This window comes from Bradyrhizobium sp. WSM4873 (genome assembly GCF_055811355.1).
In genome coordinates this window covers 1-43,047 of record NZ_JBVVPS010000047.1, presented here as the reverse complement: position 1 = coordinate 43,047, position 43,047 = coordinate 1, and the positions used below count along the sequence as shown (strand labels likewise).

Below are 43,047 nucleotides of genomic sequence, written 5' to 3'. Positions count from 1 at the left end.
ACCCGGTCCATCCGGGCAACCCTCGTCGCAACATCGAGGGTGAGTCGCCTCATTTTGTGGGGGGACATACAGTCTAGTGGTGACGCCCGCTGGGAAGCGGAAGGCTGTCGCTCATCTGGTGGATGCCCATAGGATGAGCGAACGGCGCGCGTGTAAAGCCATCGGCTGCTGCCGTATGACCATGAGATATCGGACGCCCCAGGCTGTCGATGCTAACCTTCGCCAGCGCATGAGGGCGATCGCCCAGGAGCGCCGCCGCTTCGGCTATCGGCGGCTGCATGTTCTGCTCAGGCGGGAGGGGTATCTGATCAGCCACAAGAAGCTCTTCCGGGGAATGCCCCACAGAAGGCAATCCAGCACACCACCGCCGCGCATTGCAGCACAACGAACTGCGGAGTGCCGCGAATGATCCGATTGCATGAAAAACACGATGATGAAGATCGATCTTTTCCTCATCCTGCTTTTCAAGCCGCAGGATGGCGTCGATATTTTCTAACGGTCTTTTCGGTGATTCCTGCGCTGACATCGTCAGCTCGCGATCTGCTCGGCGGCTCGCCGCGCTGACTGTCGGGTCCGATCGAGTGTCTCATCTCCGGCTTTCTCGGCTCGGGCACGCGCTTCACATTTCGAGCGAAGCTCCTCAATCTCATCATCTGTGAGGTGCTCGATTCCCACCAGACTATTGCGCGCCGCGCTCACGCGAATGAGTTCGTCCAGCTTCACCTGAATGGCCGCGCTGTCACGGTTTTGCGAGTTCTGAATCAGAAATACCATAAGGAAAGTTACGATTGTGGTCCCAGTATTAATGACCAACTGCCACGTGTCCGAGAACTGGTAGAGTGGGCCGCTGATGCCCCATACGACCACCACACCCGCGGCTAACAGGAAGGTCGAGGCGCGGCCAGCCGCAAGCGAAGTCTTGTTAGCCAAATCACCGAAGAATTTTGAGATCCGGGATGGTTCGTGTCTCATGATTTTAGCCTCTACCACCGACCGTAGTGTTGTGTTGGGGCAAAAGTTCCGCGTTAGAAACTATGCTCTGCGCCATACTCTGTGAAATGCTTTTCGCGGGCGCTCCCGAGAGCAGGTATTGAAAGCGATCGCGGAGTACGTCCTAATCCGCGCCCGCTTGAGCCGACCTCAACCCTGGAATTTCACTTGCTCCGGACTCCAGACGGATCGCCAAGACTTCGAGTCATGCCGGTCCACAAGCCAGCTGCGGAAAAATCTCTCACCCGAAGCGTTTTCCACGAGCGACCAGGTCGCAATATCGGGTCTCGTACTCTTTCGCCATCCGGCTTGCGGCGAAGCGCTCCTCGAACCGGGCGCGGACCATGCGTCGGTCCAGCTGGGATAGTTCTTTCACTGCCCTGATCGCCTGCTCCTCACCATCGACGATGAAGCCGGTGACGCCGTCCTCCACGACTTCCGGCACTGAGCCTGATCGATAGGCGATCACGGGCGTCCCGCACGCCATAGCCTCGATCATGACCAGACCGAACGGCTCGGGCCAATCGATCGGAAACAGCAGGCCTGCTGCATTCGCGAGAAAAGGCTGTTTCTTCGCGTCGTCGACCTCGCCGACGAGCTGAACCGTCTGGCCAGCGATGTTCGGCTCGAGCTTGTTCTTGAAGTAGGCCGTCTCCGCCCGAGGAATCTTCGCAGCGATCCGCAGGGGCATCCGCGCCGCCCGCGCGATGCGGATGGCATCTTCCGGCCCCTTGTCCGCCGTCAGCAGCCCCAGAAAGGCCAGGTACCAACCTGGCTCGTAGGATGGCCGAAACATATCCTTGGGCAGTCCGTGCTGGATCGTCGCAATCCAGTTCGCCTCCGGATGCGGACGACGCTGGTCGGCGGAAATCGAGACGAACGGAGCGTCCGCAAAGGCACCGATTACCTGGGGCAGACCGGGAAGGTCTAGCCGGCCGTGCATCGTCGTGAGGAAAGGCACGCCGGCTCGGCTGAGCACCGGAAGGGGCAACCAGTCGACGTGCGAGTGGATCACGTCGAAGTCGCGCGCTCGCTCGGCGACGGCTTCGATCAGAAGCGCGCAGGCTGCGCTCGGATCCGCCCCTTTCCGCCCCAGGCGCAGCGCGCGCGGCCACACGGCGTGAAGCTTTCCCTTTGTCTTGGAGTCCCCGCTTGCAAACAGGGTGACGTCGTGTCCGAGTTCGACCAGTTCGTCCACGAGCCAGGCGATCACTCGCTCAGTGCCGCCGTAGAGCTTGGGAGGTACGCTCTCGGCCAACGGAGCAAGCTGGGCAATCCGCATCGGCTAGACCCCGAACACGAATCGCAGGACTGTCACGATCCTCGCGGAAATGAGGGACGAAATCGCGAGCAACGTCCAATAAGGCCTCGTGCTTCCGCAGACCACGTGCGCTGCGAGCGTCTTCACGGCCGTCAACGTCCGTCTCGAGGAAGCCGCTGCAGGTAGGCTATCCCGAAGCCAGCGAGCTCTTCGGTATCGCTCTCGCGCGGCTTCGACCGCCCGTGGAGGTGGCGCTCCAGCAGGCAGCGCCGGCTGTCGTGCGCATCGACCTCGGGGTGGCGCGCCCGGTACACCATCCAGGCGGTCTCCGTGGCGTTCTTCAAAACAACTTTGTCGACCATGCTCACTCTCCGGAGACGAACCCAGTCGCTGCCAACTCAAGGCATTTCGGAAAGTTTCCGGATTTTCCCGACAGTAGACGAAGGGAGGAGGCTCAAGATGCTCTGCGCCCGCGTACTTGCCGCACGCCGGCGCTGCAGTCGTTGGATTCGGCCAATCCATGTGGAGGCGACAGTGGGGCGCGGGCTTCGCACGACAGCTGCTCGACCGGACCATCCCGTCCGGTTTGCGGCCCGGAAAACTTGGCTTGAAATCGAGTACCGTCCTGCCCTTCTCCGCAAACGGCCATCCGAGGTTTAGGCGTTCGACTAGGCTTGCGAGAAGATGTCGAGATCCGGAAGGCGCGCGGCCACTGGCCCGAATTTCCGCCCAGACGGGCCCCGCGCGCGGCACTCGGTCCCACCCCGGCCTAGACCACCACATTGGAGGAGAGCTTGCCGACGTGCCGCAGGCATCGCGGCTCGCCTTGGTGTCTTCAGCTGAGTTTGGGCGGCTCAATGTGTGTATCTTTTGATACTTTGCGCATCGTTATGCTTTGCTACTGTTTCCCGGAACGGAGGGGGCGTGGCATGGACCAGCTAAAGAAAGCACTGGGGCAACTCACCCCCCACACTGTCCGAATTGCCGCATCACTATGAGATGGTTCCGCTCGGAGCTGGTGCGCGACAACACGGAAGAGACAATCGCTCACCTTTTCGTCTGCCCCAACTGCAAACGCGCAGAGCGGAGCGATACAAAGTTCACTCCGATGCGCGGGTCGCCCGACAAACTGGCATCCCAGGTTTCGCGCCTTGACTGGTGGAAGGTAAGCCGCCAGGGGCGGCCCTAACTGAAACGCGCCGGAAGAGCGGCGGGCGCCAGCGAATGTCTCCTTTTCAATCAGGAAGCAGGAGGAGCGTCGCAGCTTAGAAGATCGCCGGGTGTCACAACACCTGACGACCAGAGCACTCACGGGCCAGCTACGGTACCGGGTGAAAAACCGTTCTGCGGTTGCCTGTTTCTCAGAGCGCAAGCGACTTTCCGCTCGTGGCCGACGCCGAACCGAGGCGTGCCGATTACGGCTGATTACGGCACATGGAATGGGAATGCACGGCCCCGGCTGTTTCTCCCAACCTGCGGCTGGGGCCGTTTAGACGTGCGTTGCATCGCTCAACCCGGTCCGCCACCATTTTAGAGGTATTGCCATCGCGCTATTTGGGCTGACCATTCTTTTCGCAACTCGATCAGCGCTCTTCTATGGTCGAAATACTGACGCGGCGCGCACGGTTGTGCGGGAGATTAGTCGCGGTTTGGGGTTGTAGGTGCGTCGTGCTGCGCTCATTCGGGCGGGGATGCGAGCTTCCTCAACGGCTATTTCTTCAACAGTATCCCTATCCTTCGCGCCATTCGCCTCACAGATCCTGCGTGACGGCCCAGCTCGGCTGCGACTCTTCGATACGCCAGCGCCTGCCCGGGCCAGCTTGGATAATTGCTGGACCTCACGGTCGGCCCATTGCTTTGGCTTTTGTGTTTTCATGATGCTGCGGTCAAACCTGCCGCAATTTAACCATTGCGCCTGGTTACCGGCACTTGGGAAATTTACGGGTGGTGCCGGCCACCACGAGCCTAAGCGGTGCGGCGGCTTTCCAAAACGACAAGTCAACGATATCATTGCGAGCACATCATCGTTTGACAGCGCATCTATAAGCTTGTCGACCGCTGAAGCTGGGTTGTGTAGCCGCACGGATATCGTGCAGCACGCGCGAGCGTCATGTCGCTCACATGGCCCTTTTCCATCTATGGAAAGAAGACCGGGGGATGGTGGTTTTCCCTGACGATCCGACATCGGGTCGCACGCTCCGGGATGCCTGCTGTGACTACATCGAAGCTATGGCCATCGATTCGGACGAAGACGATCAGGACGACGTTGGCGACGATGATGAAACCTGACTCGCAGCTCCATTGAGGGACTCAAAGGTCCCATAATGATCTTTAAGGCAACTGAGAATTGCGATGGCGGGCGCTCTGCGGGGCGTTTCCTCTGGAGGCGACCACGGATGCTGGAGTAAGCGCGCGTTCCAAGGCGTAATTGCGTGATCAGGTCAGGGCTGAAGAGGTCCTTCTCTCCGCGCCGAAATTCCTTCCCTGTATCGTTCGCGAGCACCGCATGTACAGCAAAAGCCGTGGCGGAGCCGTGTGGTCCGTCAGAGCACAAAGGTTTCAACCAGGACGAATGTCCAGTCGGAACATTGCATCAAATGAAGAGCGTTGGCGCTCGAGACGAAAGCCAACCGCAGCAAGCATATCGAGTGGCGGTCGGGGCCAGGAAAAACAAAAAATTAGTTCTCGCGCATAATCATAATGACTCCAACGCAAAAACAAAAAATAAGGTGGGAAAAACATGGGAGGCTGGAATGGAAACCGCACAGCGCTTGCGCGCGATGGCGCGCTCTGTCGGCAGAGTGCCGCGCTTCATCCTGACAGAAGCTGGAAACTGCTCGCCGAGGCAGAATACTGGGAGCATTTGGCGGCGACTCCTCTCCCAACAGACATTGAACGCTGCTTCATCCCTGGTCAGCATGACTTAGCTGCTGCCTAGCGCTCACCTTTTGTCGTTTTGAAAATCGGATTGGGGTAAATGAGTATTCTTTGGGGCCAGTGGATGACTTCGTGTACCAACGAACGGCCGATGTGTCCCGTATGCAAACACCGGATGGCATTGGCGCGCATCTCTCCCGGCAAGTCCGGATTCGAGACGCGCACGTTCGAATGCTCGACCTGCGAACGTACCGAGACGGCGTCGTTCGCTGTGGATCCAATGAAGACAGATGCGGTCGGTTGGCTTGCAGGCGAATTGAACCCGCCTCGGTGAGCTTGGTGCTGTTGGTGATGCAGCCGGATGAATGTCCAATCGGCAGCACGAACGTTGTGCTATCGTGAGTACAATCGTGTGCCGGGACCTGGGTGGCGTTTCCGGATTGCAAGAGCATCGAGCGCAGTGCGATAGATTTCAGCGTTGCTGTGATCTCGAACCCGAATTGCGGAATTGTGGGACATCAGTTCTGGTCGCACCAGCGTGAGCTCCGCTGCGAGACGTTCTGCTTGGTCCGCCGCTCCTTGTCGATCTTCTAAGATCATTCCGCCCTGATGCTGGCATGTTGCATCGGTGACAAGCTCGAATTCATAGTACGGCATGAAAGCCTCTCTACAAGGCCCCGCTCAGAGCGTACCTGCGCTCCCCATCAGATGAATTATCGTATGTGAATGCGAAAGCTGGTTTGTGGAAGGATGCGGACCGACTTTCGACCAATGGCCATATCCGGTGACGCTGTGGCGGGCTGATGCTGTTCGCCGAAGTCCACAAAATCTGCGCCCTGGCTTGCGGGCCATCTGCGTACCACCATACCGAAGCCTTGGTTGCGAGACGCGAAAGGCAGTAGCTTTGGTGCGATCGAGGAACTTCGGAGCTTCAACAATATTCTGTCATGATCAACAAGGAGGGATCCGCATGCCGATGCAGACCGTGATGGACAGTACCGGCGACAGCCGTCACTTCTTCGATGCGGACGATGCAGGGGAAGTAGCCAAGGCGGAGCAGCGATTCCGCGAGCTGACGAACGTCGGCTTCACCGCCGCGGTCCGGACCGGTTCAGGTCAGGTGTCGCGGATCCGATCGTTCGACCCCACTGCGGAAGAAACTCTCTTCTTCCCCAGGCTGGTCGGCGGCTGAATCGCGAAGCCGTGCGGCTGTTCAGACGCTCGCGGCCGGGTGAACGCTCACGGATGAGAGCTGCAAAGGCGCTGTTCATTCGACACGGCGCCGAGAGCACTCCGGAAGGACGCGCGCTGCTGCTGCTGCTGCATTACCTCTCGCCTGTCCAACGGCGGCAATTCGCGGAAAAGGGTTATTTCGAGGTAATCGGCGGCGACACGGGCAACCACTATAGGATCTATGCGGGAGCGGCTGCGAATGTCTGCGAGATCGGCGAAAACGGCGGTCCAAGGATCGGCTTGTGTTTCCTGCCCGTTGGCGATCTTCCGATTGGAGACGTCATGCTGGCCCAGAAGATCGCGCTCGAAACGTGCGAGGGCAGCGCGCTCGCGGTAGCCCGAAAGTTCACTCCCAGCCGTTTCTTGTTCAGCCGGTCCCGCCCGCTTCGCTAGCCGCGCGGCGTCGTGTCAGTCAAGTTTGGGCGTGACGTCGCCTATTGGGCCTTCGCTTCCATGACGGGCTGCCGCTACATGCCCGTTCACCGGGGTAGACCGGAAGTCATCACATCGGGAGCAGGCCGACGCGATTGACCCATTCCGGACGTCTATGCTGGCTGAAATAGAGCCGCCATGGTTAGATTAGGGGTCGAACAGAAGCTTACTCTTCTCACTGCATTACTGTTTTCTTTGGCTGACCCTGAACTCATTGTCCAAGATAGCCAGGACGACGCGATGAAATTTCATCAAGCTAAGTTTGGAATGAGCCAATTGCCTGCAGACGAAGTGGGTCAAGATTTTCCATTGATAATCGCAACGATGCCGGCAAGCTCGCGGCAACGTGCCGTAGCAGTCGGTGTCATCGTCCTTTTGATGGTGGCGGCGGCAGTTATGGCACCATACGCGAACATACAGGTCCGCCGAATTGACTCATTCATCCCGGTTTTGCAAACCGTCTTAGCCGTTGCCGATCTCCTCACGGCAATTTTTCTGTTCGCTCAATTTTCTATCCAACCGCAACGCGCGTTGCTTGCGCTCGCGAGCGCTTACATATTCAGCGGCTCATTTGCATTCCTGCAGACGCTCGCTTTTCCGGGCGGGTACGCGCCCGACGGTCTGATTGGTGACGGACCTAACACTCCAGCTTGGATTTACGTGCTTTGGCACAGCACGTTTACGGCGGCTGTCCTTGTCTATGCAATCTCCAAAGACACCATCGGAAACAGCAAGTTTCCGGCCGGATCCAAAATGGCACCGATCATAGTTACTGTTGGTGGTGTCCTTGCGACGATTGCTGTACTCACTTGGATCGTATGCACAAAGACGGAATACCTGCCAAGCTTCTTCACTAATGACATCAGATTGCAGACGAAATTTGGGAATCAGGTCAACCTCGCGCTGTGGCTCTGGGGTGCTACCGCGACAGCGGTATTGCTGTTACGTAGACGTACGATCCTAGATTTGTGGTTGATCGTGACGTTGCTTGCCTACATGCCTAGCTTCTTGGTGGCAATCATCGGCAGCTCGATACGATTTACGATTGGTTGGTACGCAGCTAGATGCTTTGTTCTCGTTGCCAGTTGCATGTTGCTGAGCGTGCTGATCGTCGAAACAATCTTTCTCTATTCACGTCTCGCCAGTGCGATCATTTTACAAGGCCGCGAACGCGCCAACCGACTTTTGAGCATAGATGCTGTCACGGCGGCCATTGCCCACGAACTAAGGACGCCGTTGGCAGCGATATCGCTTAATGCCAACACCGCGCGGAGCCAACTTCGTTCGAAGCCTCCAGAGCTTGATCAAATGGACGATATACTCAGTGATATAGAAGGCGACAGCTTTCGCGCGAACGAAATCATTACGAGCATTCGCGAACTGTCAAAGAAAACGACTGATCGAAGCGCATCTACACGTATTGAGGATGCGGTTCGCTTAATACTTAGACTGTTGCATCATGAGCTTACAGTCCATGAAGTAGCTGTCACCACAGAATTTGAGAGTAGTCTCCCAGAGGTGCATCTAGATAGCACGCAATTGCAGCAAGTGCTCTTGAACCTCGTCAAGAACGCTGTAGACGCAATGCACTCCGTGCCTCCAGAAGCCCGACATCTGCGGCTCACAGCGAGTTTAAACGGCCAGTCGAGGATACTATTGTCGGTTGAGGACTCCGGGCCTGGAATTCCGGTTGAGGATCGCGAGCGCATATTCGATCCATTCTTTACGAAGAAGTCCGCTGGTATCGGCTTGGGCCTCGCCATCGCTTCTAGCTTGGTAGCGGGCTTCGGAGGCACATTGCGGCTCGCCAAGTCAGACTGCGCTGGTTCCGTTTTTCAGATCGAGATACCGGCCAGCGGGCAACACTCGGCCAAGTAGGTGCGATCTTTGGACTATCTGCGAAGTAGCGGCGGCATTCAACAGGTCCGCTCACCGGCGCATGGCGGACTGGATTTTCTCTCGTTGAGTTCTTCGTATTTTGACCCGAAGCTGGCGTTACGAATTGGCTTGCTGTCCTGCGGGTCACCGACATGGATGAAGTGCACCAGTTCCGGAGTGCTTACCGCTTGAATGCCGTTACCTGCCTCTGTCATCGCCGTGACGTGCCTCGAGGTGTCCGCGTCCCATGTCTTCCCCGGTGTGCGAAAACAGACGCCGATCTGAAACTCCGGCATGCTCTGTTTTCCTTCACATTCACGTACTGGGGCGGGTGGCGCGAATGATACAACACCAACGGGTTACACGTCAGCCTCCCAATTCGCGGGCGTTGGCGCGCATCTGGCCCTTAACTGAACATCCTCGAGCCCATTTCGCTGTCGGGTACTGGCGGTAAACCGGACCCAGGGCGGCGCTTGCCTAGACTGCCGCTTGTGACCCGGAACTGACTCCGGCTCCGTGGAGTTGCCATAATACCACTCCGCTGAGCTTTTCCGTGATTGACCATACCGGGATTGGGGTCGCAGACGTCGCGCGCTCCGCTGCGTTTTATGACGGCGCGCTCGGAGCTCTCGGTCTGGAAAGAGTGATGCAAATGCCAGAAGGTGCAGGGACAGACGGTATCGGATACGGCGAAGATTATCCAGTGTTTTGGATCGACCGTTTTCATCCGCATTCGGTCAAGCAACACACCGCCTTCGCTGCGAGAACAAGAGCCGAGGTAGATGCATTCCACAGCGCTGCGCTTAGAGCGGGCGGAACTGACAACGGCGCGCCGGGGCTGCGTCGCCCTGGCTATTACGCCGCCTTCGCTCTTGATCCCGACGGAAATAACATTGAAGCTGTCTATCGCGGCGAGTGATCCATAACGATCCCGCACGTCCGCTCCCGGCCCATCGCTTCCCTTGGCGTGGTGCAGCTTTATATCAGATCACAGGGGTAGACCGGAAGTTCGCACCGGAGCGCCAAACGGACGCCAATGACCCGAATGTTTGGTCCGGCCGCGCGTTGCAAGAGGTTCGGCAACCTGGCAGATGCGGTCTTGCATCAATGTATCCGGCCTCTGATTGGAGCGTGTTGTGCTCCGGGCCATCATGGATATCAGCGCGCAGTCGAGCTAATTAGCGGACAGGCCTCGAACGGGCCATTCGGGTCACCAGTGTTCGCATGCGCCGGGAAGACCGATCCTCCATCGTTGTCTCATTCCTCTCGCAGACCTCGGCGGGTAAGGGATGTTGGTTTCGTCATCGATCGCACCTCACCTCGTGTGCTGTTCCCTAGTTCGTGCCTGGCGGTCGTTCCTTTGTCCCTGCCTGCGCGCGCAGACGCGCCGCGCGCAAGGGCCGTCAAGGCCGGCCGTCGTGCTGTCCTGACGTCTTGCTCTACCGCGGTCAGGCCGCGCCTTGACGGCCCCGAGCACGGTGCGAGGATCAGGCAGCTCGGGACGCCGTCTCCTCCGTGTTGACGCACTCGAAGGCGCGTCCCTTGTTGAGAACCGCCCAGGCGATCCGGGCGAGCTTGTTGGCGAGCGCAATCGCCAGCACGTTGTGGTGCAATCGTTTCTTCGCGGCTTCGATCCAAGATTTGAGGCCATAGCGCTCCCAACCCTTGACCTTGACCAGCACAACCCACGCGGCCTGCACAAACAGTGCGCGCAGGTAGCGATTGCTGCGCCTTGATATCTTGCCGAGGATCGTGCGGTCGCCGGTCGATATCTGCTTCGGCACCAGTCCAAGCCAGGCGCCGAAGTCGCGGCCTTTCGAGAACACGTCTCCAGTGCCGATCGCAGCCACCATCGCGCTCGAGATGATCGGGCCAATGCCAGGCACCGTCATCAGTCGCTCGCAGCCTTTGTCTTGACGGGCCAATGCTTCGATCTCGCTGGAGAGGTCCTCGATACGCTCATCCAGCCGGCGCCAGTCGCCCGCCAGATCTTCGATGATGCGCAACATGCGAGGCGAGAGCCCATCGGTGCGCGTCGCGAGGATACCCGGCAACTCGGACCGCAGGGAGCGCAGGCCTTGCCGCACGGCGATGCCCCGCTCCAGCAGGAACGCACGGATCTGATTGATGACGCCGGTGCGCTGACCGACTAATCGCTCGCGCACGCGGTGCAGCGCCTGCAGGTCGAGCTGGTCGGCGGTCTTGGTTGCGACGAACTTCATGGTCGGGCGTTGGACCGCCTCGGCGATGGCTTCCGCATCTCGGAAGTCATTCTTCTGTCCCTTCGAATATCCGACGTCTCCCGGCACGCTGGTGTATCGGTTTCAACGATCCGGGTATGGGAATCCCGGGGACTTCTGTCTCCGGCCTACACGGCTTCGGGCAGACGAGCCTATCGGCAGTCGGACGTCGTGACCGCGATCGCCATCAAGCGCATGCGAATGGTGGAGGGAATGAAGATCCCCGAGATCAAGACCACGCTTGCGTCCATGCCGTGCGAAGACGGCGAAGAAACGTCCGTGGAGGAAAACGAAACGCAGTTCGAATTTGGCGCCGAGCTGCGGCTGACCTTGCCCCGCGGGTTTAATCCGGTTTGAAGTTCGTTCTGGCCCACGACAAGGACCAGAGCATGAAGCGCAGCCGCTTTTCGGAAGAGCAGATCATCGGGATCTTGAAGGAGCATGAGGCCGGCGTGTCGGTCGCCGATCTGTGCCTCAAGCATGGCCTCAGCGACGCCAGCGTCTACAAATGGAAGGCCAAGTTCGGCCATGAACGTTGTCGAGGGAAAGATTGCCCTGCTGACGCGAGACGGCTTTGCAGCCGAACTCTCTCGTCTAGGCTGTAACTTCAAACGGACTTGGCTTGGAGGACTGCTTCATGGGCATTGTCTTGTGTCGTATTGCCCGCTTCTGCTTCGGCGGTCTTGCTGCGACACATGCAGTTCCCGGACGCTCTTCTTCACCGCGTGCCCCTGTGTGGAAGGCTCGTCAAACACCCGCAATCCGACTCACTCCCCTTCAAATCCTTCTCTATCCGCCGACAAAGCAGGAAGAACAAATGAGGTCTGAGAGACGCGTCTGAAAATGGACGAGGTGCCGAACGATCTGAGCACGTTCCTGCGTTAGCTCTCGCCAATTAGCGTTGCCTCGCCTCGACGTGCTGAGAGCTATCGGATCATCATCAAGCGGAGCGATACCTCCAATTCCCGACCGCTGCCTTAGGTCCCAACGCATCGCAATCTTGGAACGAAGTCAGCCGACGATTCGCATCTGAACCGGCACCAGATCGGCGTTCCTTTACCTTCTCGAATTTAAGGTCAACGCGGCAGAGGAATTGAACTGGTCGGCGACATTAGGTCGAGAGACGTACAAACTCACTCAGAAGAAGGTCGGGTGCTCGGCGGCAAACTCGAATAGGTGATCTGGGTAAGCCCCATAGAGATCCCGCGCGACGAGCCGATTTTCCGGTTACAAACCCTTGTCCCCCCGGAAATCAGTCCTATTTCAGCTGCGCCCGCGTTGGCACTCGCGGGCAATGATTGCTAGCAACGTCAAATCATCAGCCAGTGTAAACGCTTAGGAGATCTCATGGAATTTCGTCCGCTTCACGACCGCGTCGTGGTCAGGCGCATCGACGCAGAGGAAAAGACCGCTGGCGGCATTATCATTCCGGACACTGCGAAGGAAAAGCCTTCCCAAGGTGAAGTCATCGCAGTCGGCCCCGGTGGCCGCGACGAGAGCGGCAAGCTGATCCCGATCGACGTCCTGGTCGGCGACCGCATCCTGTTCGGCAAGTGGTCAGGCACCGAGGTCAAGATCGACGGCCAGGAGCTGTTGATCATGAAGGAGAGCGACATCATGGGCGTTCTCACTGACGCGTCCGCCAAGAAGAAGGCCGCTTAAACCATCGCTCGCACCGCTCATCCTGAGGGGCGCCTGCTGGGCGTCGCCAAGGGTGAGACCAAGTAAAATTTTCAGGAAACCCACATGTCAGCCAAAGAAGTCAAGTTCGGCGTTGACGCGCGCGACAGGATGCTGCGCGGCGTCGAAATTCTCAACAACGCGGTGAAGGTGACGCTGGGCCCCAAGGGCCGCAACGTCGTGCTCGACAAGTCGTTCGGCGCTCCCCGCATCACCAAGGACGGCGTCACCGTCGCCAAGGAGATCGAGCTCGAGGACAAGTTCGAGAACATGGGCGCGCAGATGGTGCGCGAAGTCGCCTCCAAGTCCGCTAACGCGGCCGGCGACGGCACCACCACCGCCACCGTTCTGGCGGCTGCGATCGTTCGTGAAGGCGCCAAGTCGGTTGCCGCCGGCATGAACCCGATGGACCTCAAGCGCGGCATCGACCTGGCGGTGGAAGCCGTGGTCGCCGACCTCGTCAAGAACTCCAAGAAGGTCACCTCGAACGAGGAAATCGCCCAGGTCGGCACCATCTCCGCCAACGGCGACGCGGAGATCGGCAAGTTCCTCTCCGACGCCATGAAGAAGGTCGGCAACGAGGGCGTCATCACCGTCGAGGAAGCCAAGTCGCTCGAGACCGAACTCGAGGTCGTCGAAGGCATGCAGTTCGACCGTGGCTACATCTCGCCCTACTTCGTCACCAACGCGGACAAGATGCGCGTTGAAATGGAAGATGCCTATGTCCTCATCAACGAAAAGAAGCTCTCTCAATTGAATGAACTGCTTCCGCTGCTGGAAGCCGTAGTGCAGAGCGGCAAGCCGCTCGTGATTATCGCGGAAGACGTCGAAGGCGAAGCCCTCGCCACCCTCGTCGTGAACCGTCTGCGTGGCGGCCTGAAGGTCGCTGCCGTCAAGGCTCCGGGCTTCGGCGATCGCCGCAAGGCCATGCTGCAGGACATCGCGATCCTGACCGGTGGCCAGGCGATCTCGGAAGATCTCGGCATCAAGCTCGAGAACGTCACGCTCAACATGCTCGGTCGCGCCAAGAAGGTGATGATCGACAAGGAGAACACCACGATCGTCAACGGCGCCGGCAAGAAGGCCGACATCGAAGCGCGCGTGGCGCAGATCAAGGCGCAGATCGAGGAGACCACCTCGGACTACGACCGTGAGAAGCTCCAGGAGCGTCTTGCCAAGCTCGCTGGCGGCGTCGCGGTGATCCGCGTCGGCGGCGCGACCGAGGTCGAGGTGAAGGAGCGCAAGGATCGCGTTGATGACGCGATGCATGCGACCCGCGCGGCTGTGGAAGAGGGTATCGTCCCGGGCGGCGGCGTCGCCCTGCTCCGTGCTTCCGAGCAGCTCAGGGGGCTGCGCACCAAGAACGACGATCAAAAGACCGGCGTCGAGATCGTGCGCAAGGCACTGTCGGCTCCCGCCCGCCAGATCGCGATCAACGCCGGTGAAGACGGTTCCGTCATCGTTGGCAAGATCCTGGAGAAGGAGCAGTACGCCTATGGCTTCGACTCGCAGACGGGCGAGTATGGCAACCTGGTCACCAAGGGCATTATCGACCCGACCAAGGTCGTGCGCACCGCGATCCAGAACGCTGCCTCCGTGGCGGCGCTGCTGATCACTACCGAGGCCATGGTCGCCGAGCTGCCGAAGAAGAACACCGGCGCGCCCCCAATGCCTCCGGGCGGCGGCATGGGCGGCATGGACTTCTGATCCAACTTTCTCTGAAGTGAAATCCCCGGCAGAAAAATGCCGGGGTCTTTTTTTGCTTGCGCTTTTTCAAGTTCGTTACTCTGCCAGTATGAACAGACCATACCGAACGACGTTGCGTGCCCCGATGACAAGCAAGTGCCGGAGATAGGAATCGCCTTGCTTCGTTATGCGGCCGAGCCGGTCTTTCCCGCCGGTGGAGGTCAAGTTAGGCGCCAGGCCCAGCCAAGCCGCGAACTCTCGCCCGGAGCGGAACATGGTCGGGTCCGGCACGGTCGCGGCGAGGGCCGTGGCCGTTATGGGACCGATGCCGGGAATCGAGGACAGCAACTTCGCCATCGGATTTACTCTCTGAATGTCAGCCAGCTCACGCTCGATGGCCTCGGCCTGCCGGTCCAATTCCTTCAGTTGGTTCACAAGAACAGTCACTGCGATGCGGGCATGGGTCGGTAGCGTCAGCTCCTCATCGTTCAGCAAGTCCACCAGACCATCCACTCTTTGCCGGCCTTGCCCGATACCGAATTCAGCAAAATGAGCTCGGCTCCGGTCTCAGCCAAGGCTTGATCTTGGGGGGCCTGAGGTCGTCAGAGATGTAGTCGGTCGAAGGAGGGTATGGCGCAACAGTCGGCGAGACGGGGCCGGAAGAACCAGGTGTACTCATCGTGCCCAGAGCACGCGTTTATGATTTGGTTTCGGTCCGCGAACTCCCATACGGGCCCGCAGCTTCATCGCTGCACCATCAGAGGCCGGACAGATGGCAGCATCCGACTACGCGCCGATCTTCTTCAAAAATCGCTTGCATCTCGCGGGGCGTCCACAGATGAGTACGTGGCCTAATTTTCAAGCCAATTGACTTCATCTTGTCCCTCTCACGGCCTACGAGCCGCCTAATTTTTGCTCGTTTCAGGCTTGCACAAATTTATCAAACATTCGCGAGGAGAAGGGCGGATGAGCGGTAACACCGATCTCGAAAGCAAAGTCGTCGCTGCGATGCGACAATATCGCGAGGCCCTCACACGGGTGGAACATCTGGAACGAGAGGATTCCGACGCGCATCGAGCACTGACGCGCACGCTCGTCGATTTGCGTCATGCCATGCGAGGCGAAGCGGCGCCGAATCTCAAGGACAGCCTATTCGAGACCGGCGCGACAGTCGTTGCGCGGTCTGACGAAGCGCGAAACGCCCTGGTGGAGGCGACTGCGAAATTAGAGTTCGCCCGCCTAGCTTTGGCCGCCCTAGAACGGCAATTAGGATACATCCGTTTCGATGGGACGAATCACAAATAGACACCGGCGGCTTGTCTGAACGGACGACCTGTTTCAGAGAGTTGGATCGGGTGGCAAACAACTGATGCGCTCCAGCGTGAGAGTGTCTCACACTATCAAAACCCTTTCCGATCAATTCGGAGCGCCGGCATTCGCATCGACGGGCTCGCGTTCCAGCCAAAATCCGGCTCCTTGAAACCAGACCTTTTCTGCATCGTCGGAGCCGGGATCACCGACGTGCAGCGCGCGAATCGGAACCTTGCCAGGCGGCAGGCCTTCGAGCGCGGCATGCAGACGTTTTCCAGCATCCTCGTCGCGTCCACCCATGCAAGGATAAACAGACACGGCACCAATCGAAGAGGCCTCGAACTGGTTTCGACGCCGGACCACATGGAGAAGAAAGCCCCTCCAGGATTCATCGGTCAGCGGCATCATAAGCCGGCCGCCTTCGGCAAGGCGATCGAGCCAGCGCCGGGATGGGTGGGTGGATCCGGCGAATGCGATGACCACATCGAGTTCGCCGACGTCCACCGTCCGGCCATCGCCCGAGATGACATCGACGTGCGGCCAGGTCGCGAGGTTCGCCCGGGCCTGCGAGGGCAGCATTGGGTCGGTTTCAACCGCCGTCACGCGACCAGTGGAGCCGACAATCTCGGCCAGTACCGCGGAATAGTACCCGGTCCCGGCGCCGACCTGGAGCACGCGTTCGCCCCGCGCGATGTCGAGATGCTCCAAGTTGCGCGCCCAGAAGCTGGGCATCCCATTGTTGAGATTGCGGCTCGCGTCGATCGTCACGAGAACGTCATGATAGACCCAGCGCGGGTCGGTATCGGGGGTCAGGAATGCGTCGCTGTACGGGTCCGAGATGATGCGCCACGGCCCAAGGCCCACGAATTGCTCGCGAGGAACAGACGCAAATGCCTCGATCACATGGGGGTTGCGCTGGACCGGGACTTTGTATCGCAGGTCTTCTGCATACCAGCGGCGCGCCGCTGCCAACGTGTCGTCCATGCACTGGGCTCGGTGAAGCGCAAATATCGTGTGACCATGGAAACATTGACGATAGCTCCCAAAGCTGATGACCGGGGTGCCCACGCGGCTGATGTCGCGTCCGCCATCGATGCAATGTCCGACGTCGACCTCGTGCGACTAGAAGCTCTGGCGCGGCTGTGGAGCCGCGACTTGCCGGGAGGACTCGGCTGGAGCGACATCCTCCACGAAGCGATTGCACGCGCCCTCGACGGCTCGCGCCCCTGGCCGCCCGACGTCCCCATCCTGGCGTTCCTGTCGGGCGTCATGCGCAGCATCTGCAACGACCATTGGCGGCGTGCGCGGCTCGAGCAAAGGCTACTTGTGAGCCGCGATGATCCGGACCAGCGAAGCTGGTCCTGTGAGGAAGCCGATGAGGTGCCCGATCCTGAGCGGGTCCTTGCCGCCGCACAGACGCTGGCCAACGTCTATCGGCTGTTCGAAGCCGATCCGCTAGCGCTGAAGATCATCGCGGGCATGGCTGACGGCCTGGCGGTCAGGGAGATTTGCAGGGTCTACGATATGTCCGAGCTCGACTACGACACGACGCGACGGCGGATGCGACGCACCTTGCTGCGCCATCAACAGAACTGGAGCAAGTGATGACACGCTGGCACCCTGCTCTCGATTTGGCCCGCCTGCTCGACTCATTGAGCAAGGAAGTCCTCGCAGCGACCGATGAGGAGGTACGGCAGACCTCCGCTCTGCAAGGATGGACAATCGCCAACACCGCCCGCGTGGTCAGAGAAGTGATCAAGGCCGCGCACGGGACGTGAGTGGGAGCCTTAATCGAAATTGTGATCTGAGCGAGACTGATGCCAAGCGACGGCCGATGCGCGCGGGCCGCGGCTCGTTGCACAATCAGCGGCATTGAGCGAGCCGGAGGGAAGATGCGGCATCGCTCACGCGCCGCCGAATTTCCAGACCGGGATTCCGAGCTTCTTGGCCTTATCGGCGAGATTGTCTTGAATACCGGTGCCGGGGAAGTGCAACACGCCGATGGGTAGGGTCTCCAGCATCGCATCGTTGCGTTTGAACGGAGCGCCCTTGGCATGCTTCGTCCAGTCGGGCCTGAAGGCGATCTGCGAAACCTTGCGATTGTCGGCCCACTTGGCGGTGATCAGCTCGGCGCCCTTGGGCGATCCGCCGTGCAGCAGCACCATGTCCGCATGCTTGGCATGCACCTGGTCTAGTTTAGCCCAGATCAACCGGTGATCATTGAAGTCAAGTCCACCGGTCAGCGCCACCTTCGGTCCTGCAGGCAGAAGCACCTGGTTGTCGGCGCGCTTCTTCGCGGCGAGGAAATCGCGGCTGTCGATCATCGCCGAGGTCAGATTGCGGTGGTTGACCTTCGACCCGTTGCGCGGCCGCCAGGCGGAATGGGTGTGGCGTTCGAACTCGTCGGCGGCCTGGTCGCGCATCAGTTCGAAGGCGTTGCGTCGCTCGATCAGCGTCTGCCCTTCCGCCGTCAATCGCTCCAGCTCGACGGATTTGATCTCGCTGCCGTCCTGCTCCCGCTGCGAGCGCTGCTGCGCCAGCTCGTTGTCGTCGAGCTCGCGCTCGATCCTGTCGACGGCACGATGGAAGACGTTCGCCGTCGACCAGAGCAGGTCTTCGAGGTCCGGCTCAAGACGGGTATCGGACAGCGTCACCACCAGGGCATCGAAGATATCGGCGATGCTGCCGGCGAAGACTCGCCCTTCAGGGAGCTTCCGGGGATCGGGCTCATCGTGGAAGGGACAGTAGCCATAGAGCTGGAGTTCCTGGAGGACCTGATCGGTCGGGGATGAGCTTTGGTGCGGCTCGAAATCGTTGTCGTGGTCGGTAGTCATCGCGGCTTTCCCTCGTCGGATCGACCGCCCATCGCGGCCTTCATGGCGACGAAAGCGGCAGGCGGAACGGACTTGCACCCGCAGCGCAGCGGAGGGCCGCAGCCTTGGCGGAGGACCGAAGGGAGCCGACTATTTTGCCTCGCGATGTAAAGGCGGCTCTGCCGCCGACGGAAAATAGTCGGCCCACGAGGTTGCCGGTCCGGACCGCTTGCCGCCCGATCGCCCTCTCAGAAGTCCGTGGGTGCGGTCCTCTCCGCCGCCGAGGGGAAGCAGGACCAACGGCCTCGTGGTATAACGAAGCGGCGCATCGCCCCTCGTCCCTCGTTCCGGCTATGCCGCCAGCTCCATAAAGCGTGCGACGTCCTGCGCCGCGATCTGCACGCGGCTCGTGGCCCGAAGGGCGTCAAATCCGAGCAGGCGAAGATCCTCGTTGAAGTCGCCAAGCCGTGGCGAGATCACGATCGCCTCGATCCCGGCCCCCTGCGCCCGGTCGATCAAGGTCGCCATGGCGCCGTCACCAGCAGGATCGTCGTCGCGGGCGATGTAGAGCCGGTGGAGCGTGTCCGGGAGAAGGATGGCGGAGAGATGCGCCGCCGAGAGGGCTGCGACCATCGGCATCGTCGGCAGGATGCTGCGGAGCGACAGCATCGTCTCGATGCCCTCGCCGGCTGCTATGACTTCATCAGCTACGCCAAATCGAACGGCGTGACCAAGCAGGTCGCCCATCGCCCGTTTCGGGGTGTCGATCCGCGCCTTGCCGAGCGTTTTCTCTCTGAAGCCGTCGGGGTCAAGCCAGGTGCGGTGCGCGCCGGTCAGGTGGCCGGAGAGATCGGTGACGGCGGCGATCATCGCCGGCCAGGTCTCGGTCGGACTGTGGTCGTCGGGCCTGTAGTAGCACCGCGGGTGAAAACGCAGACTTCCGGTTTCGTGCAAAGACGTAATGCCGCGATTGCGGAGATACGCTTCCCCCGCATCATTCGTGTTGGGCGGTCCGGCACATCGCATTATCGCGGCGATCGAGAAAGCGCCGTAAGCGGAAGCCGTAGTCTTTCGTTGCATCACGCCGGTCCACGCATCGGATTGATGATCTGGACGCCGGCAAAGTCTTTCTCGTTGTCTGTCACCACGCTGCAATCGTTCGCGCTGGCGACGGCAGCGACGATCATATCGAGCCCGCTGCGTGGCCGGCCGACGGCTCTTCCTTCCGCCATCAATTCCGCCCAGATGAGGGCCGCATTCTCGTCGAACGGCAGGATGCGATCCGCGAACAAAGCTCGAGGCCCCTCCGGACCAGAGAACCAGGCATCAAGCGCTGCGCGCTTTTTACCGCTCGGCTTCTCCAGGATGCCGCGCCGGACTTCCGCGATCGTAAGTGATGCGATGAACAGATCCTCATCTCGCTGTGCTGCCATCCAAGCCATTAGCGGCTCTGACGGCTGCGGCTTGACGGCGTTACTGATGATGTTGGTGTCGAGAAGATAGCGAGTCACAGATCGACCTGGCGCCCTTCTTGGCGCGGGCGCGTCAGGTCGAGATCGGCGCCGACAAGTGGTGAGCGACGCAATGCGTTCAAGATGCCTCCGGGCTTGGGGGGCTCGCCAGAAACGGCCTGTTGAACCGTGCGTCGGAGATTACCAGCTTCTGGCCCTTCCTCGCTCAGCTTACGCGCAAGCACTCTGATGAGGTCGCGATCGGTCTCGAGGGCTTGGAGTTCGAACCGCACAATGCCACGCTTCGTCAGCCGGGATCGGTAATTTTCGATCGCCCTTTTCTGTGCGCTCTTGCTCACTGATCACCTCCATATCTGGATATATAGCCGAATCTTCGGCTCGCTGCAAGGCCGCGGCTCTTGTAATCCCGAGCGCGGCACAGATAAAAAGAGGGCGGAGATGTGCGTCACGTCGCGATCAAGGAAATGGGCGGTTTGGACACGCCATCACGGAAATGTTTGCTGTACGCTCGGCTTTGCGCCAGCCCGATTTGCTACGCTTCTCATCTCGGATCAGCGCGCGACTACGATGCAACACACTGATATTACGAGAAGTTTTTCCTTGTCTTGGAAGTGTAACTCGCGATCTCCGGGCAATGGCGAGGACGCGGCGGTGGCGCGAGCGAGAGGAACGACAGCCGAAAAGCTTCGCGTGGTCGTCGATGCGGCGCCCGGAACCACGGTTGCATCCGTCGCGTCCAACCCTGATCCTCGCCTTCTCAATCTGGTGCGATTGCTCGCCCGGCAAGCCTCGCGGGATTTCGTTCGAGCCGAAACCAACAGCCGGAAGCATGACCGTCTCCCGGACTAAGGAGGCGTCATGAAGATCGCACCTTACGCCCGCTACTCGTCCGACAATCAGCGCGACGAATCGATTGAAGATCAGTTGCGGCTCTGCCGCCTCCACGCTGAGAAGCAAGGTTGGACAGTGGCCGACAGCTACACGGATCGAGCGATCTCCGGCGCATCGCTGCTTCGCCCTGGTATCCAGGAACTGATCAGTGACGCTATGCGCGGAAAGTTTGCGGTTGTGCTTGCCGAGGCGATGAACCGCCTCAGCCGCGATCAGGAAGATATTGCTGGGCTCTTTAAGCGCATGGCCTTCGCCGGGGTACGGATTGTCACCCTCTCGGAAGGAGACGTCACGCATCTCCACGTCGGACTGAAGGGCACGATGAACGCCCTGTTCTTGAAGGACTTGGCCGACAAGACGCGACGAGGCTTGCGCGGTCGCGTCGAGGGCGGAAAGTCCGGCGGCGGACTCTGCTTCGGTTATGATGTCGTCAAACAGTTCGCCGCAAATGGAGAGCTGCTCCGAGGTGACCGCACAATCAACGGAGCCGAAGCGGCTGTCGTTCGACGTATCTTCGCAGACTACCTGCCGGCAAGTCCTCGCGAACAATCGCTTTCGAGCTGAACCGCGACGGTGTGCCCGGACCACAGGGCGCTGAATGGGGACCATCGACCATTCACGGCAACCCAAAGCGCGGCGTTGGCATCCTCAACAACGAGCTCTATGTCGGCCGCCTCGTGTGGAATCGGCTTCGCTATCTCAAAGACCCGGATACCGCAAAGCGCGTTTCTCGGCTGAACCCCGAATCCGAATGGGTGATCCAAGAAGTCCCCGAGCTGCGCATTGTCGATCGGGAAAGATGGGATGCGGTCAAGGCGCGTCAGCAGACGCTCGCCTACGAGCAGTCAGCACCCGGCGAGAACAGGCTCAATGATCGCCGCCGGCCCAATACCTCTTCGCCGGCCTCGTGAAGTGCGGATGCTGCGCCGGCGGGTACACGATGATTTCGAAGCACCTGCTCGGCTGCGCAACGGCGCGCAACAAGGGAACGTGCAATAACCGCTTGAACATCCGGCGCGACGCGCTGGAGGCGTCCGTATTGAGCGGCCTCCGCACGCATCTCATGGAACCCGAATTGTTTAAGGAATTCTGCCAAGAGTTTACCCGGGAGGTTAATCGGCTGAGGATCGAGCGCGGAGCCGATATCGAGGCGCAAAGGCGCGAGCTCGAGCGGACTGAGCGCGAGTTGGATAAGGGGGTACAGGCTATCCTTGAGGGTGTACCGGGGGCAAAGTTGAAGGACAAGATTGGTGCTCTGGAAGAGCGCAAGGCCGAGTTGGTCGACCTCCTTGCGAACGCGGAGGAGCCGCCGCCCCTCCTCCATCCGAATATGGCGGAGATCTACCATCAACGCGTGGCCGCCCTGTACGAGAGCCTGCAAAGTGAAGGCGAGAGAGCCGAAGCAGCGGAGGTTTGCCGCACGTTGGTCGATCAGGTGACGCTCGTCCCCAATGGCGAAGAGCTGGCGATCATATTGCGCGGAGATCTGGCCGCGATCCTGCGCTTTGCGGCGGGCAAGAAAAACCCCGACTTCTTTTCGGAGGCCGGGGCTCTGGATGGCTTGCTATCGCAAGCATCAGTGGTTGCGGGGACCTGCACCGTCTCAAATCGCTGGGTTGGGCCCACGGCCTGAAAAGGTGAATCGGTCGGCCGATCCGTGGATTATAACGAGAAGATAGTTTATCGATTTGGTTCTGAATTGCGCTACGGAGTTGGTGGTCCCAGTAGGACGTTGTCAATCAGTCGGGTCGAACCAACGTAGGCTGCGACACAGAGCGCCGCCGGAAACCGCAGGGGACTCTCGGCGCGCTTGAGCGTGTCACCGTCGACAAGTTCAAGATATTGCAGCCGATCAACTGTCTCAAGTTGCCGCTCGGCGATCGCAATCAGCTTCTCCACCTCGCGCACTCCTGCGCGGAATTCTTCCGCCGCGGCGAACAGTCCACGACTGATGGCAACGGCTCGCCCACGTTCTTCCTTGCTGAGATACCGATTGCGGCTGCTCATCGCGAGCCCGTCCGGTTCCCGAACGGTTGGCACTGTGACGATCTTGATGGGAAGATTGAGATCTGTCGCCATGCGACGCACGACCGCGCATTGCTGAAAATCCTTTTGCCCGAAAAACACGACGGCCGGATGCACCATGTTGAACAGCTTGCACACGACGGTCGCCACGCCCCGAAAATGCCCAGGCCTGAAAGCCCCGCAGAGTGGTTTCGCCAGTTCGCCCGGCTCGACGAAGGTCTCGAATTGAGCCGGATAGACCTCCTGTGCACCCGGCGCGAACACAATCGCAACACCGGCATCGCGGCACAATTTTTCATCGCGCACGAAATCGCGAGGATAGCTGCTGAGATCCTCGTTTGGTCCGAACTGAGTCGGATTGACGAAAATGCTAACTACGGTGACATCGCATTGCGCTCGGCTCGCCTCGACCAGGGCCAGATGGCCATCGTGCAAATACCCCATTGTAGGCACTAACCCGACGCGTTTGCCCGCGCTGCAAGCCGCCCCGAGCTCACGACGAAGCTCAGCGACCGTGGTAATCGTCTGCATCGTTGCACCTTACATCAGGTTGGGTTGGGAGGAGCCCAGGTTGCGATAATGTGACTCAGGCTTTCAGGAAGCCGATAGCACTCCTGCGGCGCCGGGAACGCACCGGTGCGGACATCGGCAGCCCAGCGCGAGAGCGCCTCTTGTAACATCCGAAAACCATCTGCATAGGCGCGAACGAATTTGGGCCGATGACCTATGGTTAGCCCCAGCACGTCATGGAATACGAGCACTTGGCCCGAGCAGTCGGGACCCGCGCCGATTCCGATGGTTGGTATCGATAGCGATGCGGTCGCTCGCTGGGCTAGCTCGGCCGGAATGCCTTCAAGCACCAACGCGAAGCATCCGGCCTCCTGCAGACGGTGAGCGTCATCGAGCAGCCGTAAAGCGTCATCGGCGTTCCGGCCCTGCACCTTGAATCCGCCCATGACATTGACGCTTTGCGGGGTGAGGCCGAGATGGCCCATGACAGGAATTTCGCAATCGACCAAGGCACGCACCATTTCCACGCGTTTGGCCCCGCCCTCGAGTTTCACGGCATCTGCGCCTCGCTGCAGGAACCCTCCAGCGTTGCGTATCGTCTCCTCCGGACCAAGGTGAAAGCTAAGAAACGGCAGATCGGCCACGAGCAGGGCACGGGGCCTTGTGCGTGCAACAGCCTCCAGATGATGGTTCATCATTGCCATGCTGACCGGCAACGTGTTGTCGAATCCGAGACAGACATTGCCAACACTGTCGCCCACAAGAATGATGTCGACGATTGGGTCGGCGATGCCTGCCGTAACCGCATCATAGGCGGTGGTCATGGTGACACGCCGCCGCTCCTGCTTCCACCGCTGCAAGATTGGAATTGTGACCCGCTCAACTGACACTTCCGAAGCGTGGCTCATTTTTGATACGTTCCATCAACTAGGCGAACGGTAATCCGATGTTGCGAGCGACGCGGCTGAGTATTACGCGCATCCTGGGGACCATGCTTTCGTATGGAGGACAAGAGAAAACTGTCAACCGTGAAAGGAAGAAAGAAACATATGTCTCCAAGGTCGCGACCGAGTGCACAAACATTCCAATGGTCGCGCAACCACCAAGCAAGAACTTCCAAAATTCAAATTGTCATGTGGAAGCAGCTTGAGTCACGCCGCGCCTCAGGGCGCGCTGGGGCGGTCGGAGCCATTCCAGATGAGAGCGCACCGGACGACGCAGGGTGCCCTGATGTAGTCGTGTCGAAGCGCTGCGATTAGCTTATGCTCTTCCAGTGGCGGAAAGGTGAAGCTGTGGTCAGTCGGGGTCCGGGTCAGTGGTCCCGCGGACTCACGTCATGCTGTCGACACCGCCTTGACGCTTCTCCAGGAGTTCGTCCGTTTCCGCGGTTGTTGGCTCACGCCATTGCACGCTGCCCGCGCCACAGATGATCTCTTGGTCGAGCCGCATCAGCGCTTCGCGAGCGATGACGGCGATGTCAGAGCGCAGGGTGCTGGCCTGCTTGGTTGCCGCCACCCTGCAAAGCAGGTCGAGGTCCGACCAACCCGCAAATGAATGACCCGCGATCGCGTTCTTCTTCACGTAGCCGAGGCCATTCTCCATCTTGCTTTACGTGCGCGCCCGATACGCAGCGCGGGCGCGAGGACGGAAGCCCCAATGCTTCGCGAACGCAATGAGCTTGTCGTTAAATTGAACCGACCGGCTCACTGCGTCATGGCGCACCACGAGCGCGCGTGGGTTACCGCACAAAAACGCCACCCTTTCGTCAGCGCTGGCATCTACCGGATGTTGTAGTAGACGTGCGATCTGCATGGCACCCGCGACTAATGCACGCGGAGACGTCTTCTGGCTTGTGATTTTTTGCATTTGTCGCCGCCTGGATCATGGTCTGGTGCTGCAGGTCGGCTGCGGCGCGCAAGCGATGACATCGATTGTGCAAGAACCGACACAGCTGCGTGGCCGGCGCTGTTCGCATGGCCGGTCAAGGTCAGTCGTCGAACATTTTGAGGCTCTTGCCTATACTGAGATAGATCGGGACTTAGCGGCACGTTGCGGATATTTCACAGGGCCGTGCAGTGTCGTGCTTGGCGTATTCGAACGTTCGATGGATGCTGAATTTCCTTCAGTGCGGACTGGAGCTTGCAACATACTATGCCCCACCAACCCTAACCATGTTGCAGCAAAAAGCAACGGCCCGATCAACCGGCGGCCGATCAAACCGCCTCCTCACCGCTCCGCCGATCGGTTGACCGCAGCCAACCATATTCACACTTGCTGTTTTCAATTTTCCTTCCACAGCAATGGCCCTTACACGACGATCTACAATCGCTTCATCGCTGGGCCAAGCGAGGACGATGTTGCGCAATCTTCGAAGCGCTGGCCAAGCCTGGCAAAGATGGGGTTGTGCTGTCGCTCGATTCGACCTCGATTAAAGCTCACCGGTGTGCCTCCGGCGGAAAAGGGGGGAGCACAATCAAGCAATCGGCCGCTCGCGCGCAGGCCGCACGACGAAACTCCATACGCTGAGCGATCCCTTTGCCAGCCGGTCGTCCTGCATCTGACGGCAGGCCAGGGTGCCGATATCGCAGCGGCTCCCGAAGTCCTGGCGCTCGCGCCACCTATCAGTGCGCTTTTCGCCGACAAAGTGTATGACGGCGACAAGCTTCGCGGCGAAATCATTCATCGCGGCGCGAAACCCGTAATCCCTAAAAAATCTGACCGCGTTGCCATCCAGCGCTTCAACAAATGCGCCTACAAAGGCCGAAACGTCTCGAACACTGCTTTTGCAGGCTCAAGGACTTGCGGCGCATCGCCCCGCGGTGCGACAAGCTCGGCCGGAATTTCTTGGCCGCTGCGCATCTTGCCGCTCTCGTCGGATATTGGCTCAATTGAACCTGGATCCTAGTCTTCTTGAGCGCGGCGGCCCTTGAATTTCTTCTGGGTCCGGAATTTGACGGCGGCCAGCCCAAGCGGAGCCCTTCAGTCGTCACCGCCAGGCTCGAGTGCATCAGGATGCCGCAAACCGCGTGCGACCTCAGGCAGCCCGCCTTGTCCCCGGCCGCTGTTTATGCTCTTCGTGATTCCGATCGGTCGGAGTTCTATCTTTGATAGCTGAACTCGGTCGTATCATGGAGCACTAGAACCGGACCGCCGGCGGCAATCGTGCGCTCACGCGCCGATTGAAAGTGGCCCGCCAGAATGTCCGCTTCGCTGACCGGGTCATTAGAGAAGAAGTGATAAGCTGCCTTGGTATTCGCCCAATTGGCAGACGAGCGGAATACTTTCTCCGATGGCGCTTCCAATCTGCGTGAGCAGCGGAATCTGTCGCCGAGCCGCGCGTCCCTAAACTGGCATCCACTAGTCTCGCGATCAATCCAACATTCACCGCCTAAAAATCGCAAACGGCCTTTTGCCGATCGATCCCTCAATGTGAGCCCCATAGAGCCCCCCCTCGCGCATCAGGTGCTCAGCAAGGAATCACAATTGATTCTTCAAGGTTTTGCTGATCAGCGGATCAGCTCAAGCGGAGAAAGTTATGGGTAATTGAAAGCCGGTCAACCGCGCCAGTCGCGGCGCTCCGCGCCTGCCTGGCGCACCAAAATAGGCCCCGGCCCATAGGCCAAGGCCTTCGATCCACCTTTTGAACGATAGATCAGTATTTGAGAAGAATCGGGCCGCCAAACTTATAGTTGAGCCCTGCCGTCATAAGATCGAGATCCTGGCGGATGCGGTCGACCCCACCAGCGGGCTCGGTGAAGCCCACCATGGTTGGCCGCATGAACAGGTGTGCGTACTCGAATCCAATCGACCAATTGGGTGCGAAGCCGTACTCGAAACCGGCTGCCAACGCGCCGCCCCAAAGAACGTGCTTGCTTTCTCCACCTAACTCGCCCGTCGTCCAGATGACCCGAAACGTATTGCTCGTCACCGCGGCGCCGCCTTTGGCGTAAAGCAGTACGTTGTCGAAGGCATAACCGATCTGCCCCGTTACCAGGCCGAACGCATCAATCTTGGTCTGGTTGATATCCAAAAAAGCAACGCTGGGATTCCAACCAGTCAATGAGCCCAGTTCCCCTGGCCTTCAACACGAAGCACGATCGGGCCCGTCTGCCATCGATAGCCGATCTGCCCGCCCACGCTTCCGCTGGTGGCATCATAGCAGCCCTCAGGCTTGCCACCATCGGAATCCCAGCAATTCGAGCTTGAACCAAAGCCGCCGTTCATACCGACGTTGTAGCCGCTCCAGTCGTAGATTGCAGCCGCGACAGGCCGCGGAGCATTGGTGTAGAGAGGCTTGGCGGGCTGCGCAGCCAGATCCGAGCCGAATGCGGGCACCAACGCGCCAAGCCCCACAATGCTCACAGTCGCAAGCAACAAGTTCTTCATTTCTACTCTCATCTCTTCAGTGCCCCGAGCCTCATGCGTCTCAACAACGTCCGCGCGAATTGCTGTAACTGCATCGCAACATTTGCGCTGAAAGAAATGCGTGAACCGAACGCTGCGTCAGGTTGCGGTGCAGATCATCTCCAACAGCGTCGCAATCCACCTTCGCGTGCGAGCATAGATAGCGGCCGCTGATTTCAGCGGAGTAAGCGCACGCAAGTCAGATCGTCGCAAGCCACACCGCAAGTGAGAAGAGTGAAGCGGTTTGCAAAACTCTTGCTCTTGTCCCGTGCCGCCACTAAAGACCCCGTTACGACCATGCTCGTGTTGCACCCACCGGCTCCGAGAGATCAGATGACTATTCGATTGAATCAATGTCCTGCAGGTGCTGACCCGTTCGTCGCAGATGCCGCTGTGTCCCGCGGTCGACCGAGCATGCGAAACACAACCTCCGCCCTCGGCGGATGAAGGATGCGGCCCCTTATTGGTTGAGCGAGCCGTTCTCCACCCGAGGCTTCCTACCACACCGCCAATGCCGAGATCGCCGATTACGCTTGCCGACCGGTGGTGGCCAGCGGCCGCGGTGTGTTCATCTTCTGAGCTGAAGTTCTGAGTCGATAAAGGACAGCGAGCATGTTCGTTTCATTCTTCCCTCGACCAAAGTTGTTCTTTGCGTCGTCAATTCTTTGGACGGCGTTGGCGATGGCGTTTTGGTATGTATTTGCCGGCAATCTCTTTCAAGCCCCGGAGAAGCCGGTCGGGCTTGCGACGTTCTGGTCGGCCTCGGCGCTGTGGTTTGATCTCTATTTTGCGCTGGCCGTTACGGTGTTCGCGGCGGCATGGATGTTATTTGCCCCCCATCCCTGGGCGACGTGGTCCATTCTTGGTTCGGCGCTGATCCTGTTCACCTCTTACTTTCAGGTCCAGGTCTCAGTCGCGATCAACAGCTGGTATGGACCGTTCTACGACCTGGTCCAGGCTGCGCTTTCGAAATCGGCGCCGGTCACGGTTGAGCAGTTCTACAACGAATTGTCGACCTTTGCCGGTATCGCGCTCGTGGCCGTCGTGGTCGGCGTGATGACGCGATTCTTCGTCAGCCACTACATCTTCCGCTGGCGCACAGCGATGAACGATTTTTATGTCGCCAACTGGCCACGGCTGCGCACGATCGAAGGCGCCTCCCAGCGCATCCAGGAAGACACCATGCGCTTCGCCAGCACCATGGAAGGTCTAGGCGTCAATCTCATCAGCGCGGTGCTGACACTGTTGGCCTTCCTGCCGGTTCTGGTGAGGCTGTCCAGCAACGTCACGGAGCTGCCTCTGTTCGGCTCGATTGCCTATCCGCTGGTGTTCGCCGCGGTGATCTGGTCGATCCTGGGCACCGGCGTTCTCGCGCTTATCGGCATCCGCCTGCCCGGAATTGAATTTCTCAACCAGCGGGTCGAAGCGGCCTATCGCAAGGAGCTCGTGCTCGGCGAGGATGATACGGCGCGTGCCAATGCGCCGACATTGAGCGTGCTGTTTAGCGACATTCGCAGGAATTACTTCCGGCTCTATCTGAACTTCATGTACTTCAATATCGGCCGGATCGTCTATCTGCAGACTGACGTCATCTTTCCTTATCTGCTGCTTGCGCCCACAATCATCGCGGGCAGGATCACCCTCGGCGCGATGAACCAGATCCTCAACGCGTTCACGCAAGTACGAACCTCGTTTCAGTATCTCGTCAACTCCTGGAGCACGATTGTCGAACTGATCTCGATCTATCAGCGGCTGCGGAGTTTTGAGGCAAAGATCCACGGTGGGCCACTGCCGTCGATCGAGACACAAAGGGAGCCAGCCTCATGATTGGCGTAGCTGCAGGAGTTGACGAAACCCGGCCCTTGAGCCGCTTGCCGCACACCCGATCCGACGCCCCCACACTGCGGTCATCGCGTCCTTGATCGTAGCCCCACATCCATGCTTGTGCTCTCGCGGTGCCTCGACCGGCCTCGGTCCAACTGTTGCGCGTGCCCGAATTGCACGCACCGCATACTTGCGATGCCAGCCGGTCGTCGCGCATGCCGCATCGAGATGCGCCTCTTTTCCGCCCGGGTGGCCGACCGGCAACGATCCCTCTCGGCCGACACCACCTGCCGCCGCGCGCCCATGCTGATCTTTCCCACCATAGACGCCACCGGACAAATTCGATGGCAGCCACCCAAAATTCGATGGCAGCCACCCAATCACCGGCGAGAAGTTGTCCAGTAACAATCCGGATGAGGCAATGCGCCTCAGTTCGTCTCCAAGGACGCTTCGGGAGCCGCAGCATGCGAAGCGTCTCCGAATTCCGTTCACCGCGTCTTTCGCAACATCGGCGTAAGTGGCGGTGAGCAACCGTGCTGTATCTCTCCAATAATCTTGAACCCGTGGCGTTGGTAAAACGGAATGTTTTCAGGATTCGAACTTTCGAGGTAGGCAGCGAGGCCCTGCTCATCACAGCGTTGAAGAGCGTACTTCATCAGCAATGTGCCAAGCCCTTGTCCGGCCCAGTTCGGATCGACAGCGATCAGGGGCAAATACCAATGTGGCTCGGAGGGATGATGTTCGGCCATTCCCTGGCGCAGGTGTGCCATATGTTCGGTGATTTCAGGGCGCAGGGACAGCGCCATGATTGCGTCCAGCGCATCCTCATCCTGCTGCACGCCCGGAGGCAGCCACAGGGCCGCCGCGCGAGTCTCTCCCGTGACGTATGCTGTGCCATGCTCGAATGCTCGTCCGCCACAGGCCTTGATGAACTGAGTCATGCTGCCAAGATATTGCCCAGGGTCCGGCCAACTCCAACGCATCAAAGGATCGGCGGCAAAGCCAAGGACAATCGTCCAGACGATTCTTGCCCGAATACTTGCGTTCGCCGAGGTGACGCCCGGCTCTCTTGTCATGATGCACCGCTTTTCGATCGCAGGGTTGAAGGTTGGAGCACAGGACCGATACCTTGGACGTGAGCGGAATGGATGTGCCCCGAACATTCATCCCCTTTAGTTTCCGCCTCCGGCTCTCATCCCGCCTCAGAAGGCCGCCTTCGACGGCGGCTTCGGACGAAGGTTCTCGCTGCGAGCCCCTGACCCTTGGGCCTGCCGAGGACTTGTGCTTTTCGCCATGAGAGCGTCATCTGGCTCCTGCCCTTTCGGAAAGGAAGGGCTCATTTTATCGGCGTCGACAAGCCTGGCAGCCTTCCGAAGGAAGCGAGAAGGACGATTTGTGTTACAAGGTGATCTTGTTTTGCCAAATGTTGCGAGTTGCATTCGCTCGACGAGTCTAAGCACCGCAGTATAATTTGGAACCTGCCAACCGAGGTAGGTGCTTGGGATTGTCTGCCCCAAGGATTGCCAACGACTTCCCCTTCAGCCTTGCCGCAGCGATCGCACCCGTGACGTCGCCCGCGCGGATCGAGTTGCCGCCTCCGTCGGCCGGCGTCGTCTGGGTCAACGATCATCACCGGCTCGACCCCGCCTCGCCCTGGGGCGGCCTCGCCGCCACCGGCCGCGAATGTGGCACCCAGACCTTCGACGACCACCTCGAGACCAAGAGCGTGATGATCGCCACGCACGAGCAGCCGTTCGACTGGTATCGCGACACGGCCAACCAGAAGCGGCTGAACTAACAGAACGACAAGCGGCAGACGTTCGAAGAAGGCGGGCCGCATCAATGGAGAGCGTCAATGTCGACACCCGTGAACGCAGGCACTCGTCTTGCTCGACTGCCGGTCGGGCCGTTCTATCGCCGCATCATACTGCTGATCGGCATAGGAACGCTTTTCGACGGTTTCGACATCTACATTGCCAATACCGTGCTGAGCCTGATGCTGAAGACGAGCTTTTCGACCCTAGCCCAGAATGCGGTCTTCATCTCCGCGACCTTCGTCGGCAATGACGCTGGAAGGTTTGGTACCGGGTTTCTCGGTGACCGCTATAGAGTCCGCGTCGCGCATAATCTTGCCAGCAGCCAGGCGCAGCGCTCGATGTGCGCCAGGTCAAAGTCGGGCAATGCGCAGTGTTCGAAACCGATATACTTCCAACCGCCGGCGAGCGTGGCCGGCGCCGTTCGCCGACCCAGCACGATGTCCAGGTAGTCGTCCTTGCACCGGCTCAGGGCGGTGTCGCTCACGCTCGCTCCGTCGGGCGACGGCGTTGCGTCGGATCGGAGCGACGGCAGCGGGCGCACGCCGCCGCGTCCCGCAAGTTCAGCCCGGCGCACGCTGGCCTGCCCCCGCGGCGTCGCTGCGGTAGCGGCTGGTCGAGGTCTGGTAGTACTGCGCGCGGATGGCCGCCATGGCCTCGATCAACGCTCCCCACGGCGCGGGAAAGCATTCTTCCGCCATCAGGTGGTGCAACATGCGCGTATGGCCGGCCAGCTCGTCCTTGAGGAACTCCACCACAGGCATAGCCGGGTAGCGCTGCAGCAGCAGGATCGCCGCGTTGTCGGCCTCGCCGGCCGAGCTGTCCTTGTCGCGTCCATGCAGATCGTTCTGCAGACGCCCTATCGCGGAGATGAGCCGCAGGACCCGGCGAAACGCCGGACGCGCGCGCAAGGTCTCCATGTCTAGCCCCCACAGCAAAGACAGGCAACAGAACACATTCGCGTAGGCGATCGAATCGATGCCGTTGTGCAGGTACTCGGCGTAGGACCAGCGTTCCGCCCCCGCCGCCCGCACGTGTCCGGCGCGCAGCGCCGCGCAGTAGCGCCGGGTATGGTCGAGAAGCTGAGCATAGTCGCGACGATCGTAGGCGAGTGCGGCCAGCGAGGTGCGCAGCACAGCGCAGCCGTCGAATCCGGGGAGCGCGCACGGCACGCCCTGCCCCAGCGCCTGCTCCACAGCGGCGAGCTGCTCCGGCGCGATCAGGCCAACGTCGTTGCAATCGTCGAGCCAGAACAGCAGCGCCAGTTCGCGATAGAACGCCACGATCAGCGTTTCGTCTTGCGGATCGCGGCCGGTGCGGGCGCTGGTGTCGAGCAGGCTCGGATGGATGCGCTGCAGGATGTACTGGCCGCCCCTGACCGCTTCCATGGCATGCTCGTCGGCGAACCCGTTCAGGGAATGCCCCCACTCCAGCACCTGCTGCAGCGCGCGTTCGGTCAGGATCATGGCGCCGCTCCTGCTCTCTCGGCCAGGGCGCGCCGCCCCCAATGAAGCGCCAGCCACAACCCGGCAAGTTCGGCCACACGCACGACCCGCGTGGGGCAATACAGTTCCTTACCGATCCACAGCGGCGTCTGCGGCAATGCATGCGCCGCATGGCGGGCGAGCATCCACTCCAGCGCATGCGCCACCGCCTGCGCGATGCGCCGGCGCCCTGTCGGCTCTTCGCTCCCGTCCATCACATGCAACGCGAACAGCGCATAGGCGGTTTCCTCGAATGTGGACGCGCGACCAGCGCCCCAGCCGCCGTCGTCGCGCTGCGCCTGCAGTAGCGCCGCCAGCGCGCGCTCGTCGCGCCATTCGGTGTTGCCTTGCGCCAGCGCAGCGACCGCGTGCGCGGTGGGATACAGCCACGAAACGTGCCATTTTTCGTTGTCCCATACACCGTGCGGGTTGCGATTGGCCTCGACATAGGCGCTGGCGCCGGCGGCGGGCTTTCCCAACAATCGCAATGCATGCAGGGCATGAATGTTGGTCGACACCGAGGCATTGCGCTCGCCGGGAAAGGTGACGAACAGCTCGCCGGTTTCGAAATGGCGCAAGGCATCGACCGCCGGCTCGCGGTCTGCCAGGCGCAGGACGCACAACGCGATGGCGGTGTCGTCCGCATCGGCCGCGAAATGCAACGCCGGGCCGAGACCGCGCACGCCCAGGCGGGCGTCGAGCTGCAAGACGATCACGCGCACCGCCTCGGCGAGCGCGGGATGCGCGAACAGCCCGGCCAAATGCAGGGTGTACAGCGACCAGCATGGCTCGAACACATTGATCGGCCAGACGTTGGGAACGACGCCTTCGATGCCGCTGCGCGTCGCCCGCGATGCTGCCTGCAGATATGCGTCGGCGCGCCCGACCTGCGTCGTGCTCCCCTGTGTCACGGCGTGCGCACGCCAGGCGGCGGTGGCCGCCGGACTGATGCCGATGCTGCCGTCGTCGTCCGGGCATGCGGTAGTCGGCGAGGTCCCCCAGGCTTCCCAGGAGTGCAGCAACGGATGGCCGCTCGGCAACGTCGCTACCGCCGCCAGCTTGGCCAGGCACGCTTGCCGCAACGGCAACAGCGCCGGGTGGCGCGGGAACGCCACGCCGCCCAGCAAGGATGCGGCCTCGCAGCAAAATTGCGGCAGGATCAGCTCCGCGCCGATCGGCGCGTCTTCCGGCACCGCATGCGCGTAGGGATCGGGCTGGCGTTCGAGGAACCGGGTTGCAGCCTGGACTGCGTCGGCAGCGCCGGGAAGAGGATCGGCACGCTGCAATGCCAGCAACGCCGCCCACGTGGGCGCATGGCGGAACAGCGGGAAGTCCGCGCTTCCCCATCCGCCATCGGCCTGTTGCTGCGAGATGAGCCACGCGTAGGCGTCCTGCCGACCGGTGACGTTGCCGTGGAATTGCAGAGCTCGCGCCGTGTCGTAGACGGACGGACCGACGCTGCCGCCATCGCTCATCTCGCCCAGCAGGTGGCGCAATTCGGAAAGGATCTGTTCGGACTGCGCGTTCACGCGGGATCTTTCTTCAGACGGTTGACGAGAACCAGGATCGGGCAGACGCCGCGCACGTCGTCGCAGGTCCGCCGCATAGGCTTGGCCGCAGCGCGCCGCGGCCGTGCAGGGCAACCGCTGCCATCGGCGCCGCGGACTCGGACACGGTGCAGCATGCACCGCTACCGCCGGCCGATCGCAGCGGCACAGGGGCGACTCCATGCGCACGGGCGCGCTCATGCGCATGGCGCGTGCTTGAACAGGTGCGCGTTGGCTCGCTGCAGCATCTGCTCCAACCGTTCCGCACGCGGCCCCAGCGGGACGATGGCCTCTCCGGCGTCGCGCAACAGATCGAGCGCGAACTGGCGCGCAGCCTGCAGCCCCATGATCGACGCGCAGGTCGGCTTCTGCGCCGCCGCGTCCTTGCCGGGGGTCTTGCCCAGCGCTGTGGTATCCGCTGTCGCATCGAGAATGTCATCGACCACCTGCAACGCCAGGCCGAAACAGGCGCTGTAGCGATCGAGCGCACAGTACAGCGCAGCGTGCGCGGCATCCTCCGCGATGGCGCATAGCGCGCCCATGCGAACGGACGCGCGCACTAGCGCTCCGCTCTTCATCCGGTGCATCGCGACGATCCTGTCCAGCTCGACGTGCTTTCCGACCAGCGACAGATCGATGGCCTGCCCGCCTGCGGCACCCTCGGCGGACACCGCCCGCGCCAGTTCGCGCACGAGCGCGATAGGATTGTCGCCCGGCGCATCCAGGCTCGCCAGGGTCAGGAAGGCGTGCGCCTGCAGCGCGTCGCCGACCAGGATCGCGGTGGCTTCGCCGAACTTGACGTGCACGGTCGGAAGGCCGCGGCGAAGCACGTCATTGTCCATCGCGGGCAGGTCGTCGTGGACCAGGGTACAGGCGTGCATCATCTCGATGGCGGCGCCGACGTCGTCGAGCATGTGCGCCGGCGTGTCGGCCAGTGCGCCGGCGGCCAAACAGAGCAAGGCGCGGGTGCGCTTCCCGCCATGCAAGGTGGCGTAGCGCATCGCCGCCATCAGCTCGGTCTCACCCTTGTCTTCGGCGCAGAGAAGGCGCGCGAGCGCTTGTTCGACCCGCTTTACGCCGTCGTGCATCCAGATGTCCGGCAGCAGCCTGCCGGAAGCGCCGCGCGCTTGCGGGCCCAATCCGCCGAGCGCGGAAACGCCAGTTCGGTCGTCGTGTAGCGTGGAACCGGTCTGCATGCTGTTCATGTCCTTGTACCTGATAGGAGACGGCCACGGCGAGCGGCGGGCCGCCGCGGTGTTGCCGGCGTCGCTGCCTCGCCATACGGGCGCAAGCGATGCCAGCTCATGAGAATCCGATGCGGATTTTCATGGAGGGATGTGCGGTCGGGTAATAGCGCCGGCCTTTTTCGGCGCTGCCCAACAACCGCGGCCGCACCCCGGCCTTGTGCATGGTCAGCGCCAAGGCGATGCAGAACTGCACCAGTTCGAGCCATACCAGGTGGTAACCGATGCAGACGTGTGGGCCGGTACCGAACTGCAGCATATCCACCGGCCGGATCGGCTCCGTGCGTTGCAGCCACCGCGCCAGGCGGAACTGATCAGGCGTCTCGTGCAGCAGCGCCGAGGTCGAGAAATGCAGCAGCGGGATGCACAGATGGGTGCCCGCGGGAATGCGCCGTTGGCCGAGTTGCAATTCCTGCAGCGCCCGACGCGGCAGGAGCGTGGTCGTCGGATGCACGCGCAGCGTCTCGCGGAACAGGGCCTCGGCGACCGGACACTGCGCCAGGTCCGCGTGCCGGGTCGGCACCGCGCCCACGCGTTGCGCCTCCTCGACCAGGGCGTCCCACAGCACAGGCTGCCGCGCCAGCTCGATCACCATCCAGGCCATCGTCGAGGCGGTGGTGTCGTGACCGGCAAGCAGCAGCAAGCGGATATTGGCGACCAGGACGTCATCGGAGAGCGCATCGTCGCTGCGATCGAAGGCGCTCACCATGTCGTTGATCAACCCGGTGCGCGCGGCATGCGCGCGCGCGTCGCGGACGAACTGGCGCAACTGCGCGTCGATCCAGTCGCGGGCGGCGCGGCCGCGCCGCAAGGGCAGTCCGGGCAGGTCGACCGGGGGCGCGACGATCAACTGCAGCAGTTGCCGGTACTTGCGATGCCATCCCGGCAAGTCCTGCGCGGGGATACCCATGAGGCTGAAGATGAGCTTGAGCATCAGGTCGCCGGTTTCGCGCAGGATGGTTACGTCGCCGCGGTCACGCCACGCCTGCACCCGCGCCCAGATGACGGGCGCGAACAGGTCGCCGATCCCGGCCTGAGTCAGCCCTTTGGGCAGGAACGCCGCCTTGATCGCATCGCGCGCCTGCCGGTGCGCGCCGCCGTCCTGGGCGACCAACGTTCCGCCAAGTAATTCGGGCGCGATCTCTTCGATCAGCGCCGAGGACACGTCCTTGTGCCGGAGCAGTGCGAACGCATCCGGATCCACGCACGTCATCAGGTGTCCGGCAGGGCCGAAATCCAGCCAGAAGTGGCTGCCCAGCATCCGTTCCGCGCGCCCCAGCAGGCGCGGCAGGTCGCAGACGATGGCGGGAAGATGCCCGACCAGGGGGAAAGCGCCGGGCACGACCGGGATGTCGTACCGCCGCCGGTGCCGACGAGCCAGGGGGTTGAGCAGCATGTCCATCAGCAGCGCGGCGCCGCAGGCGCTTCGGCGGTGTTGCCGGCAGGCCGCGCGGCGCGGCTGTTGCCACCGTCGGCGTACGTCGGCACATGCGCCAGCATGCCGCCGTCAATGCACACCACCTGGCCGGTGATGAACGCAGCATCCTCGGAAAGCAGGAACGCCACCAGCGCGGCCACGTCCTCGGGACGGCCGACGCGCGGCAGGAGCTGGTGCCGGCGCAGATGCCGCTGCATCCGCTCGTCCAGCTTGGCGAGGAGACGCTCGGTCATGATGAGACCCGGCGCAACCGCGTTGCAGCGGATCTGCGCATGACCGTACTGGGTGGCGAGCGAGGCCGATAGCATGTTCATCGCCGCCTTCGACGCGGCGTAGGACGTCTGCGCGGTGTCACCGCTGAGCCCCTGGCACGACGACATGTTGACGATGGCGCCGCCGCCGCGGGCGATCATCCGTGGGATGGCCTGCCGGCAGCAGAGCAGGCTACCGCGCAGATTAGTCGCCATGGTCTGATCCCAGACCGCCAGGTCCAGGTCGAGGATCGCTCGGTCGCGCGGGGTCAGATGCATGGCGCTCGCGTTGTTCACCAGCAGGTCGACCCCACCGAAGTGCCGCTCCGCCGTCTCGAACAGCGCTGCCACCGCCTGCGCATCGGCGATGTCCATCGCCAGCGCCAGCGCGAGGCCCGCTTCGGCCGCGATCTGCGCGGTGCAGGCGATGGCCGCCGAGCCATCAATGTCGGCCACCACCACTCTGCCGCCTTCGCGCGCGATGGCTAGGGCGCATGCCTTGCCGATGCCGGCGCCGGCGCCGGTCACCACGGCCACCTTGCCTTCAAACCGTCCGATCGTGTCCTCGTGGATTGCGTTGGTCTTTCGCGGCATGCCGCTCGGCCTCACCGGAGAAGGCGCGGGGTCGGCGCTGGCGCGCTCGTCATCGCCAGCGTCGCTTTCGATGACCCGAATGGCGGCGACCGGGCACTGGCTGGCCGCGAGCCGCACGGCGGCGTGCAGCACCTGCGGGACCGTCGCCACGCACACTTCCGCCACGCCGTCCGGTTCGCGCTGGCGAAAGGTGCCCGGCAGCGTCAGCACGCACTGCCCGGTGGTTCCGCACAGATCCTGGTCGACCACGACGCGCATCTCAGCCCCCGTGCTCATGCAGCCGCACCGGCAGCGCGCGGAATGTCCTAAGGAACGCGGAGGGCTCCCGGGTGGGCTGCTCGGCCAATGCCAGCGTGGGGAAGCGCGCCTGGATCCGCGGCAGGCTCTCGGCCAACTGCACCCGGGCCAGTTGCGCACCGAGGCAGAAGTGGATGCCGTGGCCGAAGCTCAGCATGATCTTCCCGTCGGTCGACATGCCAGGACTGGTGCCGTAGAACCGCGCGGGATCGAAGCGGTCGGGGTCGGCGAAGGCGTCCGGGTCGCGATTGCCGGCCGCGATCAGCACGCGCACGTCCGCGTTCTTCGGGATCACCACGCCGCCTAGTGCGATGTCGCGCTGGGCGATACGCGGAATGGAGCTGAACATGGCGGGCGCGTCGCAGCGCAGGACTTCTTCGACGAATGCCTTCACCCGCGCGGCGTCTCCCTGCAGCCAGTGCCGCTGTTCGGGATACGCCAGCATCGCCAGGACCGCATGGTCGATGGTCGCGGCAGTGGTGGCGAAGCCGCCCAGCAGCATGCCCCACAGCATGCTGATCAACTCCGCATCCGACAGCGTGTCGGCATCGTCCTCGTGTGCGCCGACCAGTATCGACACGATGTCGTGGCGGGGATCGGTGCGCTTGCGCTCTATGAGGTCGCCGAAGTAGGCCTGCACGCTGGCGCTGGCCGCGTCCGCCGCGGCGAGCTGGGGATCGCTGGCGTGCGGGCTTAGGCCTTCCAGAATGGCGCCGATGCCGGCGGCGAGCCCGAACATGTCGTCTTGGGGCATGCCGAACAGTTCGGCGAAGATTAGCATGGGCAAGGCCAGCGCGAATTCCCGATGCAGGTCCACCGCCTCCCCGCGCTCCAGCGCGGGCGCCATGCCGTCCAGGCGCGCTGCGACGATGCGCGCGATGCTCGGCCGCAGGTCGTCGATCTGGCGCATGGTGAAATCGCGCGAGATCAGCCGGCGCAGACGCGTATGCGTCGGTGGGTCCTTCATCGCCAGCGTGGACGCCAGCAGATTGAGCGACAGGCTGGTCGCCGCACGCGGGAAATAGCGCGCGAGTTCGCCGGGCGCCGGCCCCCGAAACGCATCCCCCGTGGCCTTGAGCGCCCAGTAGATGTCGGCGTGGCGGCTCAACAGAAAGAGGCCCGACGCCGCGCGATGCACCGGATCGTGCTCGCGCAACCATCGCAGGAACGGATACGGGTCGTCGATGCACGCTGGCGAAGCCAGTTCGGCGAAGGCGTCCCGGCATGCTGCTGTGGTTTCTTGCACGTCCATCTTGCTTAGTTGTTGGCTGGCTGATCTGAACGGCGCGCGCCAGGCGCGCCGGCAAATTGCGGAGAAGATCGCGACTCCCAGGGGCGTCCGCGCATCACCAGAGCACCGGCAACTCTTCGAACCCGCCAGTGATGATCTCCTTGCGCAACTTCAGTTCTTCGGGCGCCACGGCCAGGCGCAGCGCGGGAAAGCGCTGGAAGACCGAACCGAACACCACTTTGAGTTCCAGCCTGGCCAGCGCCATGCCGAGGCAGTAGTGCGGACCGTAGGAGAACGCTAGGTGCGGATTTTCGTCGCGCCCGATATCGAAGATTTCCGGGTCGTCGAAATGGCGCGGATCGAACGACGTCGCCGGCAGTCCGACCAGCACCTTGCTCTCCGCGGGAATATGCACGCCGGCGATGGTCACGTCGGTCCTCGGATAGCGCATGATGCCGTCCCAGCCCACGCCCGCCGGGTACATGCGCAGGATTTCCTCCACCGCCGTGTCCACCAGGGATGGATCGCCGACCAGGCGTTCGCGCTGTTGCGGATGGCGGAACATGGCCAGCAGGCCGAATTCGATCTGCGCGACGGTGCTCTCGTGCCCCGCCACCAGCATGCCCGCGGCCAGGCCGATCGCCTCCTCCTCGGTCGCCTTGCCCTGGTCGACCGCCGCGAGCAGATCTGTCAGCAGGTTGTCGCCCGGATCCTGGCGCTTGTCCCGCATCTTTCCGCGAATGTAGGCGCGCAGTTCTTCCCAGGCCAGGCGCGACGCGCTGCGCGGGCCGCTTTCATGCTGGTGCGTCATTACCTCGTCGGACAGCCCGGCGAAAAACGCGTGATCCTCGTAGAGCACGCCCATCAGCGCGCTGATGACCATGGCCGGAAGCGGAAAGGAGAGGTGGCGCCGCAGGTCGGCGGGCTGGGGCTGGGCCGCGAGTGTCTCGAACAACTGCGCGGCGATCGCCTCGACCTGCTGCGCGAGCAGCTTCACCCTGCGGTCGCTGAAGGCCGGCGCCACGATCGTGCGTAACCGTGCATGCTCGCCCCCCTCGTGCGAGACCAGCCACCCCGGCGAACCGAGAATTACCGAATCCGGGGTGAATGCCGCCGGCGGCATTCCCGCGGGCCGGAACGCCGCGTCGGACAGCACCGCCTTGGCCTCGTCGTAGCCTGTCACCCACCAGCCCTCGTGCCCGGACGGGAAGCGCACGCGGTGGATCGGACCGTTGGCGCGCAGCGCCAACATCTTGGGCGAGGGCTCGATATGATCGACGCGCCACATCGGCAGCGTCGGCAAGGATTGTTCGGACATGGTTACACTTCAGTCTCTACGCGATGGAAGGGCGGAAGGTGACCGGCAGGCGCTGCGGGCTTCACGTGCGCTTGCGTTCACTTCAGTTCGTCGATGATAATCGGCGGGGAAGGCGGCCGGACCCTAGGGCCTCAAAGTGGCTTTAGCCAACTACCGAATCTTGTAGTGGCGTCCTAAACTAAACGCCTGGCGGCGCAAAAAACATGCGGAAAACTCTGTCGCCACGCGCTGCAATACGGAAACCTATTTCCGATGCGTATCCGCCTATGTTGGTTGGCTACATGCGCGTGTCGTCGGACTCCGACCGCCAGAGCACGGACTCGCAGCGCGATGCGCTGCTCGCCGCCGGCGTTGATCTGGTGACCGGCCTGGGGTTCGCCACGACGACGACGATGGTATTTCGCAAGGCTGATAGAGGGCCCGCGTTGATTTTCGATGCAAACGTTATCAACGCGATCGTTGATCCTTCGGGCCCTTGGGAAGCTCATTTTCAAGAACAAGATCCCTTCTCGGCTCAACGAACTTCCATGCGAAAGGCGTGCTGAACTATAGCAACTACGTCGAGGAAGCAGCGGGGCTTGCACGACAACACCTTTCGGGACAATAAGCTCGCAAAGGAAGCAGGTCCGTCAGCCGTCCTGGAGGGCAATGACAGCCGCTGCAAAGAGCCCGGGCTGGCGCTATTTCGTCGTAACGCGTACCGGCAGTGAGCTGAGGGCCCGCAATCCACTGCTGTCGCGGTATACCGGCTCGCCCGTTATCTCGATTGATGCGACGCTCGCCGCCAAGGCGGCCAGCACGGCTTCGCCTTCGAGCCGCGCGACCATCTGCCCCACGCAGCCGTGGATCCCGGTGCTGAAGCCGATATGTCCCGAAACGCGCCGGGCGATGTCGAACTGGTCCGGCCGTTCCCACCGCGTTTCGTCGCGATTCGCCGAACCGGCCTGTACACTGCCTCGAGGTCCGCAATCAGTCGCTCGACTTCTGCAAGCCAATTTCGGCAAGGCCGGCGCGTAATACTACTGGATATCGAGGGCATTGATCACCCGAGGTCCGCGCGAACCGGATCCGGAAGTCGGTTGGTGCGGAGAACACGTTCTCAACCGATCTTTAGCGCTTTCGACGCAATGGCCACCGAGTTGGGCCCGCTGATCGAGAAGGTCTGGCGGCACTGGGAGGACAAGGACTGCGCGGGCCCGGACCGTCACGCTGAACGCTCAAGTCAACGATTTGGACATCATCACGCGCAGCAGGTCCATGCCGATCGCGATTTCGAACCACAGCGAGCTCGAACACTTCTCGATCGCTGCTTGAAAGCGAGATGCCCGCTTCAAAGCCGTTCGGCTTCTTGGGAGTATCGTTGTCCTCGCGCCATGGTGAGGGGCAGGCTGAGCCGCAACTCGGCCTGCCGATTTGAGAGGCGCAGTTTCGAGCAGGATTTCAGGAAGGGGCGCAGGCGCGGGTCGTGTGCAGCGCGGCAGAGCTCATTGGTTAACATTCGTGAATCCCCAAATCGAAAGACTTGCGGTAGGATCAGGTTTTTCCGAGGGGCGCACCCATGTTTGAACAAGCGACTACCGCTCTATTGCGAGCGGTGCTCGACGAGGTCTGCGAAAAGCTACCACGCGACGAGGCCGGCGCTCGCACCCACGTGGCCTGCAAGATCCTGGAAGCCGCAAAGACCGGCGAAACGACCCCGGACGAGCTGCGGCAGATCGGCCGGATAGCGCTGACAGAAGCGCCGACGATGTGGCGTTGATCGGGCGGGTCCGGGGTGAATTTCCAGGTCACAGTCTTGAAAATCCTGGTGAGTTATCCGGAAGGATTCGCCGTGATGGCGGACCTCAAGCGGGACATGGCAATCCTCGCCACCAGCGGCCCGGAATGGGCCGAACGCACCAAGCGGCTGGCCGCGCGCGTGCCCGGGCTCGACATTTTTTCGGACGGTCTCGTTGTGCGTCAAAACGGCGGCTGGAGGATTACTGTGAAGGGACGAGCCGTGCTCGAATCCATGGAGGCGCGCCGGACCGAACACGAACCGGTCGAGAAGGTGCTAGTGGAAACGGCCGGGCCACCAGTGCCATCCTTGCCGCTCCCGGCAGAGCGAGCGAAGCGCCGACGCGCACGGCGCCAGCGTCGCCGCGAAGCCCGCGAACCCGCGCGAGCGCATGCATCTTAAGTGGACAGGGCGCGGCCGCAGCCCAACTCATTGACCAAAGAGTAGATAGTCGTCCGTGAACAAGGCTCTAAGCGATTGAGCAGGAGTCAGTTTTCCGGTTGGGGCGGCATTTGAGATTGCAGG

39 protein-coding genes and 11 pseudogenes are annotated in these 43,047 nt (G+C 61.5%); 22 read left to right on the top strand and 28 right to left on the bottom strand.

All coding sequences use genetic code 11. The features are described from left to right. Positions 1-76: 76 nt before the first annotated feature. Positions 77-331 (top strand): annotated as a pseudogene (locus tag AC0L21_RS34945) (IS3 family transposase); the annotation flags it as partial. Between the two features lie 197 nt (positions 332-528). On the opposite strand, the gene AC0L21_RS34940 reads toward AC0L21_RS34945, so the two are convergent. From AC0L21_RS34940 to AC0L21_RS34930, 3 genes are all read right to left on the bottom strand, one after another. Then, positions 529-972: a low affinity iron permease family protein gene (locus AC0L21_RS34940; RefSeq protein ID WP_473266290.1), complete on the bottom strand. Its 444-nt coding sequence runs from the start codon at positions 970-972 to the stop codon at positions 529-531. Positions 973-1,231: 259 nt separating this feature from the next. Then, entirely contained in the window at positions 1,232-2,272 is a 1,041-nt protein-coding gene (locus AC0L21_RS34935; protein ID WP_473266287.1) for a glycosyltransferase family 4 protein, read from the bottom strand. 131 nt (positions 2,273-2,403) lie between these two features. Then, positions 2,404-2,613: a hypothetical protein gene (locus AC0L21_RS34930; RefSeq protein WP_219685554.1), complete on the bottom strand. Its 210-nt coding sequence runs from the start codon at positions 2,611-2,613 to the stop codon at positions 2,404-2,406. A gap of 1,759 nt (positions 2,614-4,372) precedes the next feature. Here AC0L21_RS34930 and AC0L21_RS34925 point away from each other — a divergent pair. Next, the gene (locus AC0L21_RS34925; RefSeq protein WP_473266285.1) at positions 4,373-4,540 is read left to right on the top strand and encodes a hypothetical protein; all 168 of its coding nucleotides are present in this window, start codon (positions 4,373-4,375) and stop codon (positions 4,538-4,540) included. 981 nt (positions 4,541-5,521) lie between these two features. Here AC0L21_RS34925 and AC0L21_RS34920 read toward each other — a convergent pair. Then, positions 5,522-5,785: a DUF6894 family protein gene (locus AC0L21_RS34920; RefSeq protein ID WP_473266283.1), complete on the bottom strand. Its 264-nt coding sequence runs from the start codon at positions 5,783-5,785 to the stop codon at positions 5,522-5,524. 313 nt (positions 5,786-6,098) lie between these two features. Here AC0L21_RS34920 and AC0L21_RS34915 point away from each other — a divergent pair, with 313 nt between their 5' ends. The 3 genes from AC0L21_RS34915 to AC0L21_RS34905 all read left to right on the top strand — a co-directional run bounded on the left by AC0L21_RS34915 (position 6,099) and on the right by AC0L21_RS34905 (position 8,671). Then, positions 6,099-6,320 (top strand): hypothetical protein, encoded by a 222-nt coding sequence (locus AC0L21_RS34915; RefSeq protein ID WP_219685551.1) that lies wholly within the window; start codon positions 6,099-6,101, stop codon positions 6,318-6,320. A gap of 53 nt (positions 6,321-6,373) precedes the next feature. Further along, a complete protein-coding gene (locus AC0L21_RS34910; RefSeq protein WP_219685550.1) occupies positions 6,374-6,754 on the top strand; it encodes a hypothetical protein in 381 nt (126 codons plus the stop codon). A 279-nt stretch (positions 6,755-7,033) separates the two neighbouring features. Then, on the top strand, positions 7,034-8,671 hold the full coding sequence (locus AC0L21_RS34905; protein ID WP_473266282.1) for an MASE4 domain-containing protein: 1,638 nt from the start codon (positions 7,034-7,036) through the stop codon (positions 8,669-8,671). Between the two features lie 38 nt (positions 8,672-8,709). On the opposite strand, the gene AC0L21_RS34900 is transcribed toward AC0L21_RS34905, so the two are convergent. Next, positions 8,710-8,967, bottom strand: a complete 258-nt coding sequence (locus tag AC0L21_RS34900; RefSeq protein ID WP_473266281.1) for a hypothetical protein — start codon at positions 8,965-8,967, stop codon at positions 8,710-8,712. A 257-nt stretch (positions 8,968-9,224) separates the two neighbouring features. Here AC0L21_RS34900 and AC0L21_RS34895 point away from each other — a divergent pair, with 257 nt between their 5' ends. Beyond that, positions 9,225-9,590, top strand: coding sequence for a VOC family protein (locus tag AC0L21_RS34895; protein ID WP_473266279.1), 366 nt, complete (start codon positions 9,225-9,227; stop codon positions 9,588-9,590). Positions 9,591-10,158: 568 nt separating this feature from the next. Here AC0L21_RS34895 and AC0L21_RS34890 read toward each other — a convergent pair. After that, positions 10,159-10,962, bottom strand: a pseudogene (locus tag AC0L21_RS34890) (IS110 family RNA-guided transposase); the annotation flags it as partial. On the opposite strand from AC0L21_RS34890, the gene AC0L21_RS34885 reads away from it, so the two are divergent. The 4 genes and pseudogenes from AC0L21_RS34885 to groL all read left to right on the top strand — a co-directional run bounded on the left by AC0L21_RS34885 (position 10,903) and on the right by groL (position 14,298). Next, complete coding sequence (locus tag AC0L21_RS34885; RefSeq protein ID WP_473266276.1) at positions 10,903-11,268, top strand: MerR family transcriptional regulator; 366 nt, start codon at positions 10,903-10,905, stop codon at positions 11,266-11,268. The pseudogene AC0L21_RS34890 and the gene AC0L21_RS34885 overlap by 60 nt on opposite strands. Before the next feature lie 32 nt (positions 11,269-11,300). Then, positions 11,301-11,486: pseudogene (locus tag AC0L21_RS34880) on the top strand (transposase); the annotation flags it as partial. 772 nt (positions 11,487-12,258) lie between these two features. Next, the gene (locus AC0L21_RS34875; RefSeq protein ID WP_473266274.1) at positions 12,259-12,573 is read left to right on the top strand and encodes a co-chaperone GroES; all 315 of its coding nucleotides are present in this window, start codon (positions 12,259-12,261) and stop codon (positions 12,571-12,573) included. A gap of 84 nt (positions 12,574-12,657) precedes the next feature. Further along, positions 12,658-14,298, top strand: coding sequence for a chaperonin GroEL (gene groL / locus AC0L21_RS34870; RefSeq protein WP_473266272.1), 1,641 nt, complete (start codon positions 12,658-12,660; stop codon positions 14,296-14,298). 99 nt (positions 14,299-14,397) lie between these two features. On the opposite strand, the pseudogene AC0L21_RS34865 reads toward groL, so the two are convergent. Further along, positions 14,398-14,835, bottom strand: a pseudogene (locus AC0L21_RS34865) (transposase); the annotation flags it as partial. Between the two features lie 408 nt (positions 14,836-15,243). Here AC0L21_RS34865 and AC0L21_RS34860 point away from each other — a divergent pair. Continuing rightward, complete coding sequence (locus AC0L21_RS34860; protein WP_473266270.1) at positions 15,244-15,582, top strand: hypothetical protein; 339 nt, start codon at positions 15,244-15,246, stop codon at positions 15,580-15,582. A 111-nt stretch (positions 15,583-15,693) separates the two neighbouring features. On the opposite strand, the gene AC0L21_RS34855 is transcribed toward AC0L21_RS34860, so the two are convergent. Further along, complete coding sequence (locus AC0L21_RS34855) at positions 15,694-16,572, bottom strand: protein-L-isoaspartate O-methyltransferase family protein (RefSeq protein WP_473266268.1); 879 nt, start codon at positions 16,570-16,572, stop codon at positions 15,694-15,696. Positions 16,573-16,686: 114 nt separating this feature from the next. On the opposite strand from AC0L21_RS34855, the gene AC0L21_RS34850 reads away from it, so the two are divergent. Next, positions 16,687-17,193 (top strand): RNA polymerase sigma factor, encoded by a 507-nt coding sequence (locus AC0L21_RS34850; RefSeq protein ID WP_219682289.1) that lies wholly within the window; start codon positions 16,687-16,689, stop codon positions 17,191-17,193. After that, a complete protein-coding gene (locus tag AC0L21_RS34845) occupies positions 17,193-17,366 on the top strand; it encodes a hypothetical protein (protein ID WP_259219199.1) in 174 nt (57 codons plus the stop codon). Before AC0L21_RS34850 ends, AC0L21_RS34845 begins: the two co-directional genes overlap by 1 nt. Positions 17,367-17,492: 126 nt before the next feature. On the opposite strand, the gene AC0L21_RS34840 is transcribed toward AC0L21_RS34845, so the two are convergent. The 4 genes and pseudogenes from AC0L21_RS34840 to AC0L21_RS34825 form a co-directional block, all read right to left on the bottom strand. After that, a complete protein-coding gene (locus AC0L21_RS34840) occupies positions 17,493-18,422 on the bottom strand; it encodes a DUF2493 domain-containing protein (protein WP_473266265.1) in 930 nt (309 codons plus the stop codon). 330 nt (positions 18,423-18,752) lie between these two features. Next, a pseudogene (locus AC0L21_RS34835) lies at positions 18,753-19,475 on the bottom strand (DUF7146 domain-containing protein); the annotation flags it as partial. A gap of 5 nt (positions 19,476-19,480) precedes the next feature. Then, a complete protein-coding gene (locus tag AC0L21_RS34830; RefSeq protein WP_219682287.1) occupies positions 19,481-19,912 on the bottom strand; it encodes a type II toxin-antitoxin system VapC family toxin in 432 nt (143 codons plus the stop codon). Continuing rightward, positions 19,909-20,211, bottom strand: coding sequence for a hypothetical protein (locus AC0L21_RS34825; RefSeq protein ID WP_219682286.1), 303 nt, complete (start codon positions 20,209-20,211; stop codon positions 19,909-19,911). The genes AC0L21_RS34830 and AC0L21_RS34825 overlap by 4 nt, the downstream gene beginning before the upstream one ends. 520 nt (positions 20,212-20,731) lie before the next feature. On the opposite strand from AC0L21_RS34825, the gene AC0L21_RS34820 reads away from it, so the two are divergent. From AC0L21_RS34820 to AC0L21_RS34810, 3 genes are read left to right on the top strand one after another with little or no spacing between them, the layout of a single operon-like run. Continuing rightward, positions 20,732-21,328, top strand: coding sequence for a recombinase family protein (locus AC0L21_RS34820; RefSeq protein WP_473266263.1), 597 nt, complete (start codon positions 20,732-20,734; stop codon positions 21,326-21,328). Beyond that, positions 21,313-21,675, top strand: coding sequence for a recombinase family protein (locus AC0L21_RS34815; RefSeq protein WP_374762396.1), 363 nt, complete (start codon positions 21,313-21,315; stop codon positions 21,673-21,675). Before AC0L21_RS34820 ends, AC0L21_RS34815 begins: the two co-directional genes overlap by 16 nt. Before the next feature lie 29 nt (positions 21,676-21,704). Beyond that, positions 21,705-22,397, top strand: a complete 693-nt coding sequence (locus AC0L21_RS34810; RefSeq protein ID WP_259219195.1) for a zinc ribbon domain-containing protein — start codon at positions 21,705-21,707, stop codon at positions 22,395-22,397. 71 nt (positions 22,398-22,468) lie between these two features. On the opposite strand, the gene panC is transcribed toward AC0L21_RS34810, so the two are convergent. The 3 genes from panC to AC0L21_RS34795 all read right to left on the bottom strand — a co-directional run bounded on the left by panC (position 22,469) and on the right by AC0L21_RS34795 (position 24,901). Next, positions 22,469-23,320, bottom strand: a complete 852-nt coding sequence (gene panC, locus AC0L21_RS34805; protein ID WP_473266262.1) for a pantoate--beta-alanine ligase — start codon at positions 23,318-23,320, stop codon at positions 22,469-22,471. Between the two features lie 14 nt (positions 23,321-23,334). Next, the gene (panB, locus tag AC0L21_RS34800; protein WP_473266260.1) at positions 23,335-24,207 is read right to left on the bottom strand and encodes a 3-methyl-2-oxobutanoate hydroxymethyltransferase; all 873 of its coding nucleotides are present in this window, start codon (positions 24,205-24,207) and stop codon (positions 23,335-23,337) included. A 421-nt stretch (positions 24,208-24,628) separates the two neighbouring features. Continuing rightward, positions 24,629-24,901, bottom strand: a complete 273-nt coding sequence (locus AC0L21_RS34795; protein ID WP_374762394.1) for a phosphoribosyl-dephospho-CoA transferase MdcG domain-containing protein — start codon at positions 24,899-24,901, stop codon at positions 24,629-24,631. Positions 24,902-25,601: 700 nt separating this feature from the next. Here AC0L21_RS34795 and AC0L21_RS34790 point away from each other — a divergent pair. Beyond that, positions 25,602-26,191: pseudogene (locus tag AC0L21_RS34790) on the top strand (IS5 family transposase); the annotation flags it as partial. 206 nt (positions 26,192-26,397) lie between these two features. Here the strand turns inward: AC0L21_RS34790 and AC0L21_RS34785 are convergent. Both AC0L21_RS34785 and AC0L21_RS34780 read right to left on the bottom strand, forming a co-directional pair. Beyond that, entirely contained in the window at positions 26,398-26,739 is a 342-nt protein-coding gene (locus tag AC0L21_RS34785) for a transposase DNA-binding-containing protein (RefSeq protein ID WP_473266259.1), read from the bottom strand. 212 nt (positions 26,740-26,951) lie between these two features. Further along, positions 26,952-27,685: pseudogene (locus AC0L21_RS34780) on the bottom strand (outer membrane protein). A 630-nt stretch (positions 27,686-28,315) separates the two neighbouring features. Here AC0L21_RS34780 and sbmA point away from each other — a divergent pair. Beyond that, complete coding sequence (sbmA, locus tag AC0L21_RS34775; RefSeq protein WP_219682281.1) at positions 28,316-29,530, top strand: peptide antibiotic transporter SbmA; 1,215 nt, start codon at positions 28,316-28,318, stop codon at positions 29,528-29,530. A 485-nt stretch (positions 29,531-30,015) separates the two neighbouring features. Here the strand turns inward: sbmA and AC0L21_RS34770 are convergent, their stop codons facing one another. Beyond that, the gene (locus AC0L21_RS34770; RefSeq protein WP_219682280.1) at positions 30,016-30,603 is read right to left on the bottom strand and encodes a GNAT family N-acetyltransferase; all 588 of its coding nucleotides are present in this window, start codon (positions 30,601-30,603) and stop codon (positions 30,016-30,018) included. Between the two features lie 434 nt (positions 30,604-31,037). Here AC0L21_RS34770 and AC0L21_RS34765 point away from each other — a divergent pair. Continuing rightward, positions 31,038-31,325: pseudogene (locus tag AC0L21_RS34765) on the top strand (aldehyde dehydrogenase family protein); the annotation flags it as partial. Positions 31,326-31,654: 329 nt separating this feature from the next. Here the strand turns inward: AC0L21_RS34765 and AC0L21_RS34760 are convergent. The 9 genes and pseudogenes from AC0L21_RS34760 to AC0L21_RS34720 all read right to left on the bottom strand — a co-directional run. Next, positions 31,655-31,885, bottom strand: a pseudogene (locus AC0L21_RS34760) (type 2 isopentenyl-diphosphate Delta-isomerase); the annotation flags it as partial. A gap of 19 nt (positions 31,886-31,904) precedes the next feature. Beyond that, entirely contained in the window at positions 31,905-32,807 is a 903-nt protein-coding gene (locus AC0L21_RS34755; RefSeq protein WP_204513604.1) for a terpene synthase family protein, read from the bottom strand. Then, on the bottom strand, positions 32,804-34,354 hold the full coding sequence (locus tag AC0L21_RS34750; protein WP_259219190.1) for a hypothetical protein: 1,551 nt from the start codon (positions 34,352-34,354) through the stop codon (positions 32,804-32,806). The genes AC0L21_RS34755 and AC0L21_RS34750 overlap by 4 nt, the downstream gene beginning before the upstream one ends. A gap of 215 nt (positions 34,355-34,569) precedes the next feature. Next, positions 34,570-35,568: a polyprenyl synthetase family protein gene (locus AC0L21_RS34745; protein WP_259219368.1), complete on the bottom strand. Its 999-nt coding sequence runs from the start codon at positions 35,566-35,568 to the stop codon at positions 34,570-34,572. Between the two features lie 106 nt (positions 35,569-35,674). Beyond that, complete coding sequence (locus tag AC0L21_RS34740; RefSeq protein WP_219682276.1) at positions 35,675-37,018, bottom strand: cytochrome P450; 1,344 nt, start codon at positions 37,016-37,018, stop codon at positions 35,675-35,677. Then, positions 37,018-37,863 (bottom strand): SDR family oxidoreductase, encoded by an 846-nt coding sequence (locus tag AC0L21_RS34735; RefSeq protein ID WP_310473303.1) that lies wholly within the window; start codon positions 37,861-37,863, stop codon positions 37,018-37,020. Before AC0L21_RS34735 ends, AC0L21_RS34740 begins: the two co-directional genes overlap by 1 nt. Next, positions 37,850-38,157 (bottom strand): annotated as a pseudogene (locus AC0L21_RS34730) (ferredoxin). Before AC0L21_RS34730 ends, AC0L21_RS34735 begins: the two are co-directional and overlap by 14 nt. A gap of 1 nt (position 38,158) precedes the next feature. Then, positions 38,159-39,448 carry a cytochrome P450 gene (locus tag AC0L21_RS34725; RefSeq protein ID WP_219682274.1) on the bottom strand — a complete coding sequence of 430 codons (1,290 nt, stop codon included), beginning with the start codon at positions 39,446-39,448 and terminating at the stop codon, positions 38,159-38,161. Positions 39,449-39,542: 94 nt separating this feature from the next. Continuing rightward, positions 39,543-40,745 carry a cytochrome P450 gene (locus tag AC0L21_RS34720; protein WP_219682273.1) on the bottom strand — a complete coding sequence of 401 codons (1,203 nt, stop codon included), beginning with the start codon at positions 40,743-40,745 and terminating at the stop codon, positions 39,543-39,545. A 203-nt stretch (positions 40,746-40,948) separates the two neighbouring features. On the opposite strand from AC0L21_RS34720, the gene AC0L21_RS34715 reads away from it, so the two are divergent. Then, on the top strand, positions 40,949-41,290 hold the full coding sequence (locus tag AC0L21_RS34715) for a recombinase family protein (RefSeq protein WP_446479881.1): 342 nt from the start codon (positions 40,949-40,951) through the stop codon (positions 41,288-41,290). A 135-nt stretch (positions 41,291-41,425) separates the two neighbouring features. Here the strand turns inward: AC0L21_RS34715 and AC0L21_RS34710 are convergent. Beyond that, positions 41,426-41,686: pseudogene (locus AC0L21_RS34710) on the bottom strand (cytochrome P450); the annotation flags it as partial. A gap of 617 nt (positions 41,687-42,303) precedes the next feature. Here AC0L21_RS34710 and AC0L21_RS34705 point away from each other — a divergent pair. Both AC0L21_RS34705 and AC0L21_RS34700 read left to right on the top strand, forming a co-directional pair. Continuing rightward, positions 42,304-42,504, top strand: coding sequence for a hypothetical protein (locus AC0L21_RS34705; protein WP_473266254.1), 201 nt, complete (start codon positions 42,304-42,306; stop codon positions 42,502-42,504). 15 nt (positions 42,505-42,519) lie between these two features. Further along, the gene (locus AC0L21_RS34700) at positions 42,520-42,924 is read left to right on the top strand and encodes a hypothetical protein (RefSeq protein WP_473266253.1); all 405 of its coding nucleotides are present in this window, start codon (positions 42,520-42,522) and stop codon (positions 42,922-42,924) included. Positions 42,925-43,047 lie beyond the last annotated feature (123 nt).

Excerpts from the sequence above, each read along its gene's own strand:
- AC0L21_RS34920 (WP_473266283.1), bottom strand. The coding sequence starts at position 5,785 with ATGCCGTACTATGAATTCGAGCTTGTCACCGATGCAACATGCCAGCAT.
- AC0L21_RS34810 (WP_259219195.1), top strand. The coding sequence starts at position 21,705 with ATGATTTCGAAGCACCTGCTCGGCTGCGCAACGGCGCGCAACAAGGGA.
- AC0L21_RS34940 (WP_473266290.1), bottom strand. The coding sequence starts at position 972 with ATGAGACACGAACCATCCCGGATCTCAAAATTCTTCGGTGATTTGGCT.
- AC0L21_RS34840 (WP_473266265.1), bottom strand. The coding sequence starts at position 18,422 with ATGACTACCGACCACGACAACGATTTCGAGCCGCACCAAAGCTCATCC.
- AC0L21_RS34720 (WP_219682273.1), bottom strand. The coding sequence starts at position 40,745 with ATGTCCGAACAATCCTTGCCGACGCTGCCGATGTGGCGCGTCGATCAT.
- AC0L21_RS34910 (WP_219685550.1), top strand. The coding sequence starts at position 6,374 with ATGAGAGCTGCAAAGGCGCTGTTCATTCGACACGGCGCCGAGAGCACT.
- AC0L21_RS34935 (WP_473266287.1), bottom strand. The coding sequence starts at position 2,272 with ATGCGGATTGCCCAGCTTGCTCCGTTGGCCGAGAGCGTACCTCCCAAG.
- AC0L21_RS34795 (WP_374762394.1), bottom strand. The coding sequence starts at position 24,901 with ATGGAGAATGGCCTCGGCTACGTGAAGAAGAACGCGATCGCGGGTCAT.
- AC0L21_RS34900 (WP_473266281.1), bottom strand. The coding sequence starts at position 8,967 with ATGCCGGAGTTTCAGATCGGCGTCTGTTTTCGCACACCGGGGAAGACA.
- AC0L21_RS34875 (WP_473266274.1), top strand. The coding sequence starts at position 12,259 with ATGGAATTTCGTCCGCTTCACGACCGCGTCGTGGTCAGGCGCATCGAC.
- groL (WP_473266272.1), top strand. The coding sequence starts at position 12,658 with ATGTCAGCCAAAGAAGTCAAGTTCGGCGTTGACGCGCGCGACAGGATG.
- AC0L21_RS34905 (WP_473266282.1), top strand. The coding sequence starts at position 7,034 with ATGAAATTTCATCAAGCTAAGTTTGGAATGAGCCAATTGCCTGCAGAC.
- AC0L21_RS34740 (WP_219682276.1), bottom strand. The coding sequence starts at position 37,018 with ATGGACATGCTGCTCAACCCCCTGGCTCGTCGGCACCGGCGGCGGTAC.
- AC0L21_RS34925 (WP_473266285.1), top strand. The coding sequence starts at position 4,373 with ATGGCCCTTTTCCATCTATGGAAAGAAGACCGGGGGATGGTGGTTTTC.
- AC0L21_RS34930 (WP_219685554.1), bottom strand. The coding sequence starts at position 2,613 with ATGGTCGACAAAGTTGTTTTGAAGAACGCCACGGAGACCGCCTGGATG.
- AC0L21_RS34755 (WP_204513604.1), bottom strand. The coding sequence starts at position 32,807 with ATGATCCTGACCGAACGCGCGCTGCAGCAGGTGCTGGAGTGGGGGCAT.
- AC0L21_RS34770 (WP_219682280.1), bottom strand. The coding sequence starts at position 30,603 with ATGACAAGAGAGCCGGGCGTCACCTCGGCGAACGCAAGTATTCGGGCA.
- AC0L21_RS34705 (WP_473266254.1), top strand. The coding sequence starts at position 42,304 with ATGTTTGAACAAGCGACTACCGCTCTATTGCGAGCGGTGCTCGACGAG.
- AC0L21_RS34820 (WP_473266263.1), top strand. The coding sequence starts at position 20,732 with ATGAAGATCGCACCTTACGCCCGCTACTCGTCCGACAATCAGCGCGAC.
- AC0L21_RS34715 (WP_446479881.1), top strand. The coding sequence starts at position 40,949 with ATGCGGAAAACTCTGTCGCCACGCGCTGCAATACGGAAACCTATTTCC.
- AC0L21_RS34850 (WP_219682289.1), top strand. The coding sequence starts at position 16,687 with ATGTCCGACGTCGACCTCGTGCGACTAGAAGCTCTGGCGCGGCTGTGG.
- AC0L21_RS34860 (WP_473266270.1), top strand. The coding sequence starts at position 15,244 with ATGAGCGGTAACACCGATCTCGAAAGCAAAGTCGTCGCTGCGATGCGA.
- panC (WP_473266262.1), bottom strand. The coding sequence starts at position 23,320 with ATGCAGACGATTACCACGGTCGCTGAGCTTCGTCGTGAGCTCGGGGCG.
- sbmA (WP_219682281.1), top strand. The coding sequence starts at position 28,316 with ATGTTCGTTTCATTCTTCCCTCGACCAAAGTTGTTCTTTGCGTCGTCA.
- AC0L21_RS34915 (WP_219685551.1), top strand. The coding sequence starts at position 6,099 with ATGCCGATGCAGACCGTGATGGACAGTACCGGCGACAGCCGTCACTTC.
- AC0L21_RS34745 (WP_259219368.1), bottom strand. The coding sequence starts at position 35,568 with ATGCAGACCGGTTCCACGCTACACGACGACCGAACTGGCGTTTCCGCG.
- AC0L21_RS34785 (WP_473266259.1), bottom strand. The coding sequence starts at position 26,739 with ATGGGGCTCACATTGAGGGATCGATCGGCAAAAGGCCGTTTGCGATTT.
- AC0L21_RS34845 (WP_259219199.1), top strand. The coding sequence starts at position 17,193 with ATGACACGCTGGCACCCTGCTCTCGATTTGGCCCGCCTGCTCGACTCA.
- AC0L21_RS34725 (WP_219682274.1), bottom strand. The coding sequence starts at position 39,448 with ATGGACGTGCAAGAAACCACAGCAGCATGCCGGGACGCCTTCGCCGAA.
- panB (WP_473266260.1), bottom strand. The coding sequence starts at position 24,207 with ATGAGCCACGCTTCGGAAGTGTCAGTTGAGCGGGTCACAATTCCAATC.
- AC0L21_RS34855 (WP_473266268.1), bottom strand. The coding sequence starts at position 16,572 with ATGGACGACACGTTGGCAGCGGCGCGCCGCTGGTATGCAGAAGACCTG.